At 43.6% G+C, this 57671-nt stretch carries 53 protein-coding genes (2 of these 53 running past the window's edge); 22 read left to right on the top strand and 31 right to left on the bottom strand.

What is annotated here, in order from left to right; genetic code table 11:
• Positions 1-365, top strand: partial view of a TRAP transporter large permease gene (locus OCU46_RS16955; protein ID WP_141270342.1) — the final stretch only. Its footprint begins 940 nt before the window's first position; 365 of the gene's 1305 nt are visible here — the last part of the coding sequence; the start codon falls outside the window, past its left edge; its stop codon occupies positions 363-365.
• A 78-nt stretch (positions 366-443) separates the two neighbouring features.
• Here OCU46_RS16955 and OCU46_RS16950 read toward each other — a convergent pair whose 3' ends face one another.
• A complete protein-coding gene (locus OCU46_RS16950; protein ID WP_141270344.1) occupies positions 444-1115 on the bottom strand; it encodes a type 1 glutamine amidotransferase domain-containing protein in 672 nt (223 codons plus the stop codon).
• A gap of 199 nt (positions 1116-1314) precedes the next feature.
• On the opposite strand from OCU46_RS16950, the gene OCU46_RS16945 reads away from it, so the two are divergent.
• From OCU46_RS16945 to OCU46_RS16930, 4 genes are all read left to right on the top strand, one after another.
• Positions 1315-1653: a zinc ribbon domain-containing protein YjdM gene (locus OCU46_RS16945; protein WP_141270346.1), complete on the top strand. Its 339-nt coding sequence runs from the start codon at positions 1315-1317 to the stop codon at positions 1651-1653.
• Between the two features lie 228 nt (positions 1654-1881).
• Positions 1882-3042: an efflux RND transporter periplasmic adaptor subunit gene (locus tag OCU46_RS16940; RefSeq protein WP_141270348.1), complete on the top strand. Its 1161-nt coding sequence runs from the start codon at positions 1882-1884 to the stop codon at positions 3040-3042.
• A gap of 3 nt (positions 3043-3045) precedes the next feature.
• Positions 3046-6174, top strand: coding sequence for an efflux RND transporter permease subunit (locus OCU46_RS16935; protein WP_141270350.1), 3129 nt, complete (start codon positions 3046-3048; stop codon positions 6172-6174).
• 91 nt (positions 6175-6265) lie between these two features.
• Positions 6266-6823 (top strand): hypothetical protein, encoded by a 558-nt coding sequence (locus OCU46_RS16930; protein ID WP_244311362.1) that lies wholly within the window; start codon positions 6266-6268, stop codon positions 6821-6823.
• A gap of 148 nt (positions 6824-6971) precedes the next feature.
• On the opposite strand, the gene OCU46_RS16925 is transcribed toward OCU46_RS16930, so the two are convergent.
• The 4 genes from OCU46_RS16925 to OCU46_RS16910 all read right to left on the bottom strand — a co-directional run bounded on the left by OCU46_RS16925 (position 6972) and on the right by OCU46_RS16910 (position 10466).
• Positions 6972-7868 carry a DMT family transporter gene (locus OCU46_RS16925; RefSeq protein WP_141270686.1) on the bottom strand — a complete coding sequence of 299 codons (897 nt, stop codon included), beginning with the start codon at positions 7866-7868 and terminating at the stop codon, positions 6972-6974.
• Positions 7869-8008: 140 nt separating this feature from the next.
• Positions 8009-9382: an FUSC family protein gene (locus tag OCU46_RS16920; RefSeq protein WP_141270352.1), complete on the bottom strand. Its 1374-nt coding sequence runs from the start codon at positions 9380-9382 to the stop codon at positions 8009-8011.
• Positions 9379-10254 (bottom strand): HlyD family secretion protein, encoded by an 876-nt coding sequence (locus OCU46_RS16915; protein ID WP_141270354.1) that lies wholly within the window; start codon positions 10252-10254, stop codon positions 9379-9381. The genes OCU46_RS16920 and OCU46_RS16915 overlap by 4 nt, the downstream gene beginning before the upstream one ends.
• Positions 10255-10262: 8 nt before the next feature.
• Positions 10263-10466 (bottom strand): DUF1656 domain-containing protein, encoded by a 204-nt coding sequence (locus OCU46_RS16910; protein WP_141270356.1) that lies wholly within the window; start codon positions 10464-10466, stop codon positions 10263-10265.
• Positions 10467-10668: 202 nt separating this feature from the next.
• Between OCU46_RS16910 and OCU46_RS16905 the strand changes: the two genes are divergently transcribed.
• The gene (locus OCU46_RS16905) at positions 10669-11571 is read left to right on the top strand and encodes a LysR family transcriptional regulator (RefSeq protein WP_141270357.1); all 903 of its coding nucleotides are present in this window, start codon (positions 10669-10671) and stop codon (positions 11569-11571) included.
• Positions 11572-11676: 105 nt separating this feature from the next.
• Here OCU46_RS16905 and OCU46_RS16900 read toward each other — a convergent pair whose 3' ends face one another.
• The 3 genes from OCU46_RS16900 to OCU46_RS16890 all read right to left on the bottom strand — a co-directional run bounded on the left by OCU46_RS16900 (position 11677) and on the right by OCU46_RS16890 (position 14530).
• On the bottom strand, positions 11677-13044 hold the full coding sequence (locus OCU46_RS16900; protein WP_141270359.1) for a TrkH family potassium uptake protein: 1368 nt from the start codon (positions 13042-13044) through the stop codon (positions 11677-11679).
• The gene (locus OCU46_RS16895; protein ID WP_141270361.1) at positions 13041-13703 is read right to left on the bottom strand and encodes a potassium channel family protein; all 663 of its coding nucleotides are present in this window, start codon (positions 13701-13703) and stop codon (positions 13041-13043) included. Before OCU46_RS16895 ends, OCU46_RS16900 begins: the two co-directional genes overlap by 4 nt.
• 197 nt (positions 13704-13900) lie before the next feature.
• Entirely contained in the window at positions 13901-14530 is a 630-nt protein-coding gene (locus tag OCU46_RS16890) for a 3'-5' exonuclease (protein ID WP_141270363.1), read from the bottom strand.
• Positions 14531-14661: 131 nt separating this feature from the next.
• Here OCU46_RS16890 and OCU46_RS16885 point away from each other — a divergent pair, with 131 nt between their 5' ends.
• The 5 genes from OCU46_RS16885 (at position 14662) to napH (ending at position 19235) form a co-directional block, all read left to right on the top strand.
• Positions 14662-15957, top strand: a complete 1296-nt coding sequence (locus tag OCU46_RS16885; protein ID WP_141270365.1) for an alpha/beta fold hydrolase — start codon at positions 14662-14664, stop codon at positions 15955-15957.
• A 160-nt stretch (positions 15958-16117) separates the two neighbouring features.
• Positions 16118-16474 carry a hypothetical protein gene (locus tag OCU46_RS16880; RefSeq protein ID WP_244311363.1) on the top strand — a complete coding sequence of 119 codons (357 nt, stop codon included), beginning with the start codon at positions 16118-16120 and terminating at the stop codon, positions 16472-16474.
• 365 nt (positions 16475-16839) lie between these two features.
• On the top strand, positions 16840-17397 hold the full coding sequence (locus tag OCU46_RS16875; RefSeq protein ID WP_141270367.1) for a VC2662 family protein: 558 nt from the start codon (positions 16840-16842) through the stop codon (positions 17395-17397).
• Positions 17398-17619: 222 nt separating this feature from the next.
• Positions 17620-18354 (top strand): ferredoxin-type protein NapG, encoded by a 735-nt coding sequence (napG, locus tag OCU46_RS16870; RefSeq protein ID WP_141270369.1) that lies wholly within the window; start codon positions 17620-17622, stop codon positions 18352-18354.
• Entirely contained in the window at positions 18354-19235 is an 882-nt protein-coding gene (gene napH, locus OCU46_RS16865) for a quinol dehydrogenase ferredoxin subunit NapH (RefSeq protein WP_141270371.1), read from the top strand. Before napG ends, napH begins: the two co-directional genes overlap by 1 nt.
• On the opposite strand, the gene OCU46_RS16860 is transcribed toward napH, so the two are convergent.
• Complete coding sequence (locus OCU46_RS16860; RefSeq protein WP_141270373.1) at positions 19199-19612, bottom strand: DUF3429 domain-containing protein; 414 nt, start codon at positions 19610-19612, stop codon at positions 19199-19201. The genes napH and OCU46_RS16860 overlap by 37 nt on opposite strands.
• Before the next feature lie 202 nt (positions 19613-19814).
• On the opposite strand from OCU46_RS16860, the gene OCU46_RS16855 reads away from it, so the two are divergent.
• The 3 genes from OCU46_RS16855 to OCU46_RS16845 are packed head-to-tail and all read left to right on the top strand — an operon-like array spanning position 19815 to position 24029.
• Complete coding sequence (locus OCU46_RS16855; protein WP_141270375.1) at positions 19815-20489, top strand: ABC transporter ATP-binding protein; 675 nt, start codon at positions 19815-19817, stop codon at positions 20487-20489.
• Positions 20476-22947, top strand: coding sequence for an ABC transporter permease (locus tag OCU46_RS16850; protein ID WP_141270377.1), 2472 nt, complete (start codon positions 20476-20478; stop codon positions 22945-22947). Before OCU46_RS16855 ends, OCU46_RS16850 begins: the two co-directional genes overlap by 14 nt.
• Entirely contained in the window at positions 22944-24029 is a 1086-nt protein-coding gene (locus OCU46_RS16845; protein WP_208733524.1) for a lipocalin-like domain-containing protein, read from the top strand. The genes OCU46_RS16850 and OCU46_RS16845 overlap by 4 nt, the downstream gene beginning before the upstream one ends.
• An 18-nt stretch (positions 24030-24047) precedes the next feature.
• Here the strand turns inward: OCU46_RS16845 and OCU46_RS16840 are convergent, their stop codons facing one another.
• The 11 genes from OCU46_RS16840 to OCU46_RS16790 all read right to left on the bottom strand — a co-directional run bounded on the left by OCU46_RS16840 (position 24048) and on the right by OCU46_RS16790 (position 35984).
• On the bottom strand, positions 24048-24896 hold the full coding sequence (locus tag OCU46_RS16840; protein ID WP_141270381.1) for a COG1361 family protein: 849 nt from the start codon (positions 24894-24896) through the stop codon (positions 24048-24050).
• Positions 24893-27274 (bottom strand): fimbria/pilus outer membrane usher protein, encoded by a 2382-nt coding sequence (locus tag OCU46_RS16835; RefSeq protein ID WP_141270383.1) that lies wholly within the window; start codon positions 27272-27274, stop codon positions 24893-24895. The genes OCU46_RS16840 and OCU46_RS16835 overlap by 4 nt, the downstream gene beginning before the upstream one ends.
• 8 nt (positions 27275-27282) lie before the next feature.
• Positions 27283-27966, bottom strand: coding sequence for a fimbrial biogenesis chaperone (locus tag OCU46_RS16830; RefSeq protein ID WP_141270385.1), 684 nt, complete (start codon positions 27964-27966; stop codon positions 27283-27285).
• A gap of 67 nt (positions 27967-28033) precedes the next feature.
• On the bottom strand, positions 28034-28528 hold the full coding sequence (locus tag OCU46_RS16825) for a hypothetical protein (protein WP_141270387.1): 495 nt from the start codon (positions 28526-28528) through the stop codon (positions 28034-28036).
• A gap of 127 nt (positions 28529-28655) precedes the next feature.
• Positions 28656-29324, bottom strand: coding sequence for a helix-turn-helix transcriptional regulator (locus OCU46_RS16820; protein ID WP_141270389.1), 669 nt, complete (start codon positions 29322-29324; stop codon positions 28656-28658).
• Between the two features lie 319 nt (positions 29325-29643).
• Complete coding sequence (locus OCU46_RS16815) at positions 29644-30759, bottom strand: ABC transporter permease (RefSeq protein ID WP_141270391.1); 1116 nt, start codon at positions 30757-30759, stop codon at positions 29644-29646.
• Positions 30756-31898 carry an ABC transporter permease gene (locus OCU46_RS16810; RefSeq protein ID WP_141270393.1) on the bottom strand — a complete coding sequence of 381 codons (1143 nt, stop codon included), beginning with the start codon at positions 31896-31898 and terminating at the stop codon, positions 30756-30758. Before OCU46_RS16810 ends, OCU46_RS16815 begins: the two co-directional genes overlap by 4 nt.
• 5 nt (positions 31899-31903) lie before the next feature.
• Positions 31904-32884 carry an HlyD family secretion protein gene (locus OCU46_RS16805; RefSeq protein WP_141270395.1) on the bottom strand — a complete coding sequence of 327 codons (981 nt, stop codon included), beginning with the start codon at positions 32882-32884 and terminating at the stop codon, positions 31904-31906.
• Positions 32874-34298, bottom strand: coding sequence for a TolC family protein (locus OCU46_RS16800; protein ID WP_141270397.1), 1425 nt, complete (start codon positions 34296-34298; stop codon positions 32874-32876). Before OCU46_RS16800 ends, OCU46_RS16805 begins: the two co-directional genes overlap by 11 nt.
• A 216-nt stretch (positions 34299-34514) precedes the next feature.
• A complete protein-coding gene (locus tag OCU46_RS16795) occupies positions 34515-35243 on the bottom strand; it encodes a hypothetical protein (protein WP_141270399.1) in 729 nt (242 codons plus the stop codon).
• A gap of 87 nt (positions 35244-35330) precedes the next feature.
• Complete coding sequence (locus tag OCU46_RS16790; RefSeq protein WP_141270401.1) at positions 35331-35984, bottom strand: hypothetical protein; 654 nt, start codon at positions 35982-35984, stop codon at positions 35331-35333.
• Positions 35985-36190: 206 nt separating this feature from the next.
• Here OCU46_RS16790 and OCU46_RS16785 point away from each other — a divergent pair, with 206 nt between their 5' ends.
• The 3 genes from OCU46_RS16785 (at position 36191) to OCU46_RS16775 (ending at position 41047) form a co-directional block, all read left to right on the top strand.
• Positions 36191-37126, top strand: a complete 936-nt coding sequence (locus tag OCU46_RS16785; RefSeq protein WP_141270403.1) for a Gfo/Idh/MocA family protein — start codon at positions 36191-36193, stop codon at positions 37124-37126.
• Positions 37127-37138: 12 nt separating this feature from the next.
• Complete coding sequence (locus OCU46_RS16780; protein ID WP_141270405.1) at positions 37139-38413, top strand: diguanylate cyclase domain-containing protein; 1275 nt, start codon at positions 37139-37141, stop codon at positions 38411-38413.
• A 279-nt stretch (positions 38414-38692) separates the two neighbouring features.
• Positions 38693-41047, top strand: a complete 2355-nt coding sequence (locus OCU46_RS16775) for a fatty acid cis/trans isomerase (protein WP_141270407.1) — start codon at positions 38693-38695, stop codon at positions 41045-41047.
• A gap of 195 nt (positions 41048-41242) precedes the next feature.
• On the opposite strand, the gene OCU46_RS16770 is transcribed toward OCU46_RS16775, so the two are convergent.
• From OCU46_RS16770 to OCU46_RS16750, 5 genes are all read right to left on the bottom strand, one after another.
• Entirely contained in the window at positions 41243-42451 is a 1209-nt protein-coding gene (locus tag OCU46_RS16770; RefSeq protein WP_141270409.1) for a phosphoribosyltransferase family protein, read from the bottom strand.
• A gap of 302 nt (positions 42452-42753) precedes the next feature.
• Positions 42754-43173 (bottom strand): bactofilin family protein, encoded by a 420-nt coding sequence (locus OCU46_RS16765; protein ID WP_141270411.1) that lies wholly within the window; start codon positions 43171-43173, stop codon positions 42754-42756.
• 348 nt (positions 43174-43521) lie between these two features.
• The gene (locus OCU46_RS16760) at positions 43522-44487 is read right to left on the bottom strand and encodes a M23 family metallopeptidase (RefSeq protein WP_141270413.1); all 966 of its coding nucleotides are present in this window, start codon (positions 44485-44487) and stop codon (positions 43522-43524) included.
• Positions 44488-44608: 121 nt separating this feature from the next.
• Complete coding sequence (locus tag OCU46_RS16755; protein WP_141270415.1) at positions 44609-44965, bottom strand: YibL family ribosome-associated protein; 357 nt, start codon at positions 44963-44965, stop codon at positions 44609-44611.
• Between the two features lie 108 nt (positions 44966-45073).
• Positions 45074-45949 (bottom strand): NAD(P)-dependent oxidoreductase, encoded by an 876-nt coding sequence (locus OCU46_RS16750; protein ID WP_141270417.1) that lies wholly within the window; start codon positions 45947-45949, stop codon positions 45074-45076.
• A 145-nt stretch (positions 45950-46094) separates the two neighbouring features.
• Here OCU46_RS16750 and OCU46_RS16745 point away from each other — a divergent pair, with 145 nt between their 5' ends.
• Positions 46095-46277, top strand: coding sequence for a hypothetical protein (locus tag OCU46_RS16745; protein WP_141270419.1), 183 nt, complete (start codon positions 46095-46097; stop codon positions 46275-46277).
• Between the two features lie 56 nt (positions 46278-46333).
• On the opposite strand, the gene OCU46_RS16740 is transcribed toward OCU46_RS16745, so the two are convergent.
• The 4 genes from OCU46_RS16740 to OCU46_RS16725 form a co-directional block, all read right to left on the bottom strand.
• A complete protein-coding gene (locus OCU46_RS16740) occupies positions 46334-47050 on the bottom strand; it encodes a YebC/PmpR family DNA-binding transcriptional regulator (RefSeq protein WP_141270421.1) in 717 nt (238 codons plus the stop codon).
• A 73-nt stretch (positions 47051-47123) separates the two neighbouring features.
• A complete protein-coding gene (locus tag OCU46_RS16735; protein WP_141270423.1) occupies positions 47124-47333 on the bottom strand; it encodes a DUF3283 family protein in 210 nt (69 codons plus the stop codon).
• A gap of 97 nt (positions 47334-47430) precedes the next feature.
• Positions 47431-48720, bottom strand: coding sequence for an MgtC/SapB family protein (locus OCU46_RS16730; protein ID WP_141270425.1), 1290 nt, complete (start codon positions 48718-48720; stop codon positions 47431-47433).
• 211 nt (positions 48721-48931) lie between these two features.
• Complete coding sequence (locus OCU46_RS16725; protein ID WP_017028433.1) at positions 48932-49129, bottom strand: PA3496 family putative envelope integrity protein; 198 nt, start codon at positions 49127-49129, stop codon at positions 48932-48934.
• Positions 49130-49396: 267 nt separating this feature from the next.
• Here OCU46_RS16725 and OCU46_RS16720 point away from each other — a divergent pair, with 267 nt between their 5' ends.
• Positions 49397-49885 carry a hypothetical protein gene (locus OCU46_RS16720; RefSeq protein ID WP_141270427.1) on the top strand — a complete coding sequence of 163 codons (489 nt, stop codon included), beginning with the start codon at positions 49397-49399 and terminating at the stop codon, positions 49883-49885.
• A gap of 34 nt (positions 49886-49919) precedes the next feature.
• On the opposite strand, the gene OCU46_RS16715 is transcribed toward OCU46_RS16720, so the two are convergent.
• Positions 49920-51896 carry a replication initiator protein RctB domain-containing protein gene (locus tag OCU46_RS16715; RefSeq protein ID WP_141270429.1) on the bottom strand — a complete coding sequence of 659 codons (1977 nt, stop codon included), beginning with the start codon at positions 51894-51896 and terminating at the stop codon, positions 49920-49922.
• Between the two features lie 1411 nt (positions 51897-53307).
• On the opposite strand from OCU46_RS16715, the gene OCU46_RS16710 reads away from it, so the two are divergent.
• Positions 53308-54528 carry an AAA family ATPase gene (locus OCU46_RS16710; protein ID WP_141270431.1) on the top strand — a complete coding sequence of 407 codons (1221 nt, stop codon included), beginning with the start codon at positions 53308-53310 and terminating at the stop codon, positions 54526-54528.
• 4 nt (positions 54529-54532) lie between these two features.
• On the top strand, positions 54533-55507 hold the full coding sequence (locus tag OCU46_RS16705) for a ParB/RepB/Spo0J family partition protein (protein WP_141270433.1): 975 nt from the start codon (positions 54533-54535) through the stop codon (positions 55505-55507).
• Between the two features lie 59 nt (positions 55508-55566).
• Here the strand turns inward: OCU46_RS16705 and OCU46_RS16700 are convergent, their stop codons facing one another.
• A complete protein-coding gene (locus OCU46_RS16700) occupies positions 55567-56832 on the bottom strand; it encodes a mechanosensitive ion channel family protein (RefSeq protein ID WP_141270435.1) in 1266 nt (421 codons plus the stop codon).
• 198 nt (positions 56833-57030) lie between these two features.
• Between OCU46_RS16700 and OCU46_RS16695 the strand changes: the two genes are divergently transcribed.
• Positions 57031-57671, top strand: the 5' end (the start) of a protein-coding gene (locus OCU46_RS16695) for a tRNA(Met) cytidine acetyltransferase TmcA (RefSeq protein ID WP_141270437.1). The gene runs 1393 nt beyond the window's last position; the window shows 641 of its 2034 coding nt (coding positions 1-641); the start codon lies at positions 57031-57033; its stop codon lies beyond the right edge, outside the window.

Genomic DNA, 57671 nt, shown 5'->3' with positions numbered 1-57671 from the left:
TCTCTGACAATCCAATCATCATCTTTATCCTAATGAACATCATCTTGCTCATTGTCGGGATGTTTATGGATTTAACCCCTGCGGTATTGATCTTCACGCCAATATTCATGCCTATTGCAACACAACTGGGCATGCACCCAATTCACTTCGCAATGATGATGATCTTCAACTTGTGTATTGGTATTGCAACTCCACCGGTGGGCACCGCGCTGTTTGTTGGCTGTAGTGTAAGCGGAGCAAGGATTGAAAGCGTAATTCGCTCAATACTGCCATTCTGCGCTGTGTTGATCGCCACTCTATTGCTAATCACTTTTGTACCAGCAATTAGCTTGGCACTACCTAAAGCGTTTGGTTTGATTAACTAAATTCGTTTATAAAACCACACCAACAAAAACGCCTCTTGACTAAGTTAGCCTAGAGGCGTTTTTTATTGTTAGTAAGATTTAAGAAAGCAACTTCACCAAGGCTTTACCCACCGCGCTCGCGCTGGTCGGGTTCTGTCCGGTAATTACTCGCTCATCAACAATGACTAACTCTTGCCACGGCTGAACCTTGTTATAACGAGCAGCGCTTCTTGCCAAAGATTCTTCTAGTAAAAATGGAATGTCATTGATGGTGCCAAAGTCTATTTCCTCTTCTCGAGTGAAGCCTGTCACCGACTTCGACTCAAGCAGTGTTTCACCGTTACTTAGCTTAATAGGCAGCAGCGCACCGGGGCCATGGCATACCGCTGAGATAATGCCACCAGCCTCATAATGTTTCGCTGCAATACTAGCGAAGTCTTCATTCGTCGCAAGATCTGAAAGTAGGCCAAACCCACCCGGATAGAAGATAGCGTCATAATCTCCGATATTCACCGCAGATACGGGGATCGTATTGTTGACGCGGTTCTGAAAATCGCTATTGGCTAGAATATCTGCATTTACGCTATCCCCCTCAATATCAGTCCCATAAAGAGGGGCTTTACCACCTTGTATAGAGGCAATGTCATAGTCAAAACCAGCGGCAAGAATGGCATGCAATGCATGAGTCAGCTCCGGTGCATAAGTGCCATTGGCTTGGTCGGTTTCACCCAGTGTCGCATGATTGGTAACGGGAATAAGTACTTTGGTCATTGTCTATCCTTTAGAGCGAAATAAAGTGCTGTGAGATTAGAGAGTAGTAGCTAATTGCTTGATGGGTAATGGAAATGTGCGTTCCAGCAGTCAATAGCACGTGATTGCATTGGTAAAAGTGACTAACACTTCCCCTCTCGCCAATGTCTTTAAATCTCAGTACCATAGGTCAAAACGTTCAATCAGATGGAATCCCAGCATGTATCTTCCTCCTTGCCCAAATTGCAGTTCAGAATACATTTACCAAGACCAAAACAATCTTGTTTGCCCTGAATGTGCCTATGAGTGGAACCCAACTCAAGATGCTATAGAAGCAGAAGCATCCGCTGTTCGTGACATTAATGGCAACAAGTTAGAACAAGGTGACAAGATCACCATCATCAAAGACCTGAAAGTTAAAGGCAGCTCGTCAGTAGTAAAAATTGGCGCCAAAGGGATAGTTAAACGAGTTACCGTGGCCAAAGATCATCAGTTAGATTGTAAAATTGAAGGCTGGGGCGAAATACTCATTACCGCTAAATATGTAAAAAAAGCATAGGACAGCTTCTCGCTCTCACTCCATTAAATTAACGTACAGTTTTAAAATTTTTTGGGGCATCTAGCCAAGATGCTCCAATTTCTTCCAAACTTGCATCAAGCCTTTCTCAGCATAACTTTCCAGAAAAATAACCATAGTAATCATATACAGCGTTAACCCTGCATTAACCATGCAGTTGTTATACCTGTGGCTATATTTATCTAATACTTTTCTGATTACGGTGTCCCAATGCATTTTTCTGCCCCACTACGGTTGTCCTTATGCTTTTTACTGCCTTTCACTCTGCTAGGTTGTGGAGAACAAGCACAAGAGCAAAGGCCTGTTGCAGGCCCCGTTCATGTTGATGTTCTAAATTTGACCCCAACAAGATTGCGATTAACCACAGAGTTGCCAGGACGTATTGCCGCCTTTAAACAAGCCGAAGTCAGGCCGCAGGTCACCGGGATTCTTAAAAGTCGACTATATGAAGAAGGCTCACAAGTTGAAGCTGGGGATGTACTGTATGAAATTGACCCAACAACTTATCAGTCGAATGTAAACAGTGCCCAAGCACAACTAGCGAAAGCGCAGACTACTGAAGCAACCAATAAAAAAACCGCTCTTCGCTATAAAGAGCTTTTGAAGAAAAAGCTCACTAGCCAGCAGGACTATGATGATGCAGATGCTGCTTATAAAGAAGCACAGGCAGAAGTAGCGATTAATCAAGCTGCCCTCGATTACGCCAACATTGAGCTCTCTTACACTAAGATTAAAGCCCCTATCTCCGGCCAAGCGGGTCTTTCTTTGGTATCAGAAGGGTCTTTACTGACCGCAGAACAGTCTTCATACCTGACCACAATTGTACAAACCTCGAATGTCTACGTGGACATGCAGCAGTCCTCTCTATCCATCCATAAAATGAAGCAAGATTTTGCAGATTTTAAAGATGAAAAGGCGGATATCCCTGTTTCTATCACATTAGAAGATGGTAGCGCTTATGAGCAAGTGGGCCACCTAGAGTTTGCTGATACTCAAGTTTCAAACTCAACCGGTACAGTCACGCTACGTGCGATCATACCAAACCCAAACAATACGCTATTAGCAGGCATGTATGTACGCGCTCATATCTCAATGCCTGAAGCGCGTGACTATTTAGTTGTTCCACAATCAGCAGTCGTCAGAAGCCAATCTGGAGTGCCTTCGGTATTCACCGTTAATCAAGAAGGAAAAACTGTGAAAAAGACGGTCGTACTGGATGATGAAGTCGATAACGGCTGGGTGGTTAAAGAAGGGCTAGTCGCCGGCGATCAAGTCGTGATTAGTAACATCATCAATATGAAAAACGACATCGCAGTCATTATTGATAGCAGTACCGAAAGTGCGTCCTCCACACCAGATGTGGAGCAGTAAACAATGTCTTTATCCAACTTTTTCATTAATAGACCGATTTTCGCTTGGGTAATCTCCATCGTAATTATGCTTTCCGGTATAGCCGCGATATATACGCTACCTGTTGCGCAATACCCAACCATTGCGCCACCAGCGGTCACCATTTCAACGTCATATCCCGGTGCGTCAGCTAAAACCATTGAAGACAGCGTCACCCAAGTGATTGAGCAAGGTATGACGGGCCTTGATAACCTTTTATATATGTCTTCAAAAAGTGATTCTTCTGGTAGTGCAAGTATCACTCTCACCTTTAGCGCAGAGACAGACCCTGATATTGCCCAAGTGCAAGTGCAAAACAGCCTACAGCAAGTGAGTAACCGTCTGCCTGCTGCAGTGCAGAGCCAAGGTACTTCGGTTAGCAAAAGTACCTCAGGTTTCATGTCGGTCACAAACCTGTATTCGCCTGATGGCAGCATGACCGCAGGGGATATCCAAGACTACGCTAACTCAAGTATTAAAGATGTGATCAGTCGTGTTAATGGCGTTGGTGGCGTGACGATTTTCGGCCCTTCCTACGCCATGCGGATCTGGCTAGACCCTGCTAAATTAAACAGTTACAGCCTTACGCCCGTAGATATTTCTAATGCAGTTTCAGTGCAAAATAGCCAAGTAACCGTAGGGCAATTGGGCGGAACACCGGCAGTAGATTCACAGTTAATCAATGCTACAATCACCGCCCAAAGTTTGTTAACGACCGTTGATGAGTTTAAAAACATACTGATCAAGGTCGATAGCGATGGCTCACAAATCAAATTACAAGATGTGGCACGTGTCGAACTGGCAAGTGAAGACTCTTCTACAATCCCTTCCTATATGGGCAAGGAAGCATCGGGAATTGCAGTGACCCTCGCAACAGGGGCGAACTCACTAGATACCCAAAACGCGGTGGATGCAAAATTAGAACAACTCTCCAAAGGCTTTCCTGAAGGGCTAGCCATGGCTAAATCAACGGATAACAACCTGTTTATTCGCATCTCCATTAGCGAAGTAGTGAAAACCCTATTTGAAGCTGTGGCACTGGTATTCTTTGTAATGCTTTTGTTCTTACAAAACTTTCGCGCAACCTTGATTCCTACCATAGCCGTACCTGTCGTACTGTTAGGTACCTTTGCCGTGATGTCTGTCCTAGGGTTTTCAATCAATACCTTAACCATGTTTGGTTTGGTACTCGCGATCGGTCTACTTGTCGACGATGCGATTGTGGTGGTGGAAAATGTTGAGCGTCTAATGCATGAAGAAAACCTTTCACCATTAGAAGCAACCAAAAAATCGATGGGTCAGATCACTAGCGCACTGATTGGGATCACCATGGTGCTATCCGTTGTTTTCATTCCTATGGCCTTCATGTCTGGCTCAACAGGGGTTATCTACCAACAGTTTTCATTAACCATTGTTTCAGCGATGGTTCTATCCGTTGTCGTGGCACTCGTACTCACTCCGGTCTTGTGTGCAACACTACTAAAGCCTGCAGGGAAAGAGTCCAATTTTAAGGCTTTTGCGCTGTTCAATCGCGGATTTGACAAGTTATCTGCAAATTACCGCGGCTCAGTAAAACATGTTTTATTCCGCCCTCTGCGCTTTATTCTGATCTACGGACTGCTATTTGCCGGTACCGCATACCTGTACAACACCCTACCTAGTTCCTTCCTACCAAGCGAAGACCAAGGTGACTTCAACGTAATGGTGACAACGCCAACCGGAACCACACTTCAAAAAACCCAAGAAGTAATGCTCGATATAAAAGACTACTTTGAAGAGTATGAGCAAGACACCGTTAATCATGTATTTACTGTTGCTGGTTTCAATTTTTCAGGCTCAGGACAAAATGCAGGCATCGCTTTTATTGGACTAAAAGATTGGTCTGAGAGAACGGCTGATGGCACCGATGTCAATTCCATCATGGGTCGAGTTACTGAGCATTTTTCGACTTACAAAGATGCACAAATTTTTGCCTTTGGTAGTCCAGCTATCCGAGAACTTGGCACAGCTGATGGCTTTGATTTTTATTTGGAAGATATCAGCGGAATAGGCCATGACAAACTCATAGAAGTTCGTAATCAACTACTTGGAGCGATAGCACAAAGCCCTGTACTGCAAAAAACTCGACCAAATGGCTTAGAGGATACTGCGCAGCTATTCCTAGACGTAGATTATGAAAAAGCCAAAGTACTTGGCGTCGATATCGATGATATCAACCAATCGCTGTCCATTGCTTGGGCCTCCTCCTACGTCAATGACTTTATTGACCGCGGCCGCTCTAAAAAGGTCTACATTCAAGCGGATGCTGAATACCGCATGACACCAGAAGACTTAGATTTGTGGTTTGTACGAAATGATCAAGGTGAAATGGTGCCAATTTCAGCCTTTAGCACATCCCATTGGGGTAAAGGCTCACCACAATTGCAACGTTACAATGGTAACCCAGCCGTTGAGATCATAGGGGAAGCGGCGCCAGGTTACAGTACTGGTGAAGCGATGGCAGAGGTCGATAGATTAGCCGCAGAGATTTCAAATGATGTCCAGGTAAGTTGGACCGGCATGTCGTACCAAGAAATAGAAGCGGGTGACCAAGCACCTATTTTGTATGCCATTTCAATTTTGATGGTTTTCTTGTGCTTAGCTGCGCTGTATGAAAGCTGGAGCATTCCAATTGCTATCATTCTTGTGGTACCACTAGGCTTATTAGGGGCACTCGCTGCCATCATGCTACGAGGCCTTGAGAACGACGTTTATTTCCAAGTCGGTGTATTAACGACCATTGGTCTAACCGCCAAGAATGCCATTCTCATCGTAGAGTTTGCTAAGGAACTCTACGACAAAGGAGTGAACATTATCGATGCGACCGTACAGGCCTGTGAAATGCGCCTACGCCCTATCATCATGACTTCACTGGCATTTGGATTAGGCGTATTGCCACTGGTTATTAGTACTGGTGCGGGTGCCAATGCACGCAACGCGATTGGCACCTCGGTAATGGGGGGCATCATGGCAGCCACACTATTGGTTATCTATTTTGCACCACTATTCTTTGTCTTGATCTGTAAGGTATTCCACGTTGGGACAAAACAAATAGCAGTAAAAGAGGCCGAGTAGTTCGACTCGGCCGACATGAAGTTGAGCGCCGGTTAGCTCTAGGCGCTTAGACTAAGATTTAGATTCACATCAAATAATTAAAGGGAAGTTCATGTACAAACTAGCCAGTAAGATCTCAGCTATCTCGCTATTTGCGTGTTTTGTTGGAACGGTATCGGCCGAAGAACCGAACGTACCGACAGAAGCGCCTTACATTGTGCTTAGTGACAACCTAGACGAACCTAATGGATATGGTTTTTGTCTTGATACCTACGGGCCTGGTCAATCAGAGCTAATGCAAACTCACTCATGCAAACCAAAGACTAAGGCAGGCACTCCCAAAAATGACCCTGGTCATGATGTTCGCTTTGCGTATGATCCCGAAACCAAGAAAGTAAGCTCTTACGCCTTTGATAATCAATGTATGCAGGTTCTAACTGCCGTCGGAAAATCAGAATTTGCGTTACTCGAATGTAGCGATCACCCTCATCAAAAATTCATATACAATCAAGAAGATAACACTCTGAGGCTCGATAAAGATCAAAACTACTGCGTGGTTGTTGATTCAATAACCCAAGAAGCAGGTCCTTGGGTTAAGCGACCTCTGCAATTAGCTGAATGCAGTGAAATCGAATCATCACGAAAACAATGGTCCGTCATCTCCATGTAGTAGTGACGATATAAGATAAACCACCAAGCCTACTCCCCCAGCTCAAAGAAGCTTTGAGCTGGGTCTTTAAGGTGAAATCACTATAAAAGCCACCTAATCGCTATATAAATCCATTTTATAAGCTCGTCCTGATTCTTACATCAATTAACTACTTAGTTTGAAATGGCGCTAACAACTGCTTGCCAAATACGTTAATTAACGCGCCTGTAACGATCAAACTGCCGCCGATATAAGTCCAAATCGATGGAATCTCATTAAACACCCAAATACCGATCAAAGCAGAGAAGATAATTTGCACATAAGAATAAGCAGAGGCTTTACCTGCATCTTGAGTTTGCATTGCTTTGGTTAAGCCGTATTGGCCAATTTGTGTAAAGATACCAACCAGTACAAGCATGGCTGTGATAAACAAGCTTGGCCAAACAAAGTCATCTCCAATCAGGAACATAGACACAGGCAATGCGACTAGCGGAAAGTATAAGATGATGACAGAGCTGTCTTCTGTTTGACTGAGTTTTCTCACAATCACATAGGCGATAGAGCTGCCAAGAGCACCACACAAAGCAATCATAATGCTAAACATAGGCAGTTCACTTTGTTCGCCACCCATACTTGGCTGAACCATCACCAGTAAACCCGCCAAACAAAAAGCGATGCATATCATGGTGGATTGCTGAATGCGTTCTTTGAGTAGCAGTAGGCCAAGCAAGGCAGTAAATACGGGATGAACATATTGTAAAATAGTGGCCTCTGCTAGAGGCAATGTGGTTACTGCGTAATACACACACATCAAGGCACACGTGCCAACGGCACCACGCACAAACAGCAATGGTTTGTTGTTCCCCCACGGAGAAATGCCCTTTCGCTTAACATCTATGTAGCTGATGACTAAAGAAACTAACGCTCTTGCCGCTACAATCTCAAAAACAGGAATGCCATAGTTGCTTGTGTATTTCACACAGGCAGACATCAGCGCAAAACCAAAGGCAGAAAGAAGCATGAATCTAACCCCGACAGGGATCAGGGAAAAAGTAGAGGAAGGCATAGTACCTACAAACTGATTGAGAAAGTGGAGAATCATATACTAGATCATGAAAGACGACCTAGGCGTTTATGTTTAACAAAAGCACAATGTAAAAAATCAGCACCAACGTCAATCTGGTACTGATTTTTCATCATTGGTATTTACAGCGTTCGATATAACCTAATGTAGAACCCACCGATGGCTAAACAAACTCCCACTACGGTCAGCATTGTGATTGGTATAGTCAGTGAATAGCTAGGTGTTAAGTACAAAGCACTCATTGTCATTACCATCAAAAAGTTTACGCCCATTACCCTTTGTAGCGCCAATGAGGGTTGCGCTGTCACTCTCCATACCAAGAATACATTGATAAAGTAAAACAGCGCTAGCTGCCAGATTTCTGTAAACGCAGGCATGATAAGTACATACTGAGCCAAGAAAATCGCAGCCCATACCAAAATGCCCATTACCATCTGCCCAAATAATTGGTTAGGTAAGGTAACCAGCACATTAGCAAATATAGAGATCATCATCGGCATCATGTATGAGCCAGGAAGAGGGACATACCACCAAACGGTAAACCCAGTCACTAAAATGCTCAGTGAGCGAACCACATTGGCAATACGCCCTTCCAGCGGTAAGCCAAAGGCACTGTACTTAATTTTTGGAACCGAGTATTTGCACTCCATTCTTTCAACCCACGATTGCAATTCGCTTCTACCATTCATGGGGTTTGAGATCGTATGAGAAAGAATGCTCTCACCCGCTTTAATATCCTCTATTTGAACTGAGCGGCTGAGTTTGGGGGATTCAATCAACACTTCCATCAGTTCCATCGCCTGAATAACCACTCGCCATACATTGCGTTCATGCGAAAGCCTATGACTGCCATTTAACGGAAGATCAAGAATGGCTTTTAACTGGCTGAGATAGTTTCTTTGCGATTTATTTAACTCTGCATCCGGTTCGACTTTATTCAAAGCGAGACTCGAAAGCTTTTTCTTAAGGTTGCGGGCCGCAGGAGACAATAACTCGAAAAAGCTGTCTTCAACTTTTCTCGGCCACAACACACTGAACACCAAGCCAAAAACAAACAAGCCCAACAGAGTTTCTTGAATACGCAACACAGCAATATGAAAGGTGGTTGCGCCATCAAACGAACCCATGCCAGCTATCAGGGCACAAACCGTTGCCCCCATAGTGAACACATAGCCATATTTCTTATGTGAAGCCATATAAACGCAAAAGCACAGAAATATAGCGTAGAAAGAGATAAATAAGGCATGGTCTTGCGGGAAATACATCAGCAAGATCATAGCAAAACTAATCCCAAGTACCGTACCCAATAAGCGGTTACGAGCCTTTCTAACTGAATGAGAATATGTTTCGTTGGCTGCCGCAACAATAACGGTAATTGCAGCCCAATAAGGTTTCTCCCATCCAAACCAAATCGCCAACACAACTGATATCGTTAGTGCGAGCGCAACTTTGATCGAGTCCTGTGTTGAGCGACTAATTATTGACCCTTCCATCATTTAGACTCGCTGTCCTTCATGATCTTAACGGATGCGGTCATGCCAATGCGCAGCTGCACATCATTAGGTACATTGGTTAGCTTCACTTTTACTGGAATTCTTTGTGCTAGACGAATCCACTCAAAGTTAGGGTTGACCACTGGAAGTAAGCTATTACCGGTGCTTCCATCCTGCATGGAGATACCATAGCCAATACTTGTGATCTCTCCTTCTAACGCGTGCTCCGAGTGCGATAGCAAGGTCACCAAAGCTTGATCGCTATTATCAACGCCTTGCAGATCCGTTTCTTTAAAGAAGCCTTCTACCCAGAAACTATGCTCATCAATGAGTGCCACAACAGGCGTATTAGCTGTCACCTGAGAACCCTGTCGAAGCTGAAGGTTAGTGATGAAGCCATCAGTCGGAGCATAAACTTTGGTAAATTTCAGGTTCAATGCTGCCTCTTCGACAGCAGCTCGCATTACTTCAACGTTCGCTTTAGCCGTTTCTACCGCGTTACCCAAATTATTCAGGGTTAAAACAGGCACAGCACCAGGCGCTCGTTTTTCTAGATTAATGGCTCTTCGCTCTTCATCACGCGCTTTCTTCAACAAAGCACTCGCTTGCTTCTGGCTCGCTTTCGCCTTGTTCAAAGCTGCCTGATAAACACTCGGGTCAATTTCAAATAGCAAATCACCCTTTTTAACTTTAGAGTTGTCGTCGATAAGCACTTCTGTCACTTGTCCCGTCACTCGAGGGGTAACCTCAACGATATAAGCACGAACCTGTCCATCTCGCGTCCATGGATTTGAATCATAGGTAGAATAAAGTGAATAGCCGACAAAACTAGCGGCGATAGCGAAGATTAGGGTTGTTACATATCGCATCATCATGCTTTACCTTAAACTAAAAACCAAAAACGACTGATGAGCCCAGTAATGATCACTACTAGACTCAATTCAAAAATTGCGGGAGCAGCAATGTAACGGTAAAGACCAATACGATTACCCACATAAGAAAATAATGTTGTTGCGAGATAGGAAATCAGCACCGCCAACAACAATGGAGGAAAATACATCTCTCCTAGTACCACTTCACTTGGCATAGGTTTCGACCTCTAGCTCTGTTCAATAGCGCTAAGAATAAAGGTCTTTGTCTGGGTGCGTTAATCACGATTGACGGATAGAACCCTACATAAAAACCAAAATGAGGTGAATAATGTGCATTCTTTGGGTGGGATTAGTGGTCAAATTTGTTTTTAGTTGTTAATGTTTTAACTATAAATTTGACCGAATAGATCTCTGTATATGAATTTCAGTCTCGAACAACTGCTTGCCTTCGTCAACGTTTATGAACAACTCTCTTTTAGCAAGGCCGCAGTTAAGTTAAACAAGCACAGAACAACCATTGGGCAAGTTATCACTAACTTGGAAGACCAACTGGCAGTTACCCTTTTTAATAGAATTGGTCGTTCTGTAGAACCAACCGAAGATGGCCATCTTCTTTACCGTTATGCAAAACAAGCCATTGAACAAGCACGAACCTTTGATAAGGTAGCGCTTAGCCTCTCCTATGGGCAATTGGAAAGCATCAATATCGCCTATTCAAATATTCTGCCTCAGAAATTACTGGCTGCTATTCGCGTACAGCTAGATAAAGACTACCCGAATATGCGAGTGAATTTTGAAGCAAAGACAAAATCCGAAGTGAAAACGGGCATGAGCAATGGTGACTTACATTTTGCGCTAGTGAATATTCACGAAAGCTCAGCAATGCACAGCTTAGATGCGACCTTCTTAGGAAACCTTGAGTTTCTGCCTTTTGTGAAAAAAGACAGTGAAGTTACTAAGCTTTCATCAGACAAAGTGCAAGCGGCGCTACGAAACCAACGACAGTTTGTTTTAACGGCTCTTGTTAGTGATGGGATGAAGGACAAAATATTACTCTCTGCCAATCATGAAGAAATCGATCAGCTTTCTTTGATTGTTAAGCTGGTGCAAGAGGGAATGGGCTGGGCATTACTGCCTAGATCTCTAATGTCTTCAGACTACGTCAATGCGCACATGCAATACATTACCATGGACCAAATGAAGCGAGGCTTTAAGTTTGGTTTTGCCCTATGGTGTCCTCACTCCAAGCAGATTGCTACAGTGAAGAAATCCATACTCATGGCGATAAACAGCTTCATCGAAGGCTATCTAGTCGACTAAAGTGAAACAGCCTTGGCAATATGCCAAGGCTGTTTCACTTGTACCACTTCAACTTTCCAATATCACCATTGCGTTTGGTGCAGTAATTCTCCAGAAACGATATTCCTAGCCCGTAAACACTGGCTCTTCTGGGTATCTAACCAAGGTCTTCTCAGGTCTTGCAAGCATATAAGCTAAAGTCAAAGGTCCAATGCGTCCTATGATCATAACCACAACCATAATCAGCTTGCCCGGCTCAGAAAGTTGTGCGGTTAAACCACCGCTAACACCCACAGTGGCAAAGGCTGATATCACCTCAAAAATGACCATTTTAAAGGGCGCTTGCTCGGTAATCATCAATGCAAACATCGCTAAGAAAAGCAGAATGCCACTGACAACTATGATGGCAAGTGAGCGGACGATGGTTTGTGCACCTATAGTTCGATGAAACAGAACGACGTCTTTTTTCTGGCGTAAAAAGCTCCACGTGGCTACAGCGGCAACCACAAAGGTAGAAACCTTGATGCCGCCCCCCGTTGAGGTCGAGCCCGCTCCGATCAACATGAGTAGCATCATAAACAGCATGGCTGGAGAAGTAAGAGCAGCCAAATCGATACTATTAAAGCCTGCCGTGCGAGCCGTCGCCGATTGGAAGAAGGCTGCAAGCCATTGTTCCGAGGTAGACAAATGACCCAGTGTTGCTGCGTTATTTCTTTCAAGCAGCCAGAACATTAAGGTACCAACAATTAGCAAGGTTGGCGTGCCAATCAGCATGATCTTGGTATGTAATTGCAGGTGTCTAAACCCTTTATGCAAATTCGTCGACAGATCTCCCACAACGGTAAAGCCTAAACCACCCAAGATAAATAGTGCGGCCAAGCTACTAATGATCACAGGGTCGCCAACAAAGCTCACTAGGCTATCGGAAAACAATGAAAATCCGGCATTATTAAACGCAGATATAGAATGAAACAGAGCGTAGAACAGCCCTGTACTCCACCCCATCTCAGGTACCCACCTAAAGCTCAAAACTAAAAATCCAATCAACTCCGCTACCAAAGCAAAGATAATAATCTTCTTGACCAAGCCTCTTAGGTTGATTTTTCTGTCTTGTCCTAACGCTTCTTTTGCTAGTGCTTGTTGCTGCAGAGACAGTCTCACACCAAACATATACAGCAAGACGGCAGACAAAGTCATTTGCCCCAACCCACCAATTTGCATCAAGATCATCAACAAAATCTTTCCGCTCAAAGTAAAGTGTTGCCCCGTATCGACTACCCCTAGCCCTGTCACGCTAATGGCTGACGTTGCGGTAAATAGAGCGTCTGTCATAGAGAGCCCTGAAACAGAAAAAACAGGTAGCGTCAGGAGAACGGCTGAAGGAAGCAAGATCATCAAGAACGTCAGTACGATGATCTTGGGCTCTCCCCCTTTGCCTCCCTTTCGTTCTGGGCCTAGGGTATAAACTCGACTTTGATGGATTCTAGGGATCATAATGCACGTAATTTTTGAGCTAAATTGGCCTCAGGGCCGACAACGATAATGACATCGCCTATCTCAAGGCTTTTCTCATGACTGGGTGAAGAAATAACTTCAGGGCCCCGCTTAAGAGCGATAACGCTGACATCTTCTTCACTGCATAAAGACATATCAGATAGGGATTTCCCGAGCAGATTTGAGCTCACTACGACTTCGGTTAGAGCCAAGCCACTGCCCAGTGGATGGAAGTCTTTAACTCGCTTATCAATCATCTGATTAGCAATTCGAACTCCCATTTCTTTCTCAGGCATGATGACCCTATCAGCCCCTACTTTACTTAATATCTTGGCATGAAACTTATCATTGGCCTTTACCCAAACCGTCTTACAGTGCGCCTCTTTGAGTACTAATGTGGTGAGAATACTGGCATTAATATCACTACCAATCGCCACCATTACCATGTCGTATTCTTCAAGCTTTAACTCTGCAACTGTTTCTTCTTGAGTGCAGTTAGCCACAATCACCTCAGTCGAAAACTCGATTGCACTTTTGACTCGCTCTTCGTTAAGGTCCACAGCCAGTACCTGTGCGCCAGCCCGACTTAACTCCTGGCACACTGACAGACCAAATCGACCCAGACCTATCACGGCATACTGCTTTTTCGTTGATCTCATTTACTTCCTCCAATGACAGTATTTTGCTAAAACAAAAACTGTTGCGATTTGAAGTATAGTAAACATCTGATTTACATAACGAAATAATGAATAATTAAAAGATAGTTATCGAAGTTGGGAGGAAAATAAAACGATATTTACACTGTAAAGATAGGGCTTCCCTGCTTTTGAGATAGCAGGGAGAGTATTACGGTGGGTTATGCGCGAGCTTGTTGAGCCTGCTTACTAAGAAGCGTGTTTATTGCTCCCTTACTGGTTTTAGCGACTTTCTGCATAAAGGTGAACTCAGGCTCAATAACGCCCCTTGATTGCAGTTCCTGCAACATAACCATCCACAGCTTCGCCGTCATCTCAGAATCAGCCAGCGCGCGGTGGAAAACACCATCATGTTCAATGTTCTTGTATCGAACCAAATCACCAAGTTTATGCGTCGGTGCATCTTGATAGAGACGCCTGGCGATCAACATAGAGCAAGCAAATTGTCCTCGGTACTCTATCCCTAAGGGCGAAAGCTCTGCGTCTAAAAAGCGTTTATCAAAAGAGGCATTGTGCGCCACCATATTGCTATCGCCAACAAATGAAGCAAACTCACTCATCACCTCTGCACAACTTGGTGCAGTATGGAGCATATTGTTGGAGATGCCCGTATATCTCTCAATAAACGAGCTCACACGAAAGCCAGGGTTCATCAACTGCTGAAAGGTATCTACCACTTCTCCATTGATAAGTTTAACTGCGCCTATTTCAATAGCTCTGTCACCCATATTAGGGGATAGGCCGGTAGTTTCGAAATCGAGGACAACAACGGAATTGGCAGATGAGGGCATAAATACTCTGAGATAGTAGAATGAAAACCGAGGCATTCTAGCACGTACAGGAACCAGTTTCTTGTGGCTGCTACTTGGAAAATAACACAACAATCAGTAGGGTAGACAAAAAAAACACCCAAGGAAAATCAATGCACGGACATACTTTTATCAACGATGGTTGCTGCTATCACAATCACACCTTTGAAGCGCCACTTAATTACAGCGACCCAAAATCAGAAAAGCTCTCTATCTTTGCTAGAGAAGTCCGCTTAGTGGGTGACGAAAACAGCACTAAACCTTGGTTGATCTATTTTCAGGGTGGGCCAGGTTTCCCTTCCCCTCGCCCTAACGGTCACTCTGGCTGGTTAAAAGCCGCCTTACAGCGATATCGCGTTCTGTTACTAGACCAACGTGGCACAGGCCACAGCAGCGTTATCACCCACCAAACTTTGGCACATCTAAGCAGTACTGAGCAAGCCGAGTACCTGACTCACTTTAGAGCCGATAATATAGTGCGTGATGCTGAAACTCTTCGTGAAAAACTCGGTATAGAAAAGTGGGCTACGCTAGGGCAAAGCTATGGTGGATTTTGCACACTAGTTTACCTTTCGTTATATCCAGACAGCCTGCTTCAATGCTACGTCACCGGCGGAATCCCTTCAATCGATAGGCCTATTGATGACGTCTATGAAGCGACATTCAAGCGCACAAAAGATAAAAATAACGCGTTCTTTAGACAGTTCCCATTGGCTCAACAACTTTGCCAAAAAATCGCTAACCACCTAATTAATAAAGAAGAGTTTCTGCCTAATGGACAAAGGTTCACGGTGGAGCAATTTCAACAAGTGGGTATTAACTTTGGTATCAGCGATACCTTCTTACCTGTCTATTACCTATTAGAAAATGCATTTGTAGAATCTAATGGAGAAGAAGTTCTTAGCTACGAGTTCTTAAACGCCATGCTTTCTGAGCAAGCATTTCAGACCAATCCTATCTATGCCATTTTGCATGAGCCTATTTATTGCCAAGGGTTTGCCTCCCAATGGAGCGCTCATCGAGTTCGACAAAAGCATGAACAATTTAATTATCAACCAGGTCAATCCTTCTACTTCACAGGGGAGATGACCTTCCCTTGGATGTTTGAGCAATATACCAACCTTAAACCACTTCAAGGCGCAGCGACTCTTTTAGCTGAGAAAAGCGACTGGGGAGCCCTGTACAACCAAGATGTACTATCAAACAATAAAGTCCCTCTAAGCTGCGCGGTTTATGCCGACGACATGTTTGTTGAGATGGCGCTAAGCTGCGAGACACTGCGCAAGATACCAAACTCACAAGCATGGATAACCAATGAGTACGAACATAACGGTCTGCGTGCTGATGGAGAACGTATACTAGAAAAGTTATTTTCGATAGGGGATCAAACTGCGGCAACGTTAGTTTAGGTTTCTTTGGCCTAGGGCTTTAAAGCTCTAGGCCCTAACTTACAGCCAGCCTAAAATAATACAAATTGTCGTTAAAATGCATTCAATTGCTGTAAACTCCTTTCATTGTGATGCTTACTGGGTCACGAAGTTTGTTCATAGTTAATGATAAAGTTTGCCCTTGAAGCACGTTAAACCCTACCATTTAAGCGAATCCATTACCTATGTAGAACTATCTATGGCCTACGCTTCAAAACGTTTTCTTCTATTGAGCCGACTTCAGCAAGATGAAGCTCAAAAACGCCGCCAGTTTATCGAGAAATACTTAGCAGAGATCGAGCCTCACCTCTTCTTGGAAACCGAGAACTGGGAGCAATTTTGTGGCGAGCATTGTGAGACTATGCAAATAGATAAGCCAGATAGAGAAGAGTTTGCCAAATGGTGCTTCGATTTTAAGATGTGGCAGGGTGATTTATTTGTGCTTGCGCCGCAACTCGTCAATGTAGAACACACGGCTAATAGTCGGGTTAGCTATTAAGAACAACTGCGAACACCGATTATATTTAATTAGTGAGATAAGTAATAATTAAAATATAACCAGTTGCAGCATAAAAGATATGACAATAACAGGAACACTTATAAAAATGATGTTCCTGTTTAATTAAATAAAGCATTACCGCTATAACCACGGTTGTAAGCCCTTCTAACCCAAACAACGTATAATCACAATATAAACAAACACTTATCCAGATAACCATAAATTCCATTCCGCACAACCGGATAGATAATTAGCCCTTGATAAGATTACTTTTCATTTTTAGATGTTATATAAAACCAATTTCATGATTAATATTAACTCCATCAAACAAAACCTAATTTAATATTTACCGGGATGGAAAAATAATGAAAAAATTACTCGTCGCTACTGCTATCGCTGCAACCATGGCTTCTTCTTTTGCTTCTGCACAAACTCCTGTCATGTTTTCAACTATCGACATGAATGCGCCACAAGATAACTCTGTGCAAGGTGTACGACTTTCAGTACTGCACGGTAAAACCTCGGAAGTAAAAGGTGTTGATGTTTCACTACTAGGTATGTCTGAAACAGACCGTACAACAGGGTTGAACCTTAACCTATGGTTTGGGGCAAACAAGGTCAATCAAGAGATGAAAGGTCTGTCTTGGGGTTGGTTTAACTGGAATACAGGTAAGGCAACAGGCGTAAACTTGGGTCTAGCAAACATTACTCACAATGTAGAAGGCTTAAACTGGTCAGCCGTGAACTATTCAGATGGCCAAACGATGGCTGATGTAGGTCTTGTAAGCCTATCTAACAAATCTAATATCCAAGTTGGCATCTTTAACAAAACCAAAAACATCGACGGTGTTCAAATCGGTTTAATTAACTGTGCAGACAATGGGTTCTTCAAATGTTTCCCTATCGTAAACTTTGCGAAATAACACATTAAGCTCAAAAAGTTCTGAGATGTTTTCCTAGTTCATCTCAGAACTTTCTCTCTCATCAATTTCATTCCCCAAAGATCTTACATCAAGGCTTTAGCTACCCTTCACTAGCCCTAGATCATAAAAAGCCCATTTCCTTCTAATTAATCTCCTCAAAAGCTCACTATTTGCTCAATAAAGGCACATAATTAATAGGGAAATATCCGCTGGGGTAACACAATGAATAAACCAAAGAATGGCCCTTCTCCGAGTAGAAGGCGCTTTTTGCGTGATGCGGCACGCACAGCTATTGGGGTAGGCTCTGTAGCAACGCTCCTTGGTATACAGTCTAGGCAAAGCCAAGCTGGCGGTTCTGGTGTACCTATTCGCCCACCGGGAGCCCTTCCCGCCGGAGACTTTGAGGCAGCGTGTATACGATGCGGGCTCTGCGTTCAAGCGTGTCCTTACGACACACTCAAGCTTTCTACCTTAATGTCCAAGTCTGCTTCGGGTACGCCCTATTTCACAGCGCGGGATATCCCATGCGAGATGTGTGACCACATACCTTGCGTTGTTGCCTGCCCAACCGGTGCTCTTGATCCTGCGCTAACCAATATTGACGATGCTTTAATGGGCACTGCCGTACTTATCGACCATGAAACCTGTCTTAACTATCTTGGTTTGCGTTGTGATGTCTGCTATCGCGTTTGCCCACTGATAGACGAAGCAATTACTCTTGAATATCAACGAAATAATCGCACGGGTATTCACGCAAAAATGATCCCGACGGTTCATTCAGAGTCATGCACTGGGTGTGGTAAATGTGAGCAAGCGTGCGTGCTCCCAATAGCGGCAATCAAGGTGGTGCCAACTGAACTGGCTAAAGGTGAGTTAGGACATCACTACAAATTGGGCTGGAAAGGTGATGAAACCATTCCTGTACCGAGCCTAAAAGAGATGCGGGAGAATAAATAATGGCTAAAAACCTCGCAAAAGATGCCGGAAAAGAGGCAATAGAAGCACTAGGATGGTGGCCGACACACCGCTTTCTTATCTATCGCCGTCTATGCCAAATATCTATTATGGCCTGTTTTATGCTCGGTCCGACACTGGGCATACTTAAGGGAAACCTCTCTTCAAGCTTACTATTGGATACTATTCCCCTTAGCGACCCATTAATTGTTTTGCAAACTCTAGCCACTGGGCACATTCCTGAAATGACCACCTTCATTGGTGTCGCCATTGTCGTCATATTTTACGCTGTGCTAGCACCAAGGGTATTTTGTGCTTGGGTATGCCCTTTAAATATGGTGACCGATCTAGCCGCTTGGATGAGACGAAAACTTAACCTGAAGGCCAGCTATCGGTGGCCATCAACTCTCAGGTACTGGCTGATCCCTGTGATTCTTCTTGGTAGCGCTATTTCCGGTACCACCTTGTGGGCTTGGATAGATCCTGTCGCAACCCTTCATCGTGGACTTGTTTTTGGCATGGGTGCAGGCTGGGTCCTGATTGTGTTGGTATTCCTACTGGATCTTGTGCTCGTTGAGCACGGATGGTGCGGGCATTTGTGTCCCTTGGGCGCGACTTACGGTGTGATTGGAAACAAAAGTGCCCTGCGCATCACAGCAACAAACCGAGAAGCCTGCACAAAATGCATGGATTGCTTCTACGTTTGTCCTGAGCCCGAGATACTAAAGCAACCTCTCAAAGAAGGGGATCGCAGAGTAATGAGCCAAGATTGTATAAGTTGTGGTCGCTGCATAGAGGTATGCCCGACAAAGGTATTCGAGTTTAAGTCACGCGGTGCTCAACAGATTCAGGTAAGCACAAAAAGCCCCAGCATGACTAAGTGAGAAGTGAGCACAACGCTTGTCAAAATGACTCTTAACTTCTGATAGCTAGGGTTGTCTCGTTTCGGCTCAAACATCAGATTAAAGCCGTGCGCCAACCCTGTGCCGATGATCAACACAACTGGGCTGTGATAAGCCAATAACCCTAGACCAATGACAACTAACGTTATGACGTTTGACGCCACCAGCGGTAAGGATTGAGGCTGTTTTGAATCAACACTTCTTCCCCACACCGCTCCTGCCATAAAAATGGCAATGCCTGCGCTGTATACTAAAAAAGTCATCAAAAAATGAAAGGTAGCATTGCCTGCCGAAAAACCGTACAGCAGTGGCAGGAAAATAAAGGGAATAAGTCCCATGTAACCGAGAATAGTAGTCATGTCTTTTGTTACGCATCCAAATCGTAATAGATCAATTACTTACCAGTCTAGTGCACCTACGTCATGTACAGAAGAAAGTCAGCATCCCTTCCCTACTCAACTACAGTTTACAGTGTAAAAACCTCTTCAGCCTATGCAATGAATGATCGCTTGTTTCACAAAACTGGTATCAATTAACAGGCTCTGTTTAAAAGGAATTTAAATGACCAACCCGCTGGTGCAATTAAAAAGCGCAACTAAGCAATTTATAGATGGTAAAGAAACACATAGCGTTCTTAACGCAGTGGACTTTTCCCTCAGTAACGCTGAAAGTGTTGCCTTAACTGGGGCCAGTGGCAGTGGCAAAAGTACTCTTCTTAACATTATGGCAGGGTTTGAACCCTTAACCGACGGGACTCTGTTGCTTAATGGAGAAAATACCAAAACATGGCGTGACCCCGAGTGGAGTTTGTTTCGTCACCAGCAGTTAGGCGTAATCTTTCAACAGTTCAACCTCCTCACCCCTCTCAATGTTGCGCAGAACATCTCCTTTCCTCTTAGCCTCAACAAGCAACAGTGGGATTCGTGGTGTGATCACCTCGTAGAGAAACTAGGGATCGACGCTCTGCTGGACAGGCACGTCGCCTCTCTCTCAGGAGGTCAGCAGCAACGAGTTGCTATTGCTAGGGCTTTGGCTCATAAGCCATCACTGTTGCTGGCCGATGAACCTACCGGAAACCTAGATCAACAAGCAGGACTGGAAGTTATGCAGTTGCTCACTGAGATCGCCTCAGACGGAGACTGCGCGATAGCCTTAGTAACACACAGCCTTGAGTGTGCCGAATTTATGCAAAAGCGGCTTCATTTAGGCAATGGGCGATTGCATGAATCACACTAGGCTAAGCCACACACGGGCAGTGTTGAAGCTATTTGTGGCCCATTATCGCCAAGCCCCCTTGCAAGCCGCTGCAATATTGGTGGGAATCATTCTTGCAGTAACCCTGTTCGTGGCGGTTCAAGCCATCAACCTCAATGCTAAGCGCAGCTACAGTGAATCAACAGAGCAGCTCAGTGCTCGTGCACAAAGCCTGATTATTCCTCTATCGGGGCAAGACTTCATATCCGAATCGCTGTACTTCGAACTGCGTCAATCCGGGCTTAGCTCCTCGCTACCTATCATTGAAGGGCGAGTGCGAGATGAGCAAGGCCGTCGCTGGACAGTCCAAGGCAGTGAGCTTATTGCGGCCATCACCTCAGGATTGCACTATAACGAAAATCACACGCAAGTTTCTTTGTTTAATGGTTCGTTTCCACTTCCAAGGCTATTAGCGGGCGAGCCGATTGTTTTGATGAGTAAGGCCGAAGCAGAGCGTAACGACATTGCATCACAATTGATACTGGATGGGATAAAGGTCGAGGTCGTGGTGTTACCCGATGAGTGGCAACTAGGTAGCCGCTTGCTTATGGATATTGGCTTTGCTCAACGCCTGCTCGATACCCCTTCTCAACTCAGCTATATCGCTGTTTTTGAGCCAATTCCAAATACAGCTACTGATATTATTGACGGCAAGGCGCAATGGGTTACCAATACCCAAGAGACTGATCTAGGCGCCCTTACAGAAAGCTTTCATTTAAATCTCACCGCGATGAGCCTGCTCGCCTTTGTTGTTGGATTATTCATTGCCTACAACGGCGTGAAATACAGCCTATTGAAGCGCAATCGTCTGTTAGTACAGATGAGACAATCTGGCACACTCGCCTCTGCTATTTTGACTGGGCTATTGCTCGAATTATTCGCACTGGTTGCCATTGGTTCCGGTATTGGCTTTGTTCTAGGGATCCAACTGAGCCATTGGCTACATCCAACTATCGCACTCACTCTTGAACAGCTTTATGGAGCCACACTACTTCCTGGCGCATGGCACTGGCAATGGTGGATTCAAGCTCTGCTGCTCACTTTAACTGCCACATCTGTGGCATGCGTGCAGCACTTCAGGCAACGCATAAATCAGCCTCTTTCTTCTCATGGTGGTTACTACCAACAGCCAGAAAACAGCTACCCAACGAAGCTATTTATATTTGGAGGGATGTTATCAATCACCGCGCTGTTAGGCTTAGGGTTAAGCCAACATTTTCGCCTCACTATGGCTTGGCTCGGTCTATTTATAGTCTCTATTCCCCTCTACCTACCTAAGGTGCTACAACAGCTAGCGCTGTGGAGTGAGAAACACACCCAAGCCGGGCTCATTCAGTATCTCTTTGCTGAATTAAAAGAGCTCATCGCTCCCCTGTCACTCGCCATGATGGCTCTATTGTTAGCTGTAACCGCCAATATAGGAATGAACACCTTGGTAGGAAGTTTTGAATTCACATTGAAGCAATGGCTAGAGCAGCGATTGCATGCCGATATTTATATCAGCCCATCACAAAGAGAGATGCGCAATGTAGAGAAAAAACTAGAGGACTTTGAAGGCATAAGCACAGTGTATAAACAGTACTACGTTGATGACACAACTCGAAATGTACCCATAACCCTTGGAACAAAAGATACCGCGACCTTAGAACAAACCATGGTCTTTAAGTCATCGGTCGATGGCTTTTGGCACGATTTCTATTCTGGCGAGCTCGCCGCTATCAGTGAGCCAATGTCCGTAACGCTAGAATTAGACTTAGGAGACGAGCTAAAGCTCGATGGACTGCCCAACCACGCCCTGAAAGTTGGCGCTATATTTCACGACTATGGTACGCCGAAGGGTGAGGTTCTTATTTCCCCTACCCTTTGGTTTGAACGCGGCTTTACTCCCATCCCCACCAGCTTAGGAGTCAAAGTGAATGGGGATAAAGATAAGGTTTATCTCGCATTAAAAGATCAGCTGCAGCTTCACCCTAATCAGCTCTACGACCAAGCTCAAATTAAATCTATAGCGCTAGACATTTTTAGCCGAACATTTGCTGTTACCAGTGCACTCAATGCCGTGACCCTGATGATTGCGGTGATCGGTCTGTTTAGTGCGTGTTATATGTTGCTGGATGCACGCAAGGCGGCCATTGCTCGACTTTATGCACTAGGAGTTCGACGTCGAAATTTAATGACGATGGTGATAGGCCAGATCGCCGCTTTAGTGGGATTTACTCTGGTTATAGCACTGCCATTAGGGGCAATTGTTGGCTACGTGCTCACTGACATTATCACACTGCGTGCCTTTGGTTGGAGTCTAACTTATTTATGGTCTTGGAAAGATGCTGCCACGGTCTGTTTTGTCACTTTGATTGTCGCTGTCGTTGCCACCTTTTTACCTCTGTGGCGCTTAGTCAATCGTCCAGTAGTGAGTAGCCTACAAAGTGAGGTGCTATGATGCGACATATACTGATATTGATCTTAGCCCTATCTACAGCACTACTCATAGGTTGTGAGGAAAAGTCGTCCGAAAGCCTAGGCAATTGGCTAGGACAAAGCGAACAAAGCTACACACCGGTGGTAAAAGGAAAGGCGTTAGAGTTTCCTCATGACCACGGCCCGCACAATGACTTCAGGCATGAGTGGTGGTACCTAACCGCAAACCTAATCGATGAGAACGGCAAGGCACTCGGCATACAGTGGACACAATTTCGTGTTGCGGTAGACCCGCAACAAAAACCCAGCAGTGGAAATTGGCACAGCCAGCAAATGTATATGGCTCATAGCGCCGTCACCACAGGTACCCTTCATTATGCCGATGAAAAATGGTCCCGTGCTCACCCCGAACTGGCAGGTGTAGAAAGTGCCCCATTTCGAGTATTTATCGACGATTGGCAATGGCGCTCATCCACTCAAGAGCTGTTCCCGGCAACGCTCATCGCAAAATCAAAAGAGTTTAGCTACTCACTCACACTGACAAGTTCCGCTCCCTACCAAAAGCAAGGTGAACAAGGCTACAGCGTTAAAAGTGCCGATAAAAGTGTCGCCTCTTACTACTACAGTCAGCCCTTTATACAGGTTTCAGGTGAGGTCACTATCGATGGCCATCGACATAACGTAACTGGGCAAGGTTGGATAGATAGAGAGTGGAGTTCGCAGTTTTTACTAGACAGCCAACAAGGCTGGGATTGGTTTGCTCTTAGGCTCAACAAAGAGACCAGTTTAGTGGTCTTTCAATTAAGAGATTCAAGTACGGGTGAGGCCAATTATGCTCATGCAAAATTAATGCATGAAGATGGCAGTGGGCAAGCTTTCTCTATCGATGACATAACACTCCAAGTGATACAGCAAACAGCCATAGAAGGTCGCCCCTACCCAACCTCATGGCGTATTCAAATTCCATCACAGCAAATCGACGTATCGGTATCTGCACTTAATCCGATGGCCAAGATGCCCCTCACAGTCCCCTACTGGGAGGGGCCTGTGAGTCTATCGGGTAGCCATTCAGGCACTGGGTATATGGAGCTGACGGGATACTAATTGCTTCAATAAGAAAACTCAGCGAGCATTAACTTGGATCGTAAGTCTTTCTTGATACTTACCCGCATAAGCATGGTCTGTATCCAAGACTTCCACTCTAACTGGCACGTTCACTCTCGCTTTTCCCATACTTTGCTTAACCATCAGATTGTTCACTTTTTTCCCAGATACAGCACGACCATTTACAGTAAGAGAATAAGGAACAATGTCTTGAGTAGAAGTCGTACTTTGAAAATGACCATGTTCCATCTTTAGATCCATTGTTACCTGAGCATTGCTCAAAAGAGAAACCATAATGGTCCTAGAAACTCCTTTCTTTAATTCTCCAAAATCTACGGTGAAATTCGTACCGCTGCCTGAAATATTTGCATAGCCCGCAGTTAATATATCCAGTGAAACCTTAGAATCGACCTTAAAGTTTATTGGTACTGTTTTTGTTACTTGGTAGGATTTACCTTGCAAAGTTATTTCAACATTAGAGTTATAGCTGCCAGGGTCAGCATAGTCGGCATTCGGCACCTTAACCCAGAACTGCATCTTTGGCATCGCTGAGTACGAGAACTGATACCCTAAAGTAGTTTTGGCTCGGGCTCGTTTATACTGACTATCTATAACCTCAGCTAATAACATTACAGATCCAGATCTAAACTGAATTCTTGAGCCGGAAGATGGCGCAATAAATACAGACTCAATACAAGATCTAAGTTCTTTATCTAGATTAACCGACAGAAGTAACCAAGCAGAATAGTCTTTGCTGTGTCGGATAGAGTGGTTACTACTTGAACTGACACTCCACCCTCCTTCACAGGTTTGCGCAATACTCATTGAACAGCAGGTCATGAGTATGATGAATATTACCGTTCTCATAAGGTCCCCTCCTCAGCAAGAATCAATACATTCAAATACACCAAACTATCTGCATTAGCGTTTACCGAAAACTCCAGACTGTAATTAGCGATTCTTATGGTATATCGACCTGGTTTTAGTCCCTCAACAGCAAATCGACCAGCCCTATTGGTAAATAGATCATGCTGTTTACCATCTTCTGCTATCAACACTCCTTGCATCAACGCGAGTGGAGTTTCAGAAGAATTAAGCGCAGTACCAATAACGGTATATGAGCTGTCCGAACCCACCGTTTTTATGTGTGCCGTCAACGAACCTGGACGTACGTTCCATACTCCTTCACCCAAGTCATAGCCTATTGGCGCATACGGTGCGTCGTAGGCAACATAATTGGTATCGTGGGAGCGAGATAGTAGAGCAATATTGGCAATACTTGCCGTTGATATTTGCTCCGTCTGTGTTGGACCAGCAGGGTTAATTTCCACATCTATACGATCTAGAGTTGGATGAACCTCTGCCAAAACGATTGGACCCAATGACTGCCGTGACCATGCCCAATGGCCATCGGCCACAATGACTGAAGAGGAGAGTGTCGTAGTTATGCTACTCGCATCAGAGCCACTTTCATCATCATAAGTGTAAGAAGCCGCAATCTCACCTCTGAATCGATTACCCTGATAATCACTGGATGCATCATAAATCTGTCCGTTATCATTAACCTCAGCGCTTATGTCATAGCCCCAAGCTCCAACATAGTTTTCTGTATATCGAGTCGCCTGCCCTCTATATGTATTATCTTCTCCCATGTAAGAGGCAGACAAACGAGTATTAGCAGAAGCATTAAAGAAGTAATATTCTATGTTGATGTAGCCATTCCATTCATCTTCATCAGGGTCTGTGCTGTAATCCGTTCCCGCAGTCACGCTCCAATTAGAGTAGTTCCACGTCAACTGACCTTTAGCATTAGTAATAGAATTGTCATCGTCTTCAAAATCAGATTGGCTGGCATACAGGTAAAAATCGATGTTATTGGTAATAGTCCATCGATAATCAATGGAAACACGATAACCTGTATCTAAAGCGTCTTCTCGCCATGGTGTCGAGCTAAAATCAGTCTGATATTCAGTACCTAAGCGAAAGTTTGGTACTCCAAATTCCAGAGCACCAAAGATTGATTGGCTGTAATCAATACTAATGTTACTACCATAGGTCTCATCATCTACATTCGCCCTTGAGGCTGTTCCTCGCAATGAGACATTACCAATAAAACTACCGTTCACAGCAGCAATACCTAATAACTGTCCCTCTGGGTGATACAAGCCATTGCCTCCGAGTGTCCATGAATCGGAAAGTCCATATTCATAGAACCCGCTAGCAAATGTTTGATCGTCATAAGAAATGCCGTCATCTTCAAAGGTAGACTCCACACCAACACTAAGATCAAAGTTACTAATACCCTCTAACAATAAATCGGCATTGTAGAACTCAGAGTAATTGATAGTTTCTCTTTCACCCGAAGCGTAGGTGATTTCTAATCGAACTAAATTGGTGCCACTTGATAATGGAAGGTCTGCAATATCATAGCGACCGGGTGGCAACTGCAAAGTACGTTGCCTAAGGTTGTTGACATAGATAATGACCGTAGCACTCTCTCTGAGAACCAGCAGCTGCCCTGTACTACTATCAAGTTGACGGTATGGCTGAAGCACTGAATATGAACGGCTCCAGTTTACTCCTCCAAAATTCAACGACGGCAAGTGCCCTCTAGTTTCGTTGTATAAGTCGCCTCCAGAAAGACGCCAAGGCGCTTCAGGCTTCTCCCAAAACAAGAAAGTTTCACCACGACTAAAGGTTGTCTCGTCTTCATCATTGTCTACATAGAATGCATAGCTACCGTTGAGCCCACGATATCCCCCAATATTACCCGCACCTAGAATTTCTAATCGTGATTCAAGCGCGCTGTTGCTAATGTCATAATCGCCAATAGCATTGAACCTATGTTGAATATTCCAAAAGGCAGACTTTGAATACGGACCGGGCTGGGAGTTGCCATACATAGTTAAGCTCTGAGGCCGAGCACTATTCATGTCGAGATACAGGTCCAGCTTCAACGCCAGGGGATCAAACTGAATATCAATACCCAAATCTTTTAGGTCACGAGTAGAGAAAGGACCCGTCCGCTGTTGAAGAAGCTGAATAATGTCCTGAGTAACTATAGGCGTTAGAGCTTTAATCAAAGAAGCCTTGTCGATGGACATCAATACCTTTCCGTCCGTAACCACAGTTACTTCAGCAAGCTCTCTTTGTTCTTGAAATAATGAAAGATCAAACTCCCAGCCTTCGGTTGGTGCTACAGATGCACTGAATAAGACACATAGAAGCAGTAAAATCCTTTTCATGCTGCCTCCTAATTGAAAGTAGCAACTTTCAACCTTCCTTCAAGAGAGTACCAATCGGCAACTGGAATATGAGCAGTTTGTCCCGGAAGTAAATAACCAGCTCCAGCCAAATCAGCTACTTCTGACCATTGAACTTCTTGTTTATTGTTGTTTTCATCCGCGACACTTAAACTGCGACCATGCATAGTCGCCACACCGGTACCTATATTTGATACAGCAATAGCGTTGTCGTTAATTTCGGTAGACAGTTGCGGCTTTACATTTTGCGGAGAAACAAAGACCAAGGTGCCAAAATTAAACAGAACATTAACCCCTGTTTTTGTTTCTTGATTCTTAATCTTTAACTGCTCAAAAACGATGCGATAAGATGTAGATACGCTTAGCGGTTCAATACCCAAATAGCGGACCTTAAAGGTTTGGAATGACTTCGGTTTAATATTTCCTATTGGGGGCAGAATCAAAAAATCACCTTCTGAGGCGACTAAGCTCTCCTCTCCATTTTCGTCTAGAACTCTCTTGAAAACATGAACTTCTACGGGTAACAAATCTTCGGAGTCATTGCGTACTGTATAACTTCCTTTAGATAACCTGCCCGAAGTATCGAGCTGCATAACCATCGGCTCAACTTCAAATGCATGAACCGCCGTTACAAGTACTAATAAAAGTGCGGCGAACAATATTCGGTAGAACATACTCAACTCCTAATATGCCCAACCGATAAATCAGTTGGGCATCACGTGCGGTAGTTACAATACCCCATTAGTTAGGGAATACTTTTACTGTGATGGTGTCGGTATATGTACCTGCATACTCAAGACCCGTGACTCTTGGAGTAACTTTAACCAGCGGCGCAAATAGGAAGTTTTTGCCATGACCCCAGTCAGACATATCTCTTTTCTCTGTTTCGTCTAGGATATCCATATCATTCCAAGTCGCCGTATATTGAATTTTATCTGCTGGGTCAGCATCGCCCTGCAAATATCCATCATTGGCTGAATCAAACGAAATTTTTGCCCCTTCGCGAACATTACAATAAACCGCTAAAGCTGTTACTTTTTGAGGACCACGTTTACCTAGAACACTCAACTTCAAATCCTGTTGACCATGAGTTGATGCTGCACACTTAGGTGTTATTGTCCCTTTAAGGTCTATTTGAGCTTCTGGGGTCATAAAGCTTGGTAACTGATGTCCGTTAGGATTTGCAAAAGCTACGATTGGTAACGCTGAAAGCATAAAGAAAGCTAACTTTTTCATAATGTTATCTCCGTGATTAAAAGGTTGCGTTGTAGTTCCTTAACGCACATTAACCTTACAAACTATATGGAGATTTTTATGTAGTACCTTTGGATCATTACAGCGACTTTTTAGTACTACATAGGTATCAATCAGAAAAAATTTCTTCATCTTCGTCATCAAATTGATAATAAAGCTCAGAGTGAAGCTTGTTACGGCTGTCCACATTGAGCTTGTTGAATATCTTTGAAACATGACGTTTAACCGTATTAACACTAATATCTAACTGACGAGCAATTTCTTTGTTTCTAGCTCCATTCAACATTAGCCTTGCTAATTCTTTTTCCCGCTCTGTTAAATTATCCCACTGAGAATGTCGCTGTTCACCAGTGGATTCTTGCTTCTTTAATGAGAGTCTCTTAATTACATGTGAGATTTGAATGCGGGGAAACCATAGTTCATTGAGAAGTACGGAATGTACAATTGGAATGAGTAAATCGAATATTTCAGCCCTAGAGACAGTGCCAGCGTATCCTTGCTCGATAAGTGACTCCGAGGTTTCAATATCAATACCTTGATTGATAAGAATCCATTTAGACCTTCCTATACCCGGTGTGAAGTCTGCATTTTCGATACCTTCAAGATGCGTTGCATCTAAAAAGACAATATCAGCTCGTTTTAAATTTAAGTTTGAACCATCAAATTTAGCAAAGGCTTGTATATTGAACTCAGGAAAAGCAATGAGAATGAAGTTCATTAGTTTTTCAGAGAAGTCATTATCTGAGCTAAATAAATACACATTTTTCTTAATAATCATAATGACACATCCTTGTCATTCATTTGAAACACAAAATATTATATCTGTTATATTTTACTGTATTCCATCGTTATATCAGCTGAACTATTCATACCTTAATAACGTGTTTTTCTCACAGAATGATTATTTTCCTATTGATTTAAATAAACAGAATTAAATTAAAGCCAAAGAAGATCACGAACAACTAAGATACATTCAAAATGTATCTTAGTCGTCAAAATTAATATTAAGAATGAAAACTGCTTGTAACGGTAAGTTTATACAATGATGCTTTCTAACATTGTCCACCTAAAAAAGTACCTCATCTTAAATAAGCACTTTAAAGGTTACTGCATCCTTTCTTGAAGCGAACATAATACGTCAACGCACCCCACGCCACTATCTGCAGAAGCAAAATAAAGTACTGGTTTGTCACCTGAGAAAAGTCTGCCCCCATCTGATTAAGCTTTAAGAAACCTTGGATAGCGGGTGTGCTCGGGAACAAGTTGGACGCCCAAACAAGGGGAGTAGGAATCGACTCTAGCGGCCATATAAAGCCTGCGCTAAACACGAGTGGCATTGAGCTCATGAGAACCAGTACAGTTACCAACTCTCTTCGTGGCACTATCATTCCAAGGAATAGACCAATCATGCAAGCAGAAAGCAAAAATGGTGTGCCAAACATGAACAATTCAAATGGATTGGCAAGGCGAGCTACTGAATAGTAGTCAAAGCTCCAGCCAAAATAGTAAGCGCTTAACACATAGTAAAAGCCCGTAAAACAGACCACACGAGCCAATAGTCGGGCCCATGAGTCACGCTTTGCTATAGTTGCCCCTACGATGCCGACGCCCATTACTAGGGTTTGCTGTAGTATCAACACAAACACCGCAGGCACGACATAATTAACGTATCCACCAGTCACATTGAAGGTTGGTTTCATGTTCACATCAATAGACGCATGATGTTTTGCTGCGCTTAAGATTGGCTCTCCCTCCATCACCAAGCGAGCGACCTTAGCTTGCGCCGCTAATGTGCCTCCGGCTCTGGCTAAGCCTTCAACTATGGTGCCGTATACAAGAAAGTAAGACGCATCCCCAGCAAAGGAGAGTGTTGGGCTTTTTCCTAGTAACAGGTCACGGTAGAAATGCTCAGGAATAACGAGAACGCCCCTTACCTTACCGTCTAAAAACTGCTGTTTAGCATGCTCGACGGTATGCGCCCTTTCTAATATTTGAATCTGAGAAGTAGCGTCTACCATTCGCTCTAGGTCGTAGCTGACTTTACTCTTGTCCAAGTTCACAACGGTAATGTGTTGCTCATTGGGCGTCTGCTTAGCATAAGGCAGCGGATACAAGAAGGAATAGAATACAACCCCTCCAAAGATAGTGAGTACTACCACAGGGTTAGTTAAAATCGCTCTTAGCTCAAGCTTGAATATCTCGCGCCAACTCATGCTTCAGCCTCTTGTTGTATCTTCTTTGGAGCGAGCTTCATCAATATGAAAATCAGTAGCAGATACGCTAACATCGGTACAAGGTAATGAAGCGTTTGCATATTTGATGCACCGTAGGAGACTTGGCTTATCTGAGCCTCTATATAGTGGCTTATTGGCAGTAAGCTACGCCAAAACTGAGCCAGCGTCGTCATATCCGTTACAGGGAATGTAATGCCCATGAAGGCAAAGCCGGGAGCAGTAAATGCACCCGCAAAGCTCAAGGCTCTAGCTGCATCATAGGTAATAAAGAAAAACACACAACCGATAAGCATACAGGCGATGATGGTTACCAATTGCGCAGCAATCAGTACCGCATATCCTCCTTGCATTGGCCAGTCCAGCCACGCATAAAACCACAGCAAATAACCGACACCAAGCGCAAGATAGATCGGTATGTAACAAGACAAAGTCTTTGCCATGCAGGCTAAAACGCCTTGCCTAGGCCACTGCTGTAACAGTCCTTTACGCTTATGCATAGCCAAGGTCAAAATGGTGCCAACGACAATGACGATTTGCCAAATAGCAGGAATGATCGCTGAAACCAAAAACTGCGCATAGTTACTATTAAGGTTAAACAATGGAGTGACTTGCGTGCGCACGTTCACCGCTTTCCCCAAAGCACTCTTGAGGGTCGCATCTCCCGATGACAGGTTCTTTAACGTCTCAATCTGAGCATCAAAGGTGCCTACCGAGCGCAATACAGCCGAGTTCACCAACTTACCTACCAAGATGTACTGGCTGTTATAAAACACACTGACTTGCGGTGGATTTGATAGATAGATATCACGGTCGAAGTCACGCGGGATAACCACATAGGCATAGATATCGCTGCCACTTAGCGCCTTTTTAGCCTCGTACTCATTTTGAAAGTGAGTACTAACCTTTAAGGTATCGCTGGCATCTAGATAACGGACCAATTGTTGCGAGATCAAACTATGCTGATGGTCAACAATAGCAATAGGTAGTGAACGCGCAATACCCTGCGAAAATATCCACCACACACTAATGGCCACTAGCACGGGCACCCATGTAATGGAGCCCAGTAGCCACTTGTCCTTGCGTAGGCGTTGCCACTCATCGGCAATAAAACCAATCATGAGAACTACTCAGTCTCGTCTAGCGTTAATACAACACTCATACCAATGCGAAACTGCTGTGGATTCTCAATTGGGCGAGCCTCCACTTCAAATGTGCGCAAATCAAAGCCTTGGCTACTGTCCGTTGCTCTCCACGTTGCAAAGTCGCCCATTACCGAAATGTGTGCAATACGAAAGCGAACGTCTTTATCCAATGCAGGAACGAAAGCGCTGATCTCCGAGCCCTTTTCAAAGTGCTGTAGAAGATCTTCACGGACGTTGAACACAGCCCATGAATCTTGCGTATCGATAACCGTCACTACAGGGAAACCTTGTGGAGCTAATTCTCCGCTATGAAGTAATACCTGAGACACCTCACCATCAAACCAGCTCTCAATTTGAGTATCAGCAGCATACGCTTCTACTTCCGCTACAGCACCGGCTGCCATACGTGCTTTTTCACTGGCTGCTTTCTTGGTTTCTGTGCGCGCACCTTCTTGTGCTAACAGGTACATTTGGTAAGCCGCATTCTCGGTATATTTTGCTGCCTGCCATTGAGTAAAGGTTTCATCGCGTTTTTGCTCTGCTACTACTCCGTCTTGATACAGGTTATCTACTCGGCGGTAGGTTTTTTCCATTAATTCGGCTGCAGCCTTCGCTTTACGCCACTGGTCACGCGATGCGGCAATTTGCTGAACCCTCGCACCATTTTCAGCTTCTTGTGCCAACGCTCCCGCCGCTTCTTGTCCTGCTTTGGCCTGCTCTAACTTAGCCTCAATTTCGGGGCTGTATATGGTAAAGATCAGGTCGCCTTTCTTGATGTTATCGCCGTTCTTCACATTGATAGTGTCTATGCGCCCTGGCACTTTAGACGAAATACTGTACTGCTGAGCCGTCATTAGCCCCTGAACACGAATAGGCTGCGGTTGATAGGCTTGATAAAAGCCGTAACCAACAAGGCCTATAAGGGCGATTGCCACTACTGCAATAGGGGTTTTAGTTGACATTGACTTCTCCTTGGGTGCCTAACATCGTTGAGTTCACACTCTTATTGGGGCGGTTTTCATATTGATTAAAGGTGTTCATTTTTCCACTTAATGCAAGCAGCTTATTAAGTGAAATCAGATAATTAAATCGAGCAACATGTTGCTGGGTTTGAATGCTAGCTAGATAAAGCTCAGCATCAACGACATCTAAAGAATTAGACAGTCCTTGGCTAAACATTTTTTTACGTAGCCGCAGGTTTTCTTCAGCCAGATCGATGCTGGTATCCAAACCTTTAACCTCTTCCATTGATTGCTCAGCTTCTAAATAGGTCTTTTGCACTAAAACCGATAAATCTTGTTTCGCTTGAGCGCGCAAGTGTGTAATTTGCAACACCGCACTGTGCGCAGCCTCAAGTTGCCCCGAACGCCCACTCGTTTCGATAAGTGGAATGCTCACGCCTACCCCTACAAACCAATCAGGAGTTAACTGCGCAGCCAATGAGTCATCTTCGTAAAGGCTGTAATCACCATAGAGGTAGACATCTGGGTAATATTTGCCTTTCTGAACATCCGTCAGCCCTTTGGCTTGCTTCTCTTTGGCATCAAGAATAGAAAGTCCTGGATAGGTAGCCAGCGTTTCATTGGTATAAGCACTAAGGGGAGGAAGATTATCGTTTACAAACAGCTCGCTTTTAGGGGTGACCGTTTGAGACTGATTGAGTATCTGAGTCAGAGCGCTAGAGGCTATTTCTAAATCTCTCTCGGATTTTTTTCTATCCACACGAGCTTTCGCTAAAGAAGCATCGGCTTGAAGCTTCTCAACTCGAGCAATTTGGCCCTGCTGTTCCAATTTAGAAGCAAAGCTAGCATGTTGCTCTAGCCCCTTCTCAACAGATTGATACGTTTGCACTACCTGTTTGGACAGCACAACACCAAAATAATACTTGGCTAAATCCTCATACCGAGCTTGTCGATCCATCTCTAGTTGAGCGCGAGCTTCATCAGTTTGCGCAGCAGCAATCGATTGTGCTGAAATGATCTTACCACCGGTAAAAATGGGCCAAACGGCTCTAATTGAAGAGGTAAATACATCTTTCTCTGCAATAGTAGAATAAGAATTTGCCAAAAATGGAATTGAAATTGGGGGCAAAGCGGTTGGCGTGGTAATACTGTCTGCAAGCTGTTCTCCACTGAGAGTTACATCATCATCGAGGCGCGTATAGTTTGCGTTCAAGGTGACTGATGGGAGATTTAAGCTTTTCTTAGAGCTTTGAAGGTTTTGATAGCGATCGACATTGGCTTGACCGGCTGCCAACGAATTGTTTTGTTGCTGCACCAAATCCCACGCTTGGGAAAAGGTGACCTCTTGAGCACTTGCAGGAAGTGCTAATCCACACACTAACGCAATAGTGATACGTTTATATTTCAACTTCAGGTTCTTCCCTGTGATGGCTACACATCAAAATTAGAGCATATACTCTAATTTATCTCAGATACTAAAACAACGAGGCAGTTAGATATCTGATAAGTGTAGTTCGTTATTGCACAAACTTACGCCAACATACAGTGAAAAGGTAGGATTTTCATACAATTAAGTCATCATGGACATCTATAACATGACCAATAGACGCTCAACCTAGTCCACCTGGTCTTAAAAATTAAAGTAAAACCCCACTTCCGTATAATTTGAATCTTGTACCGGTTGCCCAGGACGCACTCGGTATTCACCCTTTGTATGCCTAACATAAGGCGTAACGTAAGGGAGATTTAGAGTCACAGATACATCCATGCTATCTCTCAAGCTATCTTCGTAGGGATGATCGCCCAGTAGAAGATCAAAGTTGTAGCTTGCTCCAAGGCTCAACCAATCTACCGGGGTATAGTCAATGGCTAATGTGTTGTTCCATTCGGTCTGCTGGCTCAGTTCATATGCTAATGAACTGTCACCCGTGAACGCGGGGAGATCTATATTATGGCGAGGGTCACGGTATTGGATTGAAGTATCTAAATAAGCAAACACACTATTACTTAGTGCTTTTCCTGCTAAGAATCCTAGGTCATAGATATGCGTTTGGTATTCTAATTCACTTCCATTTGATGTCTCGGTTGTTAGTTCATCACCAAAGCCATATCGAACATAAGTCTCAAGGTACCATGTATCAATAATTGTTGAGTAAGAAGCTCCAAACTCAAGATACTTATCTGTATCTATATCAACAGTGGCAGAAAATTGATCTGTAAAATCATAGCCAATACCGACAACTCCTAAATACTCACCATCATATTGAGATGCTTGTAAGTTAAAGCTGACATCTTCAATTGCTGCGAAGACATTTGAGGAAAAAGCAAACCACGCAAGAACAGACCAGAAAAACTTCATTTAAACTCCACCAACAAAGTATAAAAAAGGCTCTGTAGGTGGCAACCTATAGAGCCTTCCTAAGCCTATTTAACAATTACTCGATGATTAACCGCTGATGCGATGTGCCTTTACTTTTAGCTTCACTCTTTGAGCTTTAGCCTTGAGCATCTGTTTATCCAATGAACTGATCGTTTCAATACGCTCGCCTGAGATCTCAATAGGTTTGCCATCAATAATCACATAGTCATTACCTGCATCGCCCTCAATGTAATAAGCATTGTAATCATCAACTTTAACGATCTCCGCAATCACCTTTGTTTCGCGAATGTTGTCAGGATCAGTGATAGTAATGGTTCCTGTGCCATCTGGCTTCATTTCAACTTCTGCTACTGGGTTGCCATTGTTGTAAACCGTGTAGATCTTAGTACCGTCATCTTCCGTTCTTGATAGCTCACCTTTCCACTCCAGTTCAGGGTTTTCCTTAGGCACATCATTTTCAAAGCTGCCATCGTTTATCGCGATAGCATCTCTAGCAGCTTGAACTGCCTCTTTTACTTCATCAATTTTCTCAGTATCTCGAATCGGGTTTTCTGTTGGTGGTAATGGTGCGTCATTGCCATATTTAGGGTCAAAACCGTATGCTTCAACAACCTCTTGTACCTTATCTTTTGCCTGTTCTCCGCGAGTAGGTTCAGAAGAAGAACACCCTGTAATAACAGCCACTGATGCCAATGCAATTAGAGTTAAAGACTTTTTCATTTTCATATCCAAATTAGTGTATCGACTTGATGAGGCTATTTTGTACAAACTGAGAGTTCATAAAAATAAGGCAAAGTACAAACCTGACATTTTCAATATAAATATCTAGATCGATATCATGCTATTTCTCTCGTTGATAAAGGAAGAATAGTTTTTACTCTAAAGACTCTGCTAAAGTGAGGTTAAATAAACGAATGGAATGAAAAATGAAGATAGGAATCATTGGCTTAGGTGATATTGCACAGAAGGCATACCTTCCTCACGTTACCCAATTGCCAGGCATAGAATGGATACTCTGTACTCGCTCACAACATGTGCTCGGCGAACTATGTAAACAATATCGTATCAACCAAGCATGCAATGATTATCGACAATTGCTTTCACTTGGAGTTGATGCCGTAATGATTCATGCAGCAACATCGGTACACGCGACAATCGCAAAATTCTTTCTAGAGCAGGGAATTCCCACCTTTATCGACAAACCTTTAGCGGACAATATTGCCGATGTTGAGATGCTTTATGAAACCGCTATAAAAAATAATGTCCCCCTTTATGTGGGCTTTAATCGTCGGCACATCCCTCTTTACAATCAATACATACCTGAGCTTAAGGGGAATGATATAGGGGAGCTTCGCTCACTACACTGGGAAAAGAACCGATACGATCTTACTGGTGATATTCGCACCTTTATCTTTGATGATTTTATTCACCCGCTTGATAGCGTGAACCTCAATGCTCAGTCGATGCTCGATGGCCTGCATATTTCTCATCAGATGGCAGGTGACAAACTCGCGAGTATTGGTGTGCAATGGCAAGTTGGAGACACATTGCTTCACGCGAATATGAATCGACAATTCGGAATCACTCGGGAAAGAGTAAGTGCCTGCTATCAAAACAAAGCTTATGAATTCTACTCTTTTGTTTCTGGAACATGCTGGAAAGAAAACCAAGCAATGAGTATTAGCCTTAAAGACTGGACACCTATGCTGGAAAGTAAAGGCTTTCATCATATGATGGCTGACTGGATAGAAGTGGTGAAATCTGGGCGTATAAAAACAAATATTATTGAGCGAAATATCGCGTCACATCGCCTTGCAGACGCGCTCTGTGAACACATAGCACAACAAGTATCACGTAAATAAGGGATTATAATCGTGACCATAAAAAACAAACTCAAGTTGCTTCTGGGAACCTTATTCTTTTTCTCGATAGCGAATATCGGCTTCATCTACTTTCTTGAATCTCGCAGTGAAAACAAACTGCAATGGGTCATCCATACCAATCAAGTCATGCAAACCTCTGGGGAATTGCTCAATGCTATCTCAGATGCAGAGACCGGACAACGAGGTTACTTGCTCACAGGTCAAAGCTACTATTTAGAACCCTACTTTCGCTCTCGAGATGAGATTAAATCCATCTGGGGAGAGTTGAAAAGCCTTACAGCTGACAACCCACAACAACAAGAACTGCTTGATGATTTAGTTGAGGATATCGACAACAAGCTTGATGATTTGGCGATAAAAATTAGCCTCTACAATGAGCAACCAGCTGAAGCGATAGAGATGGTTCGTACCAATGTAGGCAAAAAATACATGGATAATATTCGCCGCTACCTCTCTGATTTTAATAGTGAAGAAAGAAGGTTACTAGAGCAGCGAAATGGCGATTATCGAGAGGCGCGAGCCTACATTACAATGATGATAGTAATAGAGACAGTCATCATGGTATTTCTCGCGCTGTTTACTGTCATTACCGTTAATCGTGCATTGTTTACACCTTTGACCAAACTGATAGATGCGACACAAAACGTCGAGCAAGGTAAGAAACAAGATATTGTTGATTATCTGCCACGAGACGAAATTGGCTATCTTATGGGCCGTTTCTACAAAATGAGTGAGAGTGTCCACCAGCGCCACTCTGAGTTACACACCAAGGCTCATACCGACGAGCTGACCGGAGCATACAACAGAACTACCCTGTATACGGACATCGAAGAGGCCATTACCTACAGTAAGCTTGAGAATAAGGTTGTCGCACTTTGTTTCCTTGATATGGACGGCTTCAAAGACATCAATGACCAATTAGGGCATGAATACGGCGATATACTGCTGCAGACCGTCGCACAACGACTCAAAGAAACGGTTCGTAGCTCAGATCGCATCTATCGCTATGGCGGAGATGAGTTTGTAGTGCTGCTCCCTAATGTTCGCTTCCAAGAAGATGTCTCACAAATTGTCAGCAACTTAGTAGAAAGCATTCGTAAGCCTATTACGCACAAAGGCAAGCATATTGATATACGTTTCAGTATTGGCGTTTCCGTGGCACCAGTGGATACCTCAGATCCTTCAGTTTTGGTCGACAATGCAGACAAGGCAATGTACCGCTCCAAGCAAGCTAAACAAGGTAAAGTAGAGCTGTATAGCGCGTAGCAATACTCTACGGTTATGATCACAAAGGTCAGCGCACGCTGACCTTTCTTTATTTTCCCATCAGTCTATCGCTCATCCCGTTAAATCCTGACCGAAAATCATGCCAAACTGGTTTTCTTTGTCAGGTATCTAATATATATCGCCATTATGAACGTTATCTTTCGAATATTAGGGATGTCTAGCTACAAACAACCGCATGTATGACCTCACTTTTTTTGACTCTAGTGACAGTTGCAACCATCATAAATAGAGTTAATTTTATCAAGGACATGGACGTTAATGAAAAAGTACGCGCTGATCGCCTTTGTTATCGCCTTCTCGGGCTGTGCTTCTTATGTAGGGTTAAACTTTGAAGAGCTTTTCGGCCCAGAAAAGGTTCAGGATAGAATGGTCGCTCATGACTTCTCACAAGCCCAATACTTCATCGATGAAGTTCAGCCGATTCTCGACAAGCGCTGTGTAGTTTGTCACGCCTGCTACGATGCCCCTTGCCAGCTAAAGCTGACCTCTCCTGAGGGCATAGATCGCGGCGCTACAACCGCATTGGTATATCAAGGTGCTCGCCTAACTGCGACTAAGCCCACTCGCCTCTATGAAGATGCTCATTCTACGCAAGAATGGCGAACACACGGGTTTTATCCCGTGCTCAATGAGCGACTACAGCGTAGAGATGCCAATATTGAAGCCGGTGTTATGGCGCAACTACTCATTCAAAAAGAAGAGTTCCCTTTGCCTGATGACGTGATCTTGGACGATGACGATTTTGATTTCAGTCTAGACCGTAGCTTCGTGTGCCCTACTTCTGATTCGATTCAAGCATACAAAGAAGAGCAGCCACTTGGCGGAATGCCTTATGGTATGCCAGCACTGGCTAATGATGAGCAACAAACCCTACTTGCTTGGCTACGCCAAGGCGCAAGCATGTCCAAGCTTCCACCTCTAACTGAACAACAGAAAAATGCGGTTGATAAATGGGAGGCTTACTTCAATCAAGATGATCTTAAGCGCCAACTAAGCAGTCGCTACATCTACGAACACTTGTTCTTGTCTCATATCTATTTCTCAGAGCACGAAGAAAAGCTGTTCTTTAGCCTGGTTCGCTCTTCAACGCCCCCAGGTGAGCCCGTAAAACGTATTTCTACGCGCAGACCCTATGGCGATCCAAAGGTTGACCGTGTTTATTACCGATTGATTCGAGAGCGTGAAACCATCGTTGATAAGACTCATATGCCATTCGCGCTAAACCCTGAAAGAATGGATAAATGGCTGGAATGGTTTGATGAAGAAGATTACACCATCACTAAGTTGCCAAGTTATCAAATCAAGGTCGCTTCTAACCCTATATTGGCTTTCGCTGATATTCCGGTGAATTCTCGTTATCAATTTCTTCTCGATGAAGCACAAAATACCATTATGGCCTTTATCAAAGGTCCTGTATGTCGAGGACAGTTAGCGCTGAATGTCATCAACGACCATTTTTGGGTGTTCTTTACCAATCCAGGACGAGTTGATAACAAGATCGCCACTGATTTCCTTCGTTCTCAAGCAGAGAATATGAAGCTACCGGGTCAACTCGACAGTAATACCACTCCTCTTTTCAATTGGATTGAGTTCTCTAAGGCGCAGTCTGTCTACCTGACAGAAAAAACCAACTTCATGAACGACTACTTCAAGAACGGTGAGCACCTAGACATTGACATCATCTGGGATGGTGGAGCAGAAAAAAATCCTAATGCGGCACTGACCATATTCCGACATTTTGATAGTGCAACCGTCGCTAAGGGGTTGGTTGGCAACCAACCCAAAACAGCCTGGGTCATCGATTACTCATTGCTTGAACGAATCCATTATCTGTTAGTGGCTGGCTTTGATATCTACGGTAACTTTGGCCACCAGCTCATCACTCGTATGTATATGGATTTACTGCGGATTGAAGGTGAAACGAACTTTATCGCCATGCTACCAAAAGAGTCTCGACACGACATATTGTCAAGCTGGTATGAGGGGCAATCTATAGAGTTCACCGACTATCTAACGCGCAATGCTAAGCCATTCAATCAGGAATCTGGAATTGAATATCGCACCAGTGACCCGAAGACTGAATTACTTACTCTGCTAACGGATAGGGTTTCACCAATACTCGATAAACGCTACGAAATTACCGATACGCCTTTAAAACGTGAGAGTGAGTTGATGCTTCAAGAAGTGAGTAGCTTTATTGGAGGGGGAATCGAGTATTTCCCACAGCTGATCACGATCAACATAGAAGCAGACAATGGTAAACAGCATGTGTTTACCTTGGTTCACAGCAATGCACACACCAACATCTCTAGTCTGTTTAGCGAAGAGGATAATCGTAAGCCAGAAGAAGATACTTTCACGCTGGTGAATGGCGTATTGGGAAGCTACCCCGCCGCCTTCTTGAGTCTGCAAGAGAGGGAGATTCCAGAGCTAATAAAACGCATCCGAGAGGTAGAAGATGATGACGACTACGAGGAATTACTAGACCGCTTTGCCATCAGGCGCACCGATATTCGTTTTTGGCCATTCAGCGATAAAATTCACGCATGGTATGAAAAAGACCAACCTATAGAGTACGGCTTATTGGACTACAATCGATTTGAGAATCGATAATTACCCTAACTTGGTAGAACAACAAAAAGCCTGCTATTGCGGGCTTTTTGTATAGTGGAACAGGCAAAAGTTACTGGCGGGTGCTAATCATTACGGTTGAGGTTATGGCTCGAGCACCTTAGCGCAGAACAAGCAGTTATCCGGTTACAAGCCTAAAACACTGCCCTACTCTTGCGCAGGGCAGCCAGCTAAAGGTTACAGCTCGGACAATTGATCTGAGAACCAAATTTTTCGCTGAAAGCGAGGGTTCTTCGAAGACATGTCAATTTTGTATGGATTTTTTTCTTCAGAACGCTGTGGGATCTGTAAGATTTTACACAGTTCTTGTGCCAGAAATTTCTCAATTTTCAATACAACCATTTTCTTGCGCAGACGACCCTGTTCATCGCGGTTCAGAATCGTAGGCATGGTATTCAAGGTGAGGATTTCTCCTAGCGCAGGATGAGACATACGCTCACGCCCCTCAGAACTTGCATAAAAATGAGAAACAGTGAACACCATTCGTTGTGGGTTCAATTGTTGGAGAAACTGACAAGATTTAACAACGGTAGAGCCCGTACGCACCATATCGTCAAACAAAACGATACTAGAGTTTTCTAAGCCCTCAAAAGTGTCTTCACTTTCTTGGTGTAGAGTGATTTCAACTTTACGCTCTGCGGTTCGTTCCTTATCCAGCATGATGAATTTAGCTTCAGTTAAACCTAGCGCATTATGCATTTCTTTAACAAAGTCGCGCGCGCCTTTGTCTGGTGCACAAAGAACAAGACCTTCTCCCTCTGGCCCACAATTTAAAATATTTGAGTTCAATAAATAGTGAGCATAAATCTCGTAAGGAATGAGGTTGTAGAAACGACCATCAAACACTTCACTAAACATCTTCTGAACAGAAACCGAATGGTTGTGAACTGTCATGACATCATCAACCCCAGCTAGCTTTAACATCTGAGCGTAAAGCTTTGAAGTAAATGGCTGGCCATCAAATTTCTTTATATCCGATACATTTCGCTCGCTAGAAGTATCTCCTAGCTCAGGGCGAGGGCCTCTATCTTGGGCTGAGAAAAATAAGTCTGGCTCCACCAAAACCACTCGACTTGCGCCATTTTCTTTCGCTGCACGAGCGATAATGCAGTTGTGCATAGCCAGTTCTTGGCGGCTTTTCACTGGGCTACCAGTGCTTACGATAACCACTGTCTTGCCTTCTAAGCTATTACCGATGTTGTCCATATCGTTTTCATCTGAGATAAAACGTGGGCAAAATTCAGTATTCATGAAGTGTTTCATGCTGATTACATCGGAGATATCTTCATGCTGCCCCATTGCGTACGCAACATCGATGGCAAAAGGGTTATCGGAAGAGTTGCTGACAATCACGACATCGCTAGATTGTACATTCTGGCTGCTCATGGCATTCCTCATTGAAAAGAAAGAGAGTGGGTCGCGCGTAGTGTACTTACAAAATGCGCAAAGAGGCAGAGGAAAACATCAGTTTTTAGCAAAGCCTTTGTAATCGAATTTGTCTCATTAGATGATAGTTTATGTGCAAGCCATTAATTTTTTGACAATTTTGTACAACTCTAGGGCATTGCTCAACTAAGTCGAAGGCTCAATCGTTATTTGTCGTGAAAGATCATACCCTTGGAATAAAAGGCAAAAAAAAGAGCACTTTACGATGTAAAGTACTCTTCAATTTCAAGATCATGGGCAATCTAGTTATTAACCGCTTTTTTCGTTTTGTTTGCATCCTCTTTGGATGCTAATTCAACTACTTGCTCTTTTTCAGCGGGTTTAATGTCACCATTGAACTTTCCACCGCGCTCAATGCTTAAGTCGTCAGTGTAGATAGTGCCTTTAACTTGGCCATTTTCAAGAATTTCCACCGACGTAGCATGACAAGAACCTTCAATAATGCCGTTCACGATCACCTTGCCTGCAAAAATATCACCATTCACTCGGCCAGATTGACTAACGATAAGAGATTGCTCAACAGTCACCTGCCCAATGACAATACCATCTACGTGCATGTCACTTTCTAGCTTAAACTGACCTTCAACTTGGCAGCCCTGTGCAATGAGCGTTGTTGATGAGTGTTTATTCGATTTACCGTTACTTTTGCCAAACAGTCCCATTATTGACCTCTTAGTTGTGCGAAGTGATGTTGAAACGTCCACTAAATCAATGTGAACGGAACTGCGCATTCTCCCCCAAAGCCTATAAATCAACAACTTCTAATATGCTTTAGTTTGCTAAAAAGAGACATCGAATAGAAAATGATGGTCACGTAAGGTAACAGCAGGTAAATACGAAGGTTGGCCTTGATAATTCAACACACCGTACCCTTTAAACCTCAGTACTTTAACCGCCGCTTTAGACTCACCTAAGTCATGATCTTCGGGCTAACTACAATACAAAAAAAGACCCTGCAGACTTGTCTGCAGGGCCTAAGTAATTCAGATTTTTCCGAGAAATAGCAGGCTTTATTGGTTTGCCGTTAGATCATCTGTTTCTCGATTAGAGTCATAAGACTTATTCACAGAGAGTTTCAATTGACTACTGGCACGATTTTCTATTTTAGCCACTAGAGAGTCCCAACGAATACCGCGTTCTTTTTCAAATACTGACTCAAAGTTCTCTGTGCTCCACTCATGAAACGCGAGTGGGTCTAGTGCACGACCAACAAAACGGATTTCATAGTGAAGGTGTGGGCCGGTTGAGAATCCAGTATTGCCCGTATAAGCAATCAACTGCCCTTTCTCAACAAAATCACCAGACTTCACCGTGAACTTTTGCAGATGTGAATAGGAACTAGAGAATCCATAAGAGTGTTGAAGTCTCAAAAAGTTACCAGAGCCCACATTACTTGGTCGAACAACCTCAACCACACCGTCAGCTGGCGCATACACAGGTGCCCCAGTATTCACGGCATAGTCTATACCACGGTGCAGAGTCTTTTTTCCCGTCTTAGGGTGGATACGATAACCGTAGTGAGAAGAAACACGCACATCGCCTACAGGAGAGCCATTAGGAATATTATTCAGCATATTCAAACGAACAGAAGAAGTCACTGCAGCAGCATCGAGACGGCTTTCCAATTCGCCGTCTTGCTCAGAAACCCCAAGTACAACCTCAAGGTCCCCTAACCTATCGGAAACCTGTTGCAGACGCTCTTCACGTGCTCCAAGATCCCCTTCCAGTTCAACTTTAAGGTTTTGCAGTTGTTCTACTTCTTCGCTCAACTCTAATGAGCGATTCTGCAATTCAGTCTGCTTAGATAGTGCAAAATCAACTTCGTTATTCAGATAATAAATGGCAATAGCGGCGGCAATGATTGCAACCACAATAAAGTAGCCAAAGCCTTTGAGGCAATGTTGTAGTAGTTTTCCTAACTGAAAATGGCGCGTTCCATCAACAGTGGAAACCGTAACTATTACATGCTCTTTCATTCACACCCTTGCTGATTGATTACTTTTTAACCGGAAGCGTATTCTACTTAAATCACTGAGATCAGCAAGCTCGAATACTCATTTCTGGCGGATAAAGGTAATTCTAAATCACTTTTCTACGTTAAAACTCTTTATCAGCAAAACCTGTCACTTCATCGATACGTAGAGCTTTACCCAATTTAGTTAGAGGGTGAACAACAACAATACCTTTAACACGACGCTTCAGTTGGCCCATATCCGCTTGTTCTTTCTTAGTGATAGGACGAGAAAATGGCTTGTCAGATAGCTCTTTACGCTCTTTATTCAGGTCGTAGCTTTCTTTGTGTTTTAGCTGCGCAACTTGCTTTTCTAGCTTAGTGATCTCTTGCTCAAACTGTTGAATGATCGTTTGATCGCGACGAGAGATGGCTGCATTCAGTTTATGCTTGCACTTATCAATACGGTTGTTCAGGTTTTGGATTTCTTTTTTTGCAGACATTTGCCGCTCCTAGTAAAAAAACGTGCCGTCATAGGACGGCACGTTGAATGGAATACGGCAAGTATATAGTGTGTTTGCCTAGGAGACGACAAATTGATTAAGAAAAGCTTATGATTCCGCTTGTTTACGTATCGCTTTTAGCAATACCGAGGTATCCATACGGCCTAAACCTTCAGCAGAAAGCGCTTTGTAAGCCTCTGTGCTTGCCTCTGTTAATGGAAGTTTAAGATCGTGTTGCTTGGCTTCTTCTAAACAAAACCCAAGATCTTTGATCATCCAGTCGATAGCAAAGCCAAAGTCGAATTGATCTTGCGCCATAGTGTTGGCACGGTTTTCCATCTGCCAAGATCCCGCGGCGCCATTCTTTAGGCAATCCACTAAGGTCTGAACATCCAAGCCTGATTTCTCAGCCAACAGCAAACCTTCTGAAAGGCCGGTCAAGACACCCGCGATACAGATTTGATTCACCATCTTCGCTCTTTGTCCCTGCCCCGCTTTTCCCATCAGTACTGACGACTTTGCGTAAGCATCGAACACAGGTTGCATCGCATCAAAATCAGACTGAGCGCCACCACACATTACGGTAAGCACACCGTTCTCTGCACCCGCTTGACCGCCCGACACTGGGGCATCGATAAATCTCAGACCGGCTTGAGCAGTTACTTGGAGTAGCTCTTCAGCAAGGTTGGCAGACGTTGTCGTATGGTCAACCAAAATAGCGCCCGCTTTCATATTAGCGATAGCACCGGTCGCTGAGGTAGTAACACTACGAACATCATCGTCATTACCTACACACACCAACACTACATCGGCATCTTCAACACACTCAGCCACAGTAGAGAACGCTTGCCCTGCATACTCGTTGGCCCACTGCTCTGCTTTAGCTGTGGTGCGGTTGTAAACACGAACCTCAAAGCCCGCCTTCACCAAATGACCTGCCATTGGGTAACCCATTACACCCAAGCCTAGAAAACTGATTCGCATTACTCACTCCTGTTTATGTCTGCAACAGCATTCAGATTAACACGAGGCAGAGCAAATGGATGTTTCAGAGATGAATACTTTGATTTACTTACTGCACTTAATCTTAAGTAGATTCGTAAGAAAGTGGATACAAGGAGAACTCAATATGAAGTGGATTGTAATAGCGCTCATTTTGCTCGTCTCACCTAGCACAATAGCTGGCTATGGCACAGGCGGAGTCCCCTCGGTTCCTTGCTACATTGATGGAAAATACAAAGGTACGATTCCAATCAACGAATGCAAACGCCTTGGCGGTGAAATTCCAGGCAAAAAAAAGAGCAAGCCATAGGCCTGCTCTCAATCGTTTGCCAGTTGAGCCCTGTTTGGAGGGCTCTCAATCAGCAATTACAGCTCAGCGTTGTGGTAAACCTGCTGAACGTCGTCACAGTCGTCTAAAAGATCTTGGAACTTCTGGAACTTCTCTGCATCTTCACCCGTCACTGGAGTGTGAGTCTGAGGAACAAACGTGATTTCTTCCACATCCATGGTTATCTCAGGGAATGCTGCGTTCAGCGCTGTTTTAGTCTTGAAGAATTCTGTATGCGGGGCGAATACAGTAACCACACCGTCTTCAACTTCAACGTCAGTTACATCAACGTCTTCCATCATCAGTGCTTCTAGAATCACTTCATCGTCGTCACCTTTAAACTGGAATACAGCTTGGTGATCAAACATATGAGATACAGAACCTTCAACACCAATTTTCGCACCAACTTTAACAAAGCACTGGCGAACGTCTTGGAAGGTACGGTTGCCGTTATCAGTTAGGCAATCAACGATTACACTCGTGCCGCCAGGACCAAAGCCTTCATAACGAGCTGGTTGATAGTCTTCACCACCACCGCCATTTGCTTTATCGATCGCTTTATCAATAACGTGTGCTGGAACTTGGTCTTTCTTTGCTTTCGCGATTAGGTGTTTTAGAGACAAGTTCATGTCCGGATCTGAACCACCGTTTTTCGCTAGCATGTAAATTTCTTTACCGTACTTAGAATAAACTTTAATTTTTGCGCCAGCTGTTTTGGCCATTGAGGCCTTGCGCACTTCAAAACTTCTTCCCATCGGGATCTACTCTCTAATTCTATGTGTCTCAGAAAAAGTCACACTCATCGGCCTAGCCAATGAATGATAAAAACTACCCTAAATTCATCATCTGTCGATACTTCGATACAGACTCGTCAAACCAAAGCACGTGTTGTTCGGTCTTAAGCTTGCTGCGTTGCTCTGAAATATCTAATTCAGAACCCTGCGAGTGTTTGACCTTCCACACCAAATAAGATGCTTGTTTGTCCAACTCTACGCGGTATTTATCTTCAGCAGGAAGATCAGAAAGATTTATCGACATGTGAGGTTTTTTACTACGAATTCGTGACGCGTAATATAGCACAAATCTGAGATGAGAAAAAATGCGTTAATTTACACTGTAAATAGAAAGTTTGATGTTAGGCACCGTTGATAACAAAGACGATAACAGAGGCTAGCCCACCAACTGCCACACATCCTATCATAACAGGCGCTACACGATACCAGAGCTTCTTGTCTCCTATCGCCACTACCATACCCATTTTAACAAGGGTATTAACTGATGCTGCGATAATAACGCCAATAGAAGCAATCGTGACACTCAATGTCTCTGTACTCTGACGGCCCAGAGCAAGAGAAATCGCGTCAACATCAGTAATGCCTGATAGTGCGGATAACATAAGCACCCCCGCATCTCCAAACCAATCAGACAATACATGAGACAGTAGGATGATCACTGCCAATATCAAACCAAAAAACAGCGCTGAACGTAATGCCAGTGGATTGGTTTGCTTATTATTTTGATCCACATTTTCTACTTCACACGAACGCCATATCCACCAAGCTGGCACATATAAGACAATCATCATTAGTAAAATTATTGGCCAAATCAGAATCACCAAATCAGGGTTGATAACTGACAATACAACGAGCAAGCGAGGGAACATCGTGCCACAACAAAGCAAAATGCCACTGGCCAACAATGGGCTAATGCTGGCTTGCTCTCGTGAAAGCTGAGAAAACTGCAGGGTAAGAGCGGTAGAAGAGCTTAATCCGGCAAACACAGAAGTGAATAGAATACCTCGTTTAGCACCGCCGATTTTAATCGCAAAATAACCGACAAAGGAAATGCTGGCAATCAACACCACCATCCACCAAATCTCGTAAGGGTTTAGAGCGTTCCATGGACCGTAAGATTGGTTCGGCAAAAGAGGCAACATCACAATAGAAATAAGAAGCAAACGCAGCGCCGCATCCAGTTCGTATTCTTGTAGTTTCTGTAAGGCTTGGTGAAGCTCTTTTTTATTGTCTAACACCACAGCGGTAAGCACTGCTGCCACCGCGGCCAATACAGCTTCACCAGAAACGGCCAGGCACCCTATGATAAAGGTGATTAGAAGGCTCACTACGCCAGTAATACTAATGTCTTCACTGCGCTTTTGCTTCATAACAAAGGCAATACAGGCCAATAGTACCAGTGCAATCAAGCCAAATCCGATCAGTAAGGGAGAATAGAGACTGGATAATGTCGCTATCAAGCCTCCTAGCAAGCTCACCAACGAATAAGTACGAATACCCGCAACACGACTGCCTTCAACCCTATGTCGCATTACCCAGCCTCTCTGAGTACCAATTATCACGCCCAACAGCAGAGCGATAAACAGGTTCCAGATCAGGTGTTCATTCGTTACAAGCTCACTAATGTTCATAGTCTACCCTTGTGCGCACTCTAATAACTATTTTAAATCATGGGATAGATTATTCTTTGACCTAGGAGAAAAGAAATACATAAAAAAACGCACATACTCTTGTTGTGAGTACATGCGTCTTGGAGTCGTATTTTGAGTTGAAAATAAAAGCAATACGACGACGTAATTTTTGTCATATGCTCATTGCTGAGCAATGAGTCTCTGTGTGAGATTAATGCAGTAATCCCAACTCGCGAGCCTCTTCCAGTGTCAATCCGCTTTCCCTGATTTCACGCATTTGCTCTATTCGGCGTCTTGCCTCTGCTGACTTTAACTGTTTATTCGAAGTGGCTTCGGGGGTGGCGTTCAATTCATCCCACGAACCCGCGAGACCTTGCATCTCTTCTCGGCTGATAGAATTAATAGACATCACTTTGCTCCTGAAATAACAATAAAATATAAGGCTTTTTGCCTTGTGATATACAGAGAAGCGGGCACTAGTCATGTATGCGCTTGGCTCCTCTGACCTCTGTATTGATAGCAATCTAGCAATCTTGTGTTAAGAAAATTTGAATCGATCTGTGATGGAGTTATCACCACCTTTTATGTTTTGTGGGCAGCATCTGCATTTGGTCACATTTTAGCCAATATTGATTTACACTTACAAATAATAATGTGCAAAAAAGGAACGATTCCAGTGACTCGGCTAGATCAATGGCGGCAACAGTTTTCGCAGTGCCACAAAACGCGGAAGCATGATCAAGTGAAAGTTTTGGCTCAATTGATCAATGATCCTCCCCATGAATTATGGGGACCTGAATTGTCGATCGAACAGAGTCAAGGACTTGGCTGTTGGCTTGATGGTTGTGCTCGTATGTACCAGCATCACTTAGAGCAGGCAGAGCTTGAGGCTGCCTACTCTTATCTGTGTTTGGCACAAGGTCGATTAGAGCAGGTGATCAGCAGGGCTGAAGTGGATCAAAATATTCGCCTATGCTGCTGTCGCAGGCTCGAACAAGTCATGGTATTGATCGTCGAGTTTTGCAAAAAGCAACATGGGAAAGCGTGGCGTGCTGAGTTAAGCAATCAAATAGAATCACACATTAAGTTTTTAACGCTTTATCCACTCAATGAGGCACCAATTCCTGTGCTTAAGCCCTCTAGAGGAACAAACAAATCCGCATAGATCCTTGGTTTACAAGATCTATGCGGAAGCATGATCAAGAACCTGATGCGATCTCTCGCAGTACACGCATAACGGTTTCATCATAGTGGCCCTCTAGGATCTGACGACACACTTTACGCCTAACGGCTAATCCCAGAATCAAGCGTTCGATTGTCAGATGCGCACCCGATGAATCTTGATTATACAGTTCGATAGTGCGACTTAGAGTCTCATAGCTGACAACCTTATCCCCTACCCTTAGCCAATCAAGCTTCTCTAAGAGCTCCTGACACTCTTCTCTGATAGAGGTCGGTGAGTGTCCTGTCATTGCAGATAAAGCCGTTATACTGCGTTCTAGAGCTTCTGGAGAGGTATATTTTGTTAAGCTGATGGTGATCTCTTCTGCATTGATCTCCACAAGGTGTTTACGAAGCTTCACACGACGACCAAGATTTCCTCTTGGCGATGACTTTTTACGCTGAATAGGTTCAAATTCACCATCGATGATCTCTGCCAGTTCCTCAAGCTTCTGCTTGGAGACCATTTCATGCCTAAGTGGGTTAGGTAGTGTTGGCGCCATATTGCGTTTGCCTGCGTTAGTGGTGCGTGCTCTGGCGTAGCGAACCACTTCTTCCGCATTGCACTTAATGTCCACCTGGTAATCTTTGACCTTACCTTTTGGCTCTAATGCGCTTAACGTCAGGTGATAGCCCCATAAGTTAACAACGAACAGTTCGTCATTCCCCTTACCCTTAGAGAGTTTTTTTAATTCTCTAAGTAGATCCATAGAGAAACGGCGCCATTCGATATTACGTGCAAGCTTTTGATTTAATTCGCTAAGTAACATCATGTCAGAAGATCGACGTGACATACGACTCCTGAAGTAAGAATACAATTGGAATACCAAGGTGTGCTGGCGAAGGATCTCTGGTGGGAACAAGAAGAAGTAATCTTTAGTCAGCAGTTCTTCATAAAACGATGGTTCCCATACCAGAATATACAGGTTTGGCTTAATTCTTATCTCACCTGCTTCATTTTCGGTAGGTGCTTCTTCCGATGCAGTTATGGTTCGCGCTAGAAAACGAAAGCGATCACTCTTGAAGCCCTCTGGCATGTTCTCACTCAACCACTGCCCTGTTAGTTCATGCAGTTGGAAATCGGTGTATTCAATTCGATCAATACTATCGCGAATAGAATCACGTGCTGGACCACTGTCTTTTTTGCCCCTCAAAGATAGGATATCAGTGATATACAAAGGGGTTTTATTTGGCGCTACCTGCGCATTAATGTGGTAGTTATCTTGGTGATGATCATGATACTGCACTGTTAGCGTAAACAGGGCAAATAACGTCATAAGATCATCAACCGTCATAATGTTCTTTGACGATCTTGTTTCGATAACAGCCCGTGTTCCAGAGATCGAAACCATTGATTTCTGGTAATTTTTACGTGTTCTTGGTGGTGCTAGGGCTTGATCAATAATGCCTGCCCAGTTGGTCGGTGAAACAACAAATTGTTCAGCTTCATCCAACATTGCTGGTGGATTATTCAATCCATGCTCACTCAAAAGTTGCTTGTTAACGTGAGTTTGTGCAAGCGCTTGGGTCTTTTTCTTTTTAGCTGTCGTCTTTGTCGATTCGGTTTGTAAGCTTCCGGTGCCCAAAGCTGTGATAAGCAGTGAAGGGTTGACGAAGTGATGCAGCATAGTCTTGCCAGCTAGGCCGGTTTCAAATCTAACAGGCGTTTGTTTGAATAAACCAATGTTTACAGCGGCTCTAAGGCGTTGTTGGATTGCTGCCCTAGTTATCTGTCCATCAGTGGCATCAATTAACTCTGTTGTTGAGACGAGACCATCTTTGCTGGTCATGCCACGCAAAGAAATGAGATTAAGTAATTCGACTATGCTCTTAGTAACGCCCTTAAAGTGTTGATATTGTTCTATCCATTCAACGGCGTTGTTATTAACTTCAAATAAATGTCCATCTTTATGACTTCGAGGTTGCTTTATCAGGATCTTGTCTTCGTTGGTCATTTAGTATCCGTCTACACTTTATCGTAACTTAATCATTGTTCCGTATAGCTTAAGAAAAATTCTTTTAAAAAGAAAGAAAAAAATCTTGTTGTTCATAAGACTGATCTTTATGTTTAAAACTGATCTTATTGATATAGTGATCTAATGATCCGAGTAAATAATTTGCTTTAAGCTATTGTTTTAAATGGTTTTATTTTTACGGTGGCTCGGAACGATGATCATAAGTAAGTCGTAAGCATGATCAAACAAAGTCTGTAAACATGATCAAAGAATGTTGGAAGTGTGATCAACGCAATTGTTGATAGATGATCAAGAGTGCATTGAAAGCATGATCATTGAATACAAACAACTTATCCACATGCGTATTGTCTATTAAGTACTCAGATACGAGTGTTCACACTCTCGAGTAATATGATTGATTCTTTAATCCCCTACCCTGTCGCTCAATTTTAGGTACTTTAACGCTGTTTTCGTCTCGGAAAAATGATCAAGTAGCTTGTTGCTCTATCGTTTCGGTGATTGCTGTGCTTTTCAATTATCTAATTTATTGAGTTGCTGTAAAACGATTGGGGCGAACGGTTTCATTTATCTTCGCGATACAAAGAACTATAAGGCTTCAAATATTGGAAGCATGATCAAGAGTTCGTCGGATTGATGAGGATTTAAGCCCAATGCAGTTGAATGAGCGGTAATTTCACCTGCATTTCCCTGCATTCCCCATTCAGCCTAATGTTTACCGTAATCTAGCGAAACATTTGCATGCTTCCGAGGATTGAATGTACTTGATCATCGATCCGTAAAGGATCCTTCATATCTATTAAATACCCCGGTAAAGTAGATCACATTTTTTATAGCGTCAGTTCCTTGATCATTGTTCCATGATCTCCGTTTTTTGTGGATAAATAAAAATTTCGCTACTGGAACGATGATCAAGATATTACCTTGATCATCGTTCCAGTAGTACTAGCAACACTAACGATTAACTCATATTCATATCAATCAAATATTGGCTTGTTCTTGGTAGTTAGGTTTCAGCATGATTTAGAAGAGTACTCAACGAAATGGAGAAAATTGAGCATTGATTTGCAAATGGCCGTAATTCATACAGTTCTTAACATCGTTCCGAATATAAACTGCGCTATTAAGTGGTATTACTTGATATTTTGTCCATCACCCTACCCCATGCTTTGTTTTACTGGGAATTATGTCTTTACAATGTAAATACGTGACTCCTGTAACTTTTGAAATCTATGGAACTTTACCCGTAATTATTCACCTAAAAATGTGCGTTAGTATGGTTAATTAACAGGCTATTTATGTGATTCAACTCATTAATAAATGTTCAGCACTTTATTGTAATTATATCTATTAGCTGTACAATTATCTAAGTCATACATTTATGGGAAGAATGATGAAAAGAGAATCAACGATAGATAATCTTTACCAGTTAGCTGAACAGACAAAACAGGTTCAAGCTGATCGCATTGAAATAGTGTTGGAAGAGCGAAATGACGAGCACTTCCCGCCTATGTCAAAAGCATTAATGGAAACTCGCTCTGGTTTGACTCGAAGAAAACTAGACGACGCTATTAGTAAGATGGAAGCCAAAGGCCATCAATTTACTAAAAACAACGCCAATCACTACTCAATCTCACTTGAGGAGGCTCATCTGTTGATGGAGTCTGCCGGCGTTGAGAAATTTCACCAGCGCAAGCGTAATCAAAACAATAAGCCTTGGGTTGTAAATGTTCAAAACCAGAAGGGCGGTACAGGCAAGTCAATGACCGCTGTTCATCTTGCTGCCTGCTTAGCTTTAAATCTAGATAAGCGCTACCGCATTTGCCTTATTGATTTGGACCCTCAAGGCTCCTTACGCTTGTTTTTGAACCCTCAAATCAGTATTAGCGAGCACGACAACATCTATTCTGCTGTCGATATTATGTTGGATAACGTGCCAGAAGAAGACGAGGTAGACCTAGAATTCTTACGTAAGAATGTATTGCTACCTACGCAGTATCCAAACCTGAAGACTATTTCTGCGTTCCCTGAAGATGCAATGTTTAACGCCGAGGCGTGGCAGTCTCTTTCTCAAGACCAGTCATTGGATATCGTTAAGTTACTCAAAGAAAAGTTGATTGATAAGATCGCAGACGATTTTGATGTGATTATGATAGATACAGGTCCGCACGTAGACCCATTAGTTTGGAATGCGATGTACGCATCAAATGCGCTACTGATCCCTTGTGCAGCTAAGCGTCTTGACTGGGCATCTACAGTTAACTTCTTCCAACATCTACCTACTGTTTATGAGATGTTCCCAGAAGATTGGCATGGCTTAGAATTTGTTCGCATGGTGCCAACCATGTTTGAGGATGACAACAAGAAGCAGGTTTCTGTTCTTACCGAAATGAACTATCTGCTACAAGACCAGGTGATGATGGCAACGATTCCAAGAAGTCGTGCATTTGAGACCTGTGCAGATACCTACAGTACCGTATTTGATCTCACTCCAGGTGATTTTGAGGGTGGTAAAAAGACACTCGCGGTTGCTCAAGATGCTGTTCAAAAAAGTGCATTAGAGCTAGAGCGAGTACTACATAGTAACTGGGCGTCATTGAATCAGGAGGATTAAGAGTATGGCGATAAAAACTTCCGACTTGAATGCCAAGTTATTTGGTAAAGCAAATAAGCGCAGAGCGACAACGCCTGCTGAAGCTCAAACGGCAGCTAAAGAAAATGCTCAAGTTATCGAGCTTGCGGTAGCAGGGCAGGACATGGTGTCTTTTGAGTTGCAGCGTATTCCAGCAACGGAAATCGACAAAAAGACCATTGTTTTTTCTGATAACTCCCGTGAGCAGTCGTTCTTAAATGAACATGCCTTATCTGATATTTTGGTTACGCTTAAAGAGCGTGGCCAGCAGTATCCTGCGGTCGGTAGAAAGAACAGTGAAGGCAAGATTGAAGTACTTGACGGTAGTCGTCGTCGAATGTCTTGTATCTTGGCTGAGAAAGATTTTCTTATCTACGTGGCAGAAGATATTAACGGCGAACACGCTAAGTTTTTGTCTGATGTCGCGAATGCACATAAGCCGCTTTCTTTGTATGAAAGAGGGCGCGAAATGCAGGCGAAGCTTGATTCTGGCGAGGTGAGTGACCAGAAAGGTCTTGCTGCTCTGTTCCAGTGCAGTGAAGCTCTTGTGAGTGGTGCGCTTAAGGCGGCGTCTTTACCTTTGCCACTGCTGCAAGCCTATCCGAATGTTACTGAACTCGGTCGTCCAACCATAGTTAAGCTACACAAGCAGTTCAACGAGCTTGATGAAGTGGCTCAAAATGGCATTTTAGATAAGTGTCAGCAAGACGGTGCTTATGTTTGGCAACGCTTTAGCGGTATGAGCGAGGCTAAAATCACCAAGCAAGTATCAGTATTACTTGAAGGTTGGATTTCTGCGGTTAATCAAACTGTCGAAAAACCAGCGAAGAAGCCAGTCGAACTTGTTAAAGGCAAGGCAAGCTATGTAAGAAAGGGCCAATCTCTGGCACTGAACTTAAAGAAAGTAGACGATACATTGGCACAAGAGATTATTCAGTTTATCGAAAATAAGCTCAAATAAAGTTTTTGCCAAGTAGAAAGAGTAGGGCGGGTACCATATGTTTGGTACCCGCTTTTTTGTTAGTGAATAGCAGAAATAGGCTTAACCGTTTTGAGGTTAAATTCCTTCATAATTGAGTAAATATGGTCAAATAAATCGGCCTGTGCACGCTCGTAGTCTTTGATATTGGTTTTGTTGACGTAACAGTAAACCTCAACCGGTAAGCCAAAGCGGTTACTCTCCAATTGCCTTACCACAATAGTCAGGTCTTTAATTACTGCAGGATGTGTGGATAGATAACTTGCGATGTATTCTCGAAAGCAGCCTAAATTGGTGAGTCGCCTAAAGTTAATCGGATCTGCATCTTGAGGAAGAGTGTGATTGTACTCTTCAATTTCTTGTTGTTTGCGCACAATGTAAGGCTTAAGTAATCTGAATTTACCCATGTGCTCAAGCATATCGGCATCGACAAAATCAATGGTCTCTGCATCAATGAATATGGCTCTTTTTATTCGTCTTGCACCTGTTTCATCTACACCGTACCAGTTGATAAAGGGCTCTGAAACTAATGTTTGAGACGGAATCATCGCAATCGTGTTGTCCCAGTTTTTTACTTTTACCGTAGTTAGCGTTACTTCTTGTACTGTGCCATCCACTTTGTGGTTATCTAATTGAATCCATTCGCCCGTAGATATCATCTTATTGGCTGCCAATTGAATACCCGCAATAAACCCTAGAATGGTGTCTTTCATAATAAAGGCTAACATGCCCGCCATTACACTGACCCCAGAGATAAGGTAAATAGGGGTTCTGTCGAGGATATGTGACGTCGTAATGAGTGCTGCAAGTGCTACAAAACTGAGTTTGAAGAATTGGACAATGCCGTGTAGTGGCAAGCGGTGCGCAAAGTGTTTGTTCGCGACTACAATAAGTAATAGATCGAACACCGCAAACAGGGTTCTTAGCACCAAAATTGCAGCTCCAATCTCAAGAACACCATCGATTAATTGTCCCGGAATAGTGGTTCTTGGAAAAAGCAGTTCACACGCGGACATGAACAAATAGTAAGGAAATAGTATTGATACCTTTTCAGGTAGATGCTTTCTCTTGATAGTCAGCTTTGTTTTAGCGTTATAGCGCTTGCTGCTTGTATGAATGAACCTACGTGTGAAGTGACGCACTACAAGATAGGTCAACAAGCCGACTAACAAGGTAATCACCAGTAACGCTATATCAGCAATGAAACTGCTCCTATCAAATGTGATAGAAAATAAAGACAGCAGGTCAATTAAAGTATGCCCGAGATGATCGACAAAGGGCTCTGTCACAACTTGCTCATTTTCCATAAATACAAACCTCCATGTTCATACTCTATCGTATATCAAGCACGTTAGAAGTACCGAGTTAACTCCGCAATTCTTGGTTCTTTACGCGTATTTTTTAGAGATGCAGGTATTTTGCTGAAGAGCGGCGTAGTCATAGTCACTCTGATCTCGATTCTGCTATTCTAAGCACATTGATTCTCAGTCATTTAGGCGATTACTTTGTCACACCATCCTCATCTTCAAACGTTGATCTCACTAAAACTCAATGCCTCTAAATCTAAGCATCGCTACGGTGTAGTGCTTGATGGAAGCAGAGAGTGGCAAATGGAGTTATTAGAAGCGTTTCTAGAGGCTGTAGAGCATCACAGAGCGTTAGTTGTTGGCGATGTTAGGATTAGTTATGGCGAAAGCCTTACGTTTAAGCAGGCGCGCCAGAAACTAGGGCAAGAGTCAGATTTGATTGTTGCTGACTTCGATTCGCCTTTTGATGCAAATGGCTTTACTGCTGTAACTGGCACATTAATGGGTGGAGGCTTGTTGATTGTGTTGCCTGAGAGTAAACCTCGGGATGGAAAGCACTCCTCCTTATGGCTTGAACGAGCATTAACATCCTTTCATAAAATTAAGCAGGTTGAAGCACCTTCAGATATCACTTTGCTAGAATCCGCTTCAACCTTTGAACGATATGAACAACAGCAACAGGCTATTCAAGCGATCTCGCGTGTACTTACCGGACATAGAAAGCGCCCTTTGATTCTCACTGCCGATAGAGGCAGAGGAAAATCTGCTGCTCTAGGAATTGCTGCAGGACAAATCATTAACGGGGCAGCAAAGAAAATATTAGTTACTGCTCCCAATAC

This window comes from Vibrio comitans (assembly GCA_024346835.1).
Taxonomy (GTDB): Bacteria; Pseudomonadota; Gammaproteobacteria; order Enterobacterales; family Vibrionaceae; genus Vibrio; species Vibrio comitans.
This window is presented reverse-complemented; position numbering and strand designations above follow the sequence as displayed.

What these genes read in the sequence shown, in the direction of transcription:
- OCU46_RS16950 (WP_141270344.1), bottom strand. Translation starts at nt 1,115, where the DNA reads ATGACCAAAGTACTTATTCCCGTTACCAATCATGCGACACTGGGTGAA.
- OCU46_RS16945 (WP_141270346.1), top strand. Translation starts at nt 1,315, where the DNA reads ATGTATCTTCCTCCTTGCCCAAATTGCAGTTCAGAATACATTTACCAA.
- OCU46_RS16940 (WP_141270348.1), top strand. Translation starts at nt 1,882, where the DNA reads ATGCATTTTTCTGCCCCACTACGGTTGTCCTTATGCTTTTTACTGCCT.
- OCU46_RS16935 (WP_141270350.1), top strand. Translation starts at nt 3,046, where the DNA reads ATGTCTTTATCCAACTTTTTCATTAATAGACCGATTTTCGCTTGGGTA.
- OCU46_RS16930 (WP_244311362.1), top strand. Translation starts at nt 6,266, where the DNA reads ATGTACAAACTAGCCAGTAAGATCTCAGCTATCTCGCTATTTGCGTGT.
- OCU46_RS16925 (WP_141270686.1), bottom strand. Translation starts at nt 7,868, where the DNA reads ATGCCTTCCTCTACTTTTTCCCTGATCCCTGTCGGGGTTAGATTCATG.
- OCU46_RS16920 (WP_141270352.1), bottom strand. Translation starts at nt 9,382, where the DNA reads ATGATGGAAGGGTCAATAATTAGTCGCTCAACACAGGACTCGATCAAA.
- OCU46_RS16915 (WP_141270354.1), bottom strand. Translation starts at nt 10,254, where the DNA reads ATGATGATGCGATATGTAACAACCCTAATCTTCGCTATCGCCGCTAGT.
- OCU46_RS16910 (WP_141270356.1), bottom strand. Translation starts at nt 10,466, where the DNA reads ATGCCAAGTGAAGTGGTACTAGGAGAGATGTATTTTCCTCCATTGTTG.
- OCU46_RS16905 (WP_141270357.1), top strand. Translation starts at nt 10,669, where the DNA reads ATGAATTTCAGTCTCGAACAACTGCTTGCCTTCGTCAACGTTTATGAA.
- OCU46_RS16900 (WP_141270359.1), bottom strand. Translation starts at nt 13,044, where the DNA reads ATGATCCCTAGAATCCATCAAAGTCGAGTTTATACCCTAGGCCCAGAA.
- OCU46_RS16895 (WP_141270361.1), bottom strand. Translation starts at nt 13,703, where the DNA reads ATGAGATCAACGAAAAAGCAGTATGCCGTGATAGGTCTGGGTCGATTT.
- OCU46_RS16890 (WP_141270363.1), bottom strand. Translation starts at nt 14,530, where the DNA reads ATGCCCTCATCTGCCAATTCCGTTGTTGTCCTCGATTTCGAAACTACC.
- OCU46_RS16885 (WP_141270365.1), top strand. Translation starts at nt 14,662, where the DNA reads ATGCACGGACATACTTTTATCAACGATGGTTGCTGCTATCACAATCAC.
- OCU46_RS16875 (WP_141270367.1), top strand. Translation starts at nt 16,840, where the DNA reads ATGAAAAAATTACTCGTCGCTACTGCTATCGCTGCAACCATGGCTTCT.
- napG (WP_141270369.1), top strand. Translation starts at nt 17,620, where the DNA reads ATGAATAAACCAAAGAATGGCCCTTCTCCGAGTAGAAGGCGCTTTTTG.
- napH (WP_141270371.1), top strand. Translation starts at nt 18,354, where the DNA reads ATGGCTAAAAACCTCGCAAAAGATGCCGGAAAAGAGGCAATAGAAGCA.
- OCU46_RS16860 (WP_141270373.1), bottom strand. Translation starts at nt 19,612, where the DNA reads ATGACTACTATTCTCGGTTACATGGGACTTATTCCCTTTATTTTCCTG.
- OCU46_RS16855 (WP_141270375.1), top strand. Translation starts at nt 19,815, where the DNA reads ATGACCAACCCGCTGGTGCAATTAAAAAGCGCAACTAAGCAATTTATA.
- OCU46_RS16850 (WP_141270377.1), top strand. Translation starts at nt 20,476, where the DNA reads ATGAATCACACTAGGCTAAGCCACACACGGGCAGTGTTGAAGCTATTT.
- OCU46_RS16845 (WP_208733524.1), top strand. Translation starts at nt 22,944, where the DNA reads ATGATGCGACATATACTGATATTGATCTTAGCCCTATCTACAGCACTA.
- OCU46_RS16840 (WP_141270381.1), bottom strand. Translation starts at nt 24,896, where the DNA reads ATGAGAACGGTAATATTCATCATACTCATGACCTGCTGTTCAATGAGT.
- OCU46_RS16835 (WP_141270383.1), bottom strand. Translation starts at nt 27,274, where the DNA reads ATGAAAAGGATTTTACTGCTTCTATGTGTCTTATTCAGTGCATCTGTA.
- OCU46_RS16830 (WP_141270385.1), bottom strand. Translation starts at nt 27,966, where the DNA reads ATGTTCTACCGAATATTGTTCGCCGCACTTTTATTAGTACTTGTAACG.
- OCU46_RS16825 (WP_141270387.1), bottom strand. Translation starts at nt 28,528, where the DNA reads ATGAAAAAGTTAGCTTTCTTTATGCTTTCAGCGTTACCAATCGTAGCT.
- OCU46_RS16820 (WP_141270389.1), bottom strand. Translation starts at nt 29,324, where the DNA reads ATGATTATTAAGAAAAATGTGTATTTATTTAGCTCAGATAATGACTTC.
- OCU46_RS16815 (WP_141270391.1), bottom strand. Translation starts at nt 30,759, where the DNA reads ATGAGTTGGCGCGAGATATTCAAGCTTGAGCTAAGAGCGATTTTAACT.
- OCU46_RS16810 (WP_141270393.1), bottom strand. Translation starts at nt 31,898, where the DNA reads ATGATTGGTTTTATTGCCGATGAGTGGCAACGCCTACGCAAGGACAAG.
- OCU46_RS16805 (WP_141270395.1), bottom strand. Translation starts at nt 32,884, where the DNA reads ATGTCAACTAAAACCCCTATTGCAGTAGTGGCAATCGCCCTTATAGGC.
- OCU46_RS16795 (WP_141270399.1), bottom strand. Translation starts at nt 35,243, where the DNA reads ATGAAGTTTTTCTGGTCTGTTCTTGCGTGGTTTGCTTTTTCCTCAAAT.
- OCU46_RS16790 (WP_141270401.1), bottom strand. Translation starts at nt 35,984, where the DNA reads ATGAAAAAGTCTTTAACTCTAATTGCATTGGCATCAGTGGCTGTTATT.
- OCU46_RS16785 (WP_141270403.1), top strand. Translation starts at nt 36,191, where the DNA reads ATGAAGATAGGAATCATTGGCTTAGGTGATATTGCACAGAAGGCATAC.
- OCU46_RS16775 (WP_141270407.1), top strand. Translation starts at nt 38,693, where the DNA reads ATGAAAAAGTACGCGCTGATCGCCTTTGTTATCGCCTTCTCGGGCTGT.
- OCU46_RS16770 (WP_141270409.1), bottom strand. Translation starts at nt 42,451, where the DNA reads ATGAGCAGCCAGAATGTACAATCTAGCGATGTCGTGATTGTCAGCAAC.
- OCU46_RS16765 (WP_141270411.1), bottom strand. Translation starts at nt 43,173, where the DNA reads ATGGGACTGTTTGGCAAAAGTAACGGTAAATCGAATAAACACTCATCA.
- OCU46_RS16760 (WP_141270413.1), bottom strand. Translation starts at nt 44,487, where the DNA reads ATGAAAGAGCATGTAATAGTTACGGTTTCCACTGTTGATGGAACGCGC.
- OCU46_RS16755 (WP_141270415.1), bottom strand. Translation starts at nt 44,965, where the DNA reads ATGTCTGCAAAAAAAGAAATCCAAAACCTGAACAACCGTATTGATAAG.
- OCU46_RS16750 (WP_141270417.1), bottom strand. Translation starts at nt 45,949, where the DNA reads ATGCGAATCAGTTTTCTAGGCTTGGGTGTAATGGGTTACCCAATGGCA.
- OCU46_RS16745 (WP_141270419.1), top strand. Translation starts at nt 46,095, where the DNA reads ATGAAGTGGATTGTAATAGCGCTCATTTTGCTCGTCTCACCTAGCACA.
- OCU46_RS16740 (WP_141270421.1), bottom strand. Translation starts at nt 47,050, where the DNA reads ATGGGAAGAAGTTTTGAAGTGCGCAAGGCCTCAATGGCCAAAACAGCT.
- OCU46_RS16735 (WP_141270423.1), bottom strand. Translation starts at nt 47,333, where the DNA reads ATGTCGATAAATCTTTCTGATCTTCCTGCTGAAGATAAATACCGCGTA.
- OCU46_RS16730 (WP_141270425.1), bottom strand. Translation starts at nt 48,720, where the DNA reads ATGAACATTAGTGAGCTTGTAACGAATGAACACCTGATCTGGAACCTG.
- OCU46_RS16725 (WP_017028433.1), bottom strand. Translation starts at nt 49,129, where the DNA reads ATGTCTATTAATTCTATCAGCCGAGAAGAGATGCAAGGTCTCGCGGGT.
- OCU46_RS16715 (WP_141270429.1), bottom strand. Translation starts at nt 51,896, where the DNA reads ATGACCAACGAAGACAAGATCCTGATAAAGCAACCTCGAAGTCATAAA.
- OCU46_RS16710 (WP_141270431.1), top strand. Translation starts at nt 53,308, where the DNA reads ATGAAAAGAGAATCAACGATAGATAATCTTTACCAGTTAGCTGAACAG.
- OCU46_RS16705 (WP_141270433.1), top strand. Translation starts at nt 54,533, where the DNA reads ATGGCGATAAAAACTTCCGACTTGAATGCCAAGTTATTTGGTAAAGCA.
- OCU46_RS16700 (WP_141270435.1), bottom strand. Translation starts at nt 56,832, where the DNA reads ATGGAAAATGAGCAAGTTGTGACAGAGCCCTTTGTCGATCATCTCGGG.